Source organism: Streptomyces shinuiensis, from assembly GCF_043660855.1.
GTDB lineage: Bacteria > Actinomycetota > Actinomycetes > Streptomycetales > Streptomycetaceae > Streptomyces.
The window spans coordinates 1-54,989 of record NZ_JBIHML010000003.1; the positions used below are offsets into that span (position 1 = coordinate 1).

General features: G+C 70.4%; 54 protein-coding genes and 1 pseudogene (1 of these 55 running past the window's edge). 17 read left to right on the forward strand and 38 right to left on the reverse strand.

The genetic code is table 11. The features are described from left to right. Positions 1 to 117 precede the first annotated feature (117 nt). The 12 genes from ACGRHY_RS27425 to ACGRHY_RS27480 form a co-directional block, all read right to left on the reverse strand. On the reverse strand, positions 118 to 555 hold the full coding sequence (locus ACGRHY_RS27425) for a hypothetical protein (protein ID WP_394638341.1): 438 nt from the start codon (positions 553 to 555) through the stop codon (positions 118 to 120). A 567-nt stretch (positions 556 to 1,122) separates the two neighbouring features. Continuing rightward, positions 1,123 to 1,611 (reverse strand): hypothetical protein, encoded by a 489-nt coding sequence (locus ACGRHY_RS27430; protein WP_394638342.1) that lies wholly within the window; start codon positions 1,609 to 1,611, stop codon positions 1,123 to 1,125. A gap of 394 nt (positions 1,612 to 2,005) precedes the next feature. Further along, positions 2,006 to 2,323 (reverse strand): hypothetical protein, encoded by a 318-nt coding sequence (locus ACGRHY_RS27435; protein WP_394638343.1) that lies wholly within the window; start codon positions 2,321 to 2,323, stop codon positions 2,006 to 2,008. Positions 2,324 to 2,601: 278 nt separating this feature from the next. Beyond that, on the reverse strand, positions 2,602 to 3,408 hold the full coding sequence (locus tag ACGRHY_RS27440) for a hypothetical protein (protein ID WP_394638344.1): 807 nt from the start codon (positions 3,406 to 3,408) through the stop codon (positions 2,602 to 2,604). A 232-nt stretch (positions 3,409 to 3,640) separates the two neighbouring features. Next, a complete protein-coding gene (locus tag ACGRHY_RS27445) occupies positions 3,641 to 4,261 on the reverse strand; it encodes a DUF6927 domain-containing protein (RefSeq protein ID WP_394638345.1) in 621 nt (206 codons plus the stop codon). 218 nt (positions 4,262 to 4,479) lie between these two features. Next, positions 4,480 to 5,403: a hypothetical protein gene (locus ACGRHY_RS27450; protein ID WP_394638346.1), complete on the reverse strand. Its 924-nt coding sequence runs from the start codon at positions 5,401 to 5,403 to the stop codon at positions 4,480 to 4,482. A gap of 570 nt (positions 5,404 to 5,973) precedes the next feature. Continuing rightward, complete coding sequence (locus ACGRHY_RS27455) at positions 5,974 to 7,035, reverse strand: hypothetical protein (RefSeq protein WP_394638347.1); 1,062 nt, start codon at positions 7,033 to 7,035, stop codon at positions 5,974 to 5,976. 462 nt (positions 7,036 to 7,497) lie between these two features. After that, a complete protein-coding gene (locus ACGRHY_RS27460) occupies positions 7,498 to 8,088 on the reverse strand; it encodes a hypothetical protein (protein WP_394638348.1) in 591 nt (196 codons plus the stop codon). Between the two features lie 142 nt (positions 8,089 to 8,230). Next, a complete protein-coding gene (locus ACGRHY_RS27465) occupies positions 8,231 to 8,590 on the reverse strand; it encodes a hypothetical protein (protein ID WP_394638349.1) in 360 nt (119 codons plus the stop codon). 682 nt (positions 8,591 to 9,272) lie between these two features. Then, a complete protein-coding gene (locus ACGRHY_RS27470) occupies positions 9,273 to 10,433 on the reverse strand; it encodes a hypothetical protein (protein ID WP_394638350.1) in 1,161 nt (386 codons plus the stop codon). A 30-nt stretch (positions 10,434 to 10,463) separates the two neighbouring features. Continuing rightward, positions 10,464 to 12,182 carry a DnaB-like helicase N-terminal domain-containing protein gene (locus tag ACGRHY_RS27475; protein ID WP_394638351.1) on the reverse strand — a complete coding sequence of 573 codons (1,719 nt, stop codon included), beginning with the start codon at positions 12,180 to 12,182 and terminating at the stop codon, positions 10,464 to 10,466. Then, on the reverse strand, positions 12,179 to 12,535 hold the full coding sequence (locus tag ACGRHY_RS27480) for a hypothetical protein (protein WP_394638352.1): 357 nt from the start codon (positions 12,533 to 12,535) through the stop codon (positions 12,179 to 12,181). The genes ACGRHY_RS27475 and ACGRHY_RS27480 overlap by 4 nt, the downstream gene beginning before the upstream one ends. A 690-nt stretch (positions 12,536 to 13,225) precedes the next feature. Between ACGRHY_RS27480 and ACGRHY_RS27485 the strand changes: the two genes are divergently transcribed. After that, positions 13,226 to 13,423: a RapZ C-terminal domain-containing protein gene (locus tag ACGRHY_RS27485; RefSeq protein WP_394638353.1), complete on the forward strand. Its 198-nt coding sequence runs from the start codon at positions 13,226 to 13,228 to the stop codon at positions 13,421 to 13,423. Positions 13,424 to 13,653: 230 nt separating this feature from the next. On the opposite strand, the gene ACGRHY_RS27490 is transcribed toward ACGRHY_RS27485, so the two are convergent. The 3 genes from ACGRHY_RS27490 to ACGRHY_RS27500 form a co-directional block, all read right to left on the reverse strand. Further along, positions 13,654 to 13,860 (reverse strand): hypothetical protein, encoded by a 207-nt coding sequence (locus ACGRHY_RS27490; RefSeq protein WP_394638354.1) that lies wholly within the window; start codon positions 13,858 to 13,860, stop codon positions 13,654 to 13,656. A 139-nt stretch (positions 13,861 to 13,999) separates the two neighbouring features. Further along, positions 14,000 to 14,698 carry a hypothetical protein gene (locus ACGRHY_RS27495; RefSeq protein ID WP_394638355.1) on the reverse strand — a complete coding sequence of 233 codons (699 nt, stop codon included), beginning with the start codon at positions 14,696 to 14,698 and terminating at the stop codon, positions 14,000 to 14,002. A gap of 51 nt (positions 14,699 to 14,749) precedes the next feature. Beyond that, a complete protein-coding gene (locus tag ACGRHY_RS27500; protein ID WP_394638356.1) occupies positions 14,750 to 15,850 on the reverse strand; it encodes a M23 family metallopeptidase in 1,101 nt (366 codons plus the stop codon). A 360-nt stretch (positions 15,851 to 16,210) separates the two neighbouring features. Between ACGRHY_RS27500 and ACGRHY_RS27505 the strand changes: the two genes are divergently transcribed. From ACGRHY_RS27505 to ACGRHY_RS27530, 6 genes are read left to right on the forward strand one after another with little or no spacing between them, the layout of a single operon-like run. Continuing rightward, positions 16,211 to 16,534 carry a DUF8827 family protein gene (locus tag ACGRHY_RS27505; protein ID WP_394638357.1) on the forward strand — a complete coding sequence of 108 codons (324 nt, stop codon included), beginning with the start codon at positions 16,211 to 16,213 and terminating at the stop codon, positions 16,532 to 16,534. After that, positions 16,534 to 17,334, forward strand: a complete 801-nt coding sequence (locus ACGRHY_RS27510; protein ID WP_394638358.1) for a DUF8175 domain-containg protein — start codon at positions 16,534 to 16,536, stop codon at positions 17,332 to 17,334. The genes ACGRHY_RS27505 and ACGRHY_RS27510 overlap by 1 nt, the downstream gene beginning before the upstream one ends. After that, positions 17,324 to 17,716: a hypothetical protein gene (locus ACGRHY_RS27515; RefSeq protein ID WP_394638359.1), complete on the forward strand. Its 393-nt coding sequence runs from the start codon at positions 17,324 to 17,326 to the stop codon at positions 17,714 to 17,716. Before ACGRHY_RS27510 ends, ACGRHY_RS27515 begins: the two co-directional genes overlap by 11 nt. 2 nt (positions 17,717 to 17,718) lie before the next feature. Next, positions 17,719 to 18,957 (forward strand): hypothetical protein, encoded by a 1,239-nt coding sequence (locus ACGRHY_RS27520; RefSeq protein ID WP_394638360.1) that lies wholly within the window; start codon positions 17,719 to 17,721, stop codon positions 18,955 to 18,957. Between the two features lie 45 nt (positions 18,958 to 19,002). Then, a complete protein-coding gene (locus ACGRHY_RS27525; RefSeq protein WP_394638361.1) occupies positions 19,003 to 20,493 on the forward strand; it encodes an SCO6880 family protein in 1,491 nt (496 codons plus the stop codon). A gap of 9 nt (positions 20,494 to 20,502) precedes the next feature. Beyond that, a complete protein-coding gene (locus tag ACGRHY_RS27530; protein ID WP_394638362.1) occupies positions 20,503 to 21,864 on the forward strand; it encodes an ATP/GTP-binding protein in 1,362 nt (453 codons plus the stop codon). 32 nt (positions 21,865 to 21,896) lie between these two features. On the opposite strand, the gene ACGRHY_RS27535 is transcribed toward ACGRHY_RS27530, so the two are convergent. From ACGRHY_RS27535 to ACGRHY_RS27545, 3 genes are read right to left on the reverse strand one after another with little or no spacing between them, the layout of a single operon-like run. Further along, positions 21,897 to 23,615: a site-specific integrase gene (locus ACGRHY_RS27535; RefSeq protein WP_394638363.1), complete on the reverse strand. Its 1,719-nt coding sequence runs from the start codon at positions 23,613 to 23,615 to the stop codon at positions 21,897 to 21,899. Next, on the reverse strand, positions 23,612 to 23,935 hold the full coding sequence (locus ACGRHY_RS27540) for a helix-turn-helix domain-containing protein (protein ID WP_383934654.1): 324 nt from the start codon (positions 23,933 to 23,935) through the stop codon (positions 23,612 to 23,614). Before ACGRHY_RS27540 ends, ACGRHY_RS27535 begins: the two co-directional genes overlap by 4 nt. 4 nt (positions 23,936 to 23,939) lie before the next feature. Beyond that, on the reverse strand, positions 23,940 to 25,016 hold the full coding sequence (locus ACGRHY_RS27545; protein ID WP_394638364.1) for a tyrosine-type recombinase/integrase: 1,077 nt from the start codon (positions 25,014 to 25,016) through the stop codon (positions 23,940 to 23,942). A gap of 379 nt (positions 25,017 to 25,395) precedes the next feature. Here ACGRHY_RS27545 and ACGRHY_RS27550 point away from each other — a divergent pair, with 379 nt between their 5' ends. The 4 genes and pseudogenes from ACGRHY_RS27550 (at position 25,396) to ACGRHY_RS27565 (ending at position 29,297) form a co-directional block, all read left to right on the forward strand. After that, positions 25,396 to 27,261: a type IV secretory system conjugative DNA transfer family protein gene (locus ACGRHY_RS27550; protein ID WP_394638365.1), complete on the forward strand. Its 1,866-nt coding sequence runs from the start codon at positions 25,396 to 25,398 to the stop codon at positions 27,259 to 27,261. Continuing rightward, positions 27,245 to 27,721 (forward strand): hypothetical protein, encoded by a 477-nt coding sequence (locus ACGRHY_RS27555; RefSeq protein ID WP_394638366.1) that lies wholly within the window; start codon positions 27,245 to 27,247, stop codon positions 27,719 to 27,721. The genes ACGRHY_RS27550 and ACGRHY_RS27555 overlap by 17 nt, the downstream gene beginning before the upstream one ends. After that, positions 27,714 to 28,301 carry a hypothetical protein gene (locus ACGRHY_RS27560; protein WP_394638367.1) on the forward strand — a complete coding sequence of 196 codons (588 nt, stop codon included), beginning with the start codon at positions 27,714 to 27,716 and terminating at the stop codon, positions 28,299 to 28,301. Before ACGRHY_RS27555 ends, ACGRHY_RS27560 begins: the two co-directional genes overlap by 8 nt. 217 nt (positions 28,302 to 28,518) lie before the next feature. Beyond that, a pseudogene (locus tag ACGRHY_RS27565) lies at positions 28,519 to 29,297 on the forward strand (transposase family protein). Between the two features lie 146 nt (positions 29,298 to 29,443). On the opposite strand, the gene ACGRHY_RS27570 reads toward ACGRHY_RS27565, so the two are convergent. Further along, positions 29,444 to 29,974, reverse strand: a complete 531-nt coding sequence (locus ACGRHY_RS27570) for a hypothetical protein (RefSeq protein ID WP_394638368.1) — start codon at positions 29,972 to 29,974, stop codon at positions 29,444 to 29,446. A 112-nt stretch (positions 29,975 to 30,086) separates the two neighbouring features. After that, positions 30,087 to 30,410, reverse strand: a complete 324-nt coding sequence (locus tag ACGRHY_RS27575) for a hypothetical protein (protein WP_394638369.1) — start codon at positions 30,408 to 30,410, stop codon at positions 30,087 to 30,089. 53 nt (positions 30,411 to 30,463) lie between these two features. On the opposite strand from ACGRHY_RS27575, the gene ACGRHY_RS27580 reads away from it, so the two are divergent. Continuing rightward, complete coding sequence (locus ACGRHY_RS27580) at positions 30,464 to 30,736, forward strand: hypothetical protein (protein ID WP_394638370.1); 273 nt, start codon at positions 30,464 to 30,466, stop codon at positions 30,734 to 30,736. A gap of 559 nt (positions 30,737 to 31,295) precedes the next feature. Here ACGRHY_RS27580 and ACGRHY_RS27585 read toward each other — a convergent pair. Both ACGRHY_RS27585 and ACGRHY_RS27590 read right to left on the reverse strand, forming a co-directional pair. Beyond that, positions 31,296 to 31,976 carry a hypothetical protein gene (locus ACGRHY_RS27585; RefSeq protein WP_394638371.1) on the reverse strand — a complete coding sequence of 227 codons (681 nt, stop codon included), beginning with the start codon at positions 31,974 to 31,976 and terminating at the stop codon, positions 31,296 to 31,298. Next, positions 31,973 to 32,569, reverse strand: a complete 597-nt coding sequence (locus tag ACGRHY_RS27590) for a sigma-70 family RNA polymerase sigma factor (RefSeq protein WP_394638372.1) — start codon at positions 32,567 to 32,569, stop codon at positions 31,973 to 31,975. The genes ACGRHY_RS27585 and ACGRHY_RS27590 overlap by 4 nt, the downstream gene beginning before the upstream one ends. A gap of 446 nt (positions 32,570 to 33,015) precedes the next feature. Here ACGRHY_RS27590 and ACGRHY_RS27595 point away from each other — a divergent pair, with 446 nt between their 5' ends. Further along, a complete protein-coding gene (locus tag ACGRHY_RS27595; protein ID WP_394638373.1) occupies positions 33,016 to 33,399 on the forward strand; it encodes a DUF6300 family protein in 384 nt (127 codons plus the stop codon). Positions 33,400 to 33,570: 171 nt separating this feature from the next. Here the strand turns inward: ACGRHY_RS27595 and ACGRHY_RS27600 are convergent, their stop codons facing one another. Further along, complete coding sequence (locus ACGRHY_RS27600) at positions 33,571 to 34,140, reverse strand: hypothetical protein (RefSeq protein WP_394638374.1); 570 nt, start codon at positions 34,138 to 34,140, stop codon at positions 33,571 to 33,573. Between the two features lie 265 nt (positions 34,141 to 34,405). Here ACGRHY_RS27600 and ACGRHY_RS27605 point away from each other — a divergent pair, with 265 nt between their 5' ends. From ACGRHY_RS27605 to ACGRHY_RS27615, 3 genes are all read left to right on the forward strand, one after another. Beyond that, positions 34,406 to 34,678, forward strand: coding sequence for a hypothetical protein (locus tag ACGRHY_RS27605; RefSeq protein WP_394638375.1), 273 nt, complete (start codon positions 34,406 to 34,408; stop codon positions 34,676 to 34,678). Positions 34,679 to 34,857: 179 nt separating this feature from the next. Then, positions 34,858 to 35,523, forward strand: coding sequence for a DUF6417 family protein (locus ACGRHY_RS27610; RefSeq protein ID WP_394638376.1), 666 nt, complete (start codon positions 34,858 to 34,860; stop codon positions 35,521 to 35,523). 201 nt (positions 35,524 to 35,724) lie between these two features. Further along, positions 35,725 to 36,225 carry a hypothetical protein gene (locus tag ACGRHY_RS27615; protein ID WP_394638377.1) on the forward strand — a complete coding sequence of 167 codons (501 nt, stop codon included), beginning with the start codon at positions 35,725 to 35,727 and terminating at the stop codon, positions 36,223 to 36,225. On the opposite strand, the gene ACGRHY_RS27620 is transcribed toward ACGRHY_RS27615, so the two are convergent. From ACGRHY_RS27620 to ACGRHY_RS27655, 8 genes are all read right to left on the reverse strand, one after another. Then, positions 36,140 to 36,973 (reverse strand): IS5 family transposase, encoded by an 834-nt coding sequence (locus ACGRHY_RS27620; RefSeq protein WP_394638378.1) that lies wholly within the window; start codon positions 36,971 to 36,973, stop codon positions 36,140 to 36,142. The two genes, ACGRHY_RS27615 and ACGRHY_RS27620, sit on opposite strands and share 86 nt — an antisense overlap. A 268-nt stretch (positions 36,974 to 37,241) precedes the next feature. Further along, complete coding sequence (locus ACGRHY_RS27625; RefSeq protein WP_394638379.1) at positions 37,242 to 38,408, reverse strand: hypothetical protein; 1,167 nt, start codon at positions 38,406 to 38,408, stop codon at positions 37,242 to 37,244. Further along, positions 38,405 to 41,182, reverse strand: coding sequence for a hypothetical protein (locus tag ACGRHY_RS27630; protein ID WP_394638380.1), 2,778 nt, complete (start codon positions 41,180 to 41,182; stop codon positions 38,405 to 38,407). The genes ACGRHY_RS27625 and ACGRHY_RS27630 overlap by 4 nt, the downstream gene beginning before the upstream one ends. A 50-nt stretch (positions 41,183 to 41,232) precedes the next feature. Further along, the gene (locus ACGRHY_RS27635; RefSeq protein ID WP_394638381.1) at positions 41,233 to 42,267 is read right to left on the reverse strand and encodes a phosphotransferase enzyme family protein; all 1,035 of its coding nucleotides are present in this window, start codon (positions 42,265 to 42,267) and stop codon (positions 41,233 to 41,235) included. Positions 42,268 to 42,305: 38 nt separating this feature from the next. After that, on the reverse strand, positions 42,306 to 43,094 hold the full coding sequence (locus ACGRHY_RS27640) for an AP endonuclease (protein ID WP_394638382.1): 789 nt from the start codon (positions 43,092 to 43,094) through the stop codon (positions 42,306 to 42,308). After that, positions 43,091 to 43,984, reverse strand: coding sequence for a hypothetical protein (locus ACGRHY_RS27645; protein WP_394638383.1), 894 nt, complete (start codon positions 43,982 to 43,984; stop codon positions 43,091 to 43,093). The genes ACGRHY_RS27640 and ACGRHY_RS27645 overlap by 4 nt, the downstream gene beginning before the upstream one ends. Continuing rightward, complete coding sequence (locus ACGRHY_RS27650; RefSeq protein WP_394638399.1) at positions 43,981 to 44,889, reverse strand: hypothetical protein; 909 nt, start codon at positions 44,887 to 44,889, stop codon at positions 43,981 to 43,983. The genes ACGRHY_RS27645 and ACGRHY_RS27650 overlap by 4 nt, the downstream gene beginning before the upstream one ends. Beyond that, positions 44,889 to 46,013, reverse strand: coding sequence for a hypothetical protein (locus tag ACGRHY_RS27655; RefSeq protein ID WP_394638384.1), 1,125 nt, complete (start codon positions 46,011 to 46,013; stop codon positions 44,889 to 44,891). The genes ACGRHY_RS27650 and ACGRHY_RS27655 overlap by 1 nt, the downstream gene beginning before the upstream one ends. 212 nt (positions 46,014 to 46,225) lie before the next feature. On the opposite strand from ACGRHY_RS27655, the gene ACGRHY_RS27660 reads away from it, so the two are divergent. Continuing rightward, entirely contained in the window at positions 46,226 to 47,536 is a 1,311-nt protein-coding gene (locus ACGRHY_RS27660; protein ID WP_394638385.1) for a helix-turn-helix transcriptional regulator, read from the forward strand. A 207-nt stretch (positions 47,537 to 47,743) separates the two neighbouring features. Here the strand turns inward: ACGRHY_RS27660 and ACGRHY_RS27665 are convergent, their stop codons facing one another. From ACGRHY_RS27665 to ACGRHY_RS27695, 7 genes are all read right to left on the reverse strand, one after another. Further along, on the reverse strand, positions 47,744 to 49,759 hold the full coding sequence (locus tag ACGRHY_RS27665; RefSeq protein WP_394638386.1) for an ABC transporter ATP-binding protein: 2,016 nt from the start codon (positions 49,757 to 49,759) through the stop codon (positions 47,744 to 47,746). Further along, on the reverse strand, positions 49,756 to 50,922 hold the full coding sequence (locus ACGRHY_RS27670; RefSeq protein WP_394638387.1) for a protein-L-isoaspartate O-methyltransferase family protein: 1,167 nt from the start codon (positions 50,920 to 50,922) through the stop codon (positions 49,756 to 49,758). The genes ACGRHY_RS27665 and ACGRHY_RS27670 overlap by 4 nt, the downstream gene beginning before the upstream one ends. Before the next feature lie 168 nt (positions 50,923 to 51,090). Then, entirely contained in the window at positions 51,091 to 52,602 is a 1,512-nt protein-coding gene (locus ACGRHY_RS27675; protein WP_394638388.1) for a phosphotransferase, read from the reverse strand. Between the two features lie 156 nt (positions 52,603 to 52,758). Continuing rightward, on the reverse strand, positions 52,759 to 53,091 hold the full coding sequence (locus ACGRHY_RS27680; protein WP_394638389.1) for a hypothetical protein: 333 nt from the start codon (positions 53,089 to 53,091) through the stop codon (positions 52,759 to 52,761). Next, positions 53,084 to 54,064, reverse strand: coding sequence for a GNAT family N-acetyltransferase (locus ACGRHY_RS27685; RefSeq protein WP_394638390.1), 981 nt, complete (start codon positions 54,062 to 54,064; stop codon positions 53,084 to 53,086). Before ACGRHY_RS27685 ends, ACGRHY_RS27680 begins: the two co-directional genes overlap by 8 nt. Continuing rightward, a complete protein-coding gene (locus ACGRHY_RS27690) occupies positions 54,061 to 54,918 on the reverse strand; it encodes a polyamine aminopropyltransferase (RefSeq protein WP_394638391.1) in 858 nt (285 codons plus the stop codon). The genes ACGRHY_RS27685 and ACGRHY_RS27690 overlap by 4 nt, the downstream gene beginning before the upstream one ends. Continuing rightward, positions 54,908 to 54,989: the 3' portion of a methyltransferase domain-containing protein gene (locus tag ACGRHY_RS27695; protein ID WP_394638392.1), read on the reverse strand. The gene runs 692 nt beyond the window's last position; the window shows 82 of its 774 coding nt (coding positions 693-774); the start codon falls outside the window, past its right edge — the gene reads right to left on this strand; its stop codon occupies positions 54,908 to 54,910. The genes ACGRHY_RS27690 and ACGRHY_RS27695 overlap by 11 nt, the downstream gene beginning before the upstream one ends.

Genomic DNA, 54,989 nt, shown 5'->3' on the forward strand with positions numbered 1-54,989 from the left:
GGACGCGAAGGGCCCACCCCCAGGGGGGTGGGCCCCGAACCAGCACAGGCGACGGGGCGCGAAGGTCAGATGTGACGGACGCTTCCAGAGCGAGTGCGGCGCTGATGGTCAGAAGCGTCAACGGGGCGCAGACTCGTTCGCGGCGGCCATCTGCTCGGCCAGCGTGAGCAGCTCGACAAGCTGACCAGGCGTGAGGTGGTACCTGCTGGTGTCCCTGCTGGACACCCGACCGGTGGCATCCGCTGATGTGATGCTCACGGATTTGAGGCCCGCGAGGCGCTCGCGCTCGGCGGCCCGGGCCTTGTCCCGCTGCATCACGTCCCAGAGGAACTCGGCGACCTCGGCGGTCTTGGCGACTTTCCAGCCGTCGGCACGGCGGACCTCATGGCCGTCCGGGTCGGTGATGACGATGGCGCCGACGTCCTCACCCCACATGCCGGTGAAGAGGACGGTGTACCCATTCTTCGTGGTGGCCTGGGCCCTGATGGCGCCCTTGTACTTCCTGGCAAGGTTGGCGATCTCGGCCGCGAATGCGCGGCGCTGGTCGGTGGCCATGTGGCTTCTCCTTCTGCTTGGCATACGTGGTTTCCGTCCGGTGACCGCCCGGCCCGCGCGGGCCGGGCGGCTGAACAAGCCCCCTCGCTTGGGGGTGTGTCGGGCTGAGGGAAAGGAGCGGCGGGCGTAAGCGGTGGGCATAGCGGTCCGGCCGGGAGCCAGTGGCGTACGTCTGCGGCAACCGGAGGTTCTCAAGCAGGCGGCCAAGGCCCGCAACCCGCCGGCGAGCCGCCGGGGGCTGCGGAGCCTTGGGCTTCGGCTGGTCGGGGAGGGAGATCACGCGGCGCGCGGGGCGGGGGCTGATCGGGGAGGACCCGCTCGACCAGGGCCTGTACCCAGTCGGGCACACCCTCGCGGAACTTGGCGGGATGGTAGAACCGGCGGCTCGTCCACACATCGGTGGTGCGACGGCGGCTGTCGACTGGTTCGGGTGTGCTCTGACATGTAGACCTCTCGGTTGCGTGGGGTGAGATCCCCCGCAAGAGGGGCAGGAAGGACCTTGGGCCTTCCTGCCGCCGTGCGGGGGCCGCAACGTGGCCCAGCAGCCGGCAAGGGAGGCAACCGTCCCTACGCCGGGCTACTCTTGGGCGGGTTCTCAGGAGCAGCCCAGAGGGTGGGCACGGTCGCGAAGGGGGCCTTCTCCAGGGGGTAGGTCAGGACATGAGTGTCCTCGTGGAGGTAGTTCGCGGCCTCAGGGGGCGCGAGGGGGATGAAGTCCTGGGTGTGGACGTCGTAGCGCCAGGCGTAGGCGTCGGCGATGTCATTTCCGAGAACCTCGGCGTGGATCGCGAGGACGACGCGGGGGTCGGTGCTGGTCGCTGCCTGTTCGAGGGCTTTCGCAAAGGCAGACAGGAAGGTGCCCAGGTCCGTCGCCGCGTAGTACCCCGTGATCTCCCCTGCGAACACGTAGGTGGACAGCGGTAGCTCGAAGAAGCCGGGTGCCGGAATGCGGGGGCCGCGGGGGCTGCCCTCGATGACGACCGATTCGTCAGCGGCATGGAGCGTCGCGGTGACGAGCTCGGGCGTGAAGTTGCGTTCCCGACGAGTGCTGATCATGACTGCTCGGTCAAGAGCCTGGGTCGCAACCTCGTGGCTCGACGTCGGTACTGAAGTGGGCATGTACGGGGCCTCCCTGGTGCAGCGTGAGGTGGGGTTCGGACGCCGGACTACGCAGTGCCCGTGGGACATTGCCGCCCCGGCCCTCGGTTCGGTGGGGGTACGGAGGACTGTGTGCCGCTTCATGCAGGGGTGTTCCGGCTGACGTGACTCTCGGCTGCTGCGGGGCTAGGGCAGCAACCGCGGGGCGGGCACTGGCGGATCGGGCTGTGAGGACCGGCCGTTGAGGCTCCCCGCGTATGGGCCACGGGGCCGGGGTCCGGGGGTAGGAGTAGCGAGACACGCGGCACCCGCCAGCCCGGCCGGTGGGCACGGGTGCGGCGGGTGCCGTCGGTCAGGTAGTGGTGTTTCGTCCCGTGGGTGACTGCGGGACTGCGCGGTCAACCGGGACGCCGGGGCAGGGCCGGAGGTGATTTCCCAGGTCATGGCTGGGATGCGGCCAGTCGGCGCCGCACCTGCCGTACACCTCACGGTCGACGAAGGGGCCGTCGCCCCAGCAGTAGCGGGAGCGCCCGTAGCGCGTCCAGTGGTGGCCGGGGTGGTCCCATTGTCCGCAGTGGGATTCGGGACTGCGCTCGTTGCGGATGTCGTCCACGAGCGCGCGGGCGGTGTCGAGTGCTGCTGCTAGGGTGTCCAGTTCGTCAGCAGTCATGGACGCGAGGGGCGTGCGGTCGGTGGGAATCGTGCTGGTCCCGGAGTGCTTCGTACGGTCTCGGTTGAGGGTGTAGCCCACGGGAAAGCCCTTCAGCTGGGTCTTCGGGGCCGCTGTGATGCGGCTGGGAGGGACCGTGGCCGGGCGCGCGGTTACCGACGCAACCACTCGCGTTTCCTGGACGGGACGAGCGCCCCGTGGCTGTCGGCTGCGGTGCCCACAAAGCGCGAGGAGGGCCCTCGGCTCCGCGAATGCGACGCCGAGGGCCCCGTGGGCGGCTACGCCCGTGTACCGCCGCGCTCGTCGGCGTCCGCGGTGTCGGGCTCAGGATCGAGCTGCTCAGACTGCTGGAGGGGGATGGCGTTGATGAGCGCGTCTCGGAGGTCACGCAGGGCTCGGACGGCCGCGCCTTCGGCCACGGTCGGCCAGATCGGATCGTGGTCGCGAGCGGTGCCGAAGTCCACGTTCTCGTCCAGGAGCGCGAGGGCTTCCGCGACGGTGGCGACGGCGGCCGGGTAGTTGGTGGCAGGGCCGGTGAGCGTGCTGAGGTCGGGAGCCGGCAGGACGGGAGAACGGTAGGCGGGGTCCTCGGTCACCAGGACGCCCACGGCGGCCACTGCCAGAGCCCAGACCGGCTCGCAGTGTTCGCGGTCGGCAGGGATGACCGCGAGGGCTGCATCGGCGGCATAGCCCTGGGGGGAGCCGCCGAGGCGGGTCTCGGCGGTGACGCTCGGTCCGAGCCGAAGCACGCCCTCGAGGGTGCCCAGCTTGTGGTCGCTGGCGGGCTGCCAGGACCACGTGGCCGTCGGGGTGGTGAGGCGCTCCAGTGCCGTAAGCCAGCGAGGAGCGTTGTAGCCGTCGGCGGCGATGATGACGGCGCCAGAGTCGGTGTTGAAGGTGATGGAGCCTCTGATCGGGCTGTTGCGATGGCGGGGGCTCTGCTCAAAGAACACCAGGCCGAATTCCGAGTCGGTGTGCGATCGAATGGCCAGGGGCGGTTCAGAGGCCATGAGCGCGGTGTAGAAGCCGCTGAAGGTGCCGGTGGCGGTGAGCTCCTGGTGGAGGGCGTCGTGCGTCGTGAACACGCGGAGTCCTTCCCGAAGTGTGATCCTGTCGGCCGGTGGGCCAGAAGGAGCCGCTCCACAAAGGGGCGGGGCGGCAGGGTGGACCGTGCGCGAGGTAGGGCTTAGCTCCGCAACCGCCGCGGTGGCGTCCAGTTGCTGCTGGCAGAACATGGCCATGCGCTCGGCCTCGCCCCTGGCGGGGCGGGGCCGAGCGGCCGGACAGTGGCGGAGAGAGCGGGCCTATAAGGCGGTTTCAGGCGGCAAACAGGGCGCTCTCGGTGGCGGTGGTCGGCTGGTTGGTCTGCTGCTGGCCGACCGGGGTGAGGACCTCCTGGTGGTCTGGGGTGATGAGGGCAGCGACGCTGTCACGCCAGTTCGGAATGCGGCATCGGCTGCGGCCGAGGACCAGGAAGCCGGGGGCTCGGTCGCGTCGGGCATAGGTGAAGGTGTCGCTGCGGGTGCCGTTGGTGAACGTCAGGGTGCGGGTGAGGCGGACCTGGGTGCCCGGCCTCAAGTAGCGGCGCAGAAAATCGCGTTGCGCGTGGTGGGCACGGCACTGCGCGCGCCAGGCGAGTGCGGACTCGTTCGTGGTCGGGGTCAGTGCGTTGAGCACCGACTTGGGCGCCTTATGATCGCCAGGACCACAGTTCTCATCCATGTCCTTGTAGCCGAAGTTGAAGTCCGGATCTTTGGTCCAGCGGGTCAGGGCAATGAACGCGGTGACTTCGCTGGTGATCTGGTCGCGGACGGCGGCGTAGAAGACGCCTTCAACGGTGCCGCGCGCGATGATCTTGTAACGGTCGTCGAGCTTCTTCGCGAAGTGCTCTTCGTTGGTTTCGGCGTTCTTATCGCGTCGGTAGAACAACCATCCCATGGCGTGGCCTCTCGGTCAGGGGCCGGTTCGGTGGACCGGCCGCCGGCGCAGCGTGGGATGGCGGCGGGCAAGGGGCGCAAGCGCGTGCTGGGGCGGTCCGGCCTGGCGCGAGAGGCGGAGCGCCTGTGGCAGGCGGGGCTGAGGGTCGGGAGACGACAAGGCCCCTTGGGCCCGCCCGCGCCGGATGGCGGGGAAGGCCCAAGTGGCGGTTGTGGCGCTCAGTTCGCGGCCGGTGCGGTGGCGTGGATCGTGTAGCCGGTGTTGTTGAAGGGGCGTACGGTCTCTGCGATGAACTGTGCGCGCTGCGGGGTCGAGCACTTCACCGATCGAGCGCCCTTGCCGATGGCGTTGTAGAGCGTGACGGTGTAGCGGCCGCGCTCAGGGGTGCCTCCGGGGACGGGACGGATGGTCTCGGGAGCACGGCCTTCGGCCTCCAACTGGGTGTTCGTGGCTTTGATGCAGTCCGCGCACAGCCAGCTGTCGCCCAGGTACGTGACCTTGACAGCTCCGTAGGCTAGGCAGGTGGGCTCGGTGCAGCGGATCCCGGCGGCGCACCGAGCACGGGCGGCGGCTCGTTCGGCGGCCTGCTGGGACAGGTACGCGGGCACGGTCGGCGGCGTGGGACGTACGTCGTCGGCGTCATCGGTCAGTCCCCACCGAGCGGCCTGCTGCTGGAGCGCGTCGCTGGCCTGGTGCTCGCGGTCGGTCCAGCCTCGTCGGCCGAGGACCGGTGCGACCGTGGCGGCGTCGATCAGGAAGCGGCAGCGCCCTTCGATGTGCTGGAAGACGACCACGCGGAGATCGTCGTCGGCGTCATCGGCTCGAGCAGCTGCTTGCCGGGCTGCGGCGGCGAGGCGCAGCAGCTTGGTCGACGGGGCGTTGAGCTGGTGCTCGGCTTCCTTAAGGAAGGAGAGGGCGTAGGGCGTCTCTTCGTGGTCGGCGACGCCGGGGAGGGCCAGCAGACGCCGGGCTGCCGACAGTGCTCGCGGGATGCGGGCGGAAGCGTAGGTGACGCCGTCACCGGTTGCCTGTGGGTGGGCCAGGATGCCGGCGATGGTGCGTGCACGGCGGGCGACGGCGTACAAGCGGTGCACCTGCCGGTCGAGCTCGGCGGCGGTGGGCAGGGTGGAGAGCTGAGGCATGGGCTGGACTCATCTCGGGTGCGGGGCAGAGGCAGGCTCGCTCACGGACGACGCGTGCGGCTTCGGTGAGCGAGCACGCTGACCGTGGGCCGCGTCGGGGTTAGCCCTGCAAGGCCTGCGGGCAGGGCGTCCCCTGGGGTGGCGCGCGGCCCGGCCGGTGGTGTTGTTCAGAACAACACGCTCTCCTCCGGCTGTTGCTCCGGCTCCGCCTCCGCCTCTGGTTCGTCGGCCACGGCGAGGGCCGCCGTGCGGAGCTCCTGGACCGCCTCGCCTTCGGCGCGGCCGAGGCGCCAACGCCCCGCTCGCGTAGCCCGGACGCTCTGGGGGCTGAGTGGCCGCTGCGCATACGGCCCCCGATCGTGAGCCTCCCGGCCGGAGGCCGTCTCCGTCCTCGCACCTCAGTCGGACCGTCACCAGGGCCGGCATGGTGGGCGCGGCGCTCGCGTCAGCGACGCCGGAGGCGCCCTTGACGGGGCAAGCCGGGCCGAACACTCAACGGGCGGGCGGCCCCACGGCCCTCGCTCGCCGAAGCTGGCTGTGGCGCGTGACGATCGTGTCCTGCCCTGGCTGTCAGGGGCTGCTCCTCGGGGTGGTCACGGCCGGTGATGGCGGCATGCAGGTGCCGCATTCGCTCCGGCTGCCGATGGCGGGAAAGGGGCGGGCACAGCGCGTGCAGAGGGCGGTGGCAGCGGTGAACTGGCAGTGAAAGCAGGCGAACCGAGGCTGGTCGCGGGCTGACTCAAAGAAGACCGGCCCGATGAAAGCGTGCTCTGCCCCGCAGTCGGGGCAGTCGTTTTGGTACGTCCAGTCTTCGCCCTGGATCTCTTCCCGAGCGCGTTGGTACCAGGACGCCGCGAATGCGGCGTCATCGTGCACCTGATGGCAGAACGCGCACCGGCTGCCGTGAAGAACAATGGCAGCCCACTGGTCGCAGTCTGGGCACTGGACGATGTGATCAGCGACTTCGGCGATTTCGTCCTTGAGGTCGTTCATCCGGGTGGTGACGAACTTCCCCATACGCCCCAGGCCCCTCCGGACCATGCTGAGCTCCATGTCCATCCGCTCCCACTCCTCCCTGTCGATGTGCCGGGACAGATCCAGGTGGACGAAGTCCAAGAGGAAATGCAGCACCTCAGCGGCGCGGCCTTCGATCGCCAGGGCGTTGTGGGTGAGCCCGTAGTGCTGGAGCTTGTTGCGGTCCTGGGTCAGGTTCTTGATGGCCCTGAGGTGCTTGGGCTCGAAACGGACACCGGCGAGCCGTTGCAGGCGATCGATGGTCTCCTCGACGGTGCAACTGACAAAGTCGCCGCTGATGAACTTCTCGCGGGTGGCGTTGAGCGGCTCAGTGAAGATCAGGCTCCAGTGCTCGGTCTGAAGCCGGGCCTTGAGCAGCACCTCGGTGGCCGCCTGGAGGTGCAGCACGGCGTACTTCAGGTCGCGAGCTGAGGGCTGCGTTGCATCCAGAAGCTCGATCACGCTGGTCAGGTAGTCGATGCCATTGCGTACGGGTGGGAAGTCGACCTGCGGGGGCCCCGGGCGCTGGGTGCGGTCGGTGGCCTCCGTCGCATCCGCGTCGACTCCCGGATCGTCGGAATGCGTAGTGTCGTCGGCCAAGTGCTCAGTGTCGGTCATCGGATGATCTCGATCCGCTCGCGCAGCGCGCCGCCGGACGGAGCCGCGCCCCAGCCAAAGTCGTCCTTGCCGTGCACCCGCTCGTTGCCGCTCATCACGTCCCCCTTGATGGCTACCGGTTATTCAAAGGAGAATCGTCGCCCCTCGCAGGTCAGTCAAATGGTTGCAGGGGACTGCGAAGACATGGGGCTCCTGTCGTCGATCGGTGATGACGAGCGCGCCTCGGTGCGGCGGCCCGGTGGAGCGCACAGTCGAAGGGTGCCTGCCAAGCGGCGCAGCTGTGCCGCCGGGCGCCCGCGCGGGGCGCGGTCTGGCGGCGGTTGGTGGAGCGAGAGCCCGTGGGCGCCGTGTGGGACAGCGCTCGGGCCCGCACGTTCGTGCGGGCCCGAGCGGTAGGCGCTGGCGGAGCGCGTGAGACGGGACGGGCTCGTCCTGGGGCTTGAACCGGACGGGTGGTTACCCTCAGCCCAGGATGTTCAGGAGGGTGCGAATGCGGTGGGCCGTGTCGGCCGCTCCAAGCCGCACCGTTCCGGTGAGGAGCTGCCGCGCTTCGGCGTCGGTGACGTCCCAGTCATACCCGTAGTCGGGGCCGAGCGGGTTGTGGAAGTGCATGACGTGGGATCCAGGGAGGTCCACCACGACGTACTGTCCGGCTGAGTCACCAGTCTCCCGGTGGGGCGTCCCGTTGCCGCTCAGCTCGGCGGTGAGGCGGTGGTGGGTGGCGTCGGTCGGCAGGCCGCCTCCGGTGAGCGGCTGCGGTGCGAGGGCTCTCAGGACCGCGGCGAAGGTGAGCGCGGGCGCGGTCGGGTGGGTGGTGGGTGCGATGCTGGTGACGAACCAGTTGAAGAGGCGTTGCGCGGTGCTCTTCGCTTCCTCCTTCGTCGGGAAGAGGCCGTGCTGGGGGATACGTGCGGGGAGGCGGGTGGTGAGGGAGAACCCTTCGCCTCGTGTGATCGAAGGGCTGAGGCTGAACAAGGCACCGGGCCAGTTTCCGGAAAACGCCTCTTCGGTGCGGTGTGACTTGTCCCTCCAGGCGAGGGGGAAGGTGCGCATGTTGGGTAGATCCTCTCGGTATTCGATGTGTGGCGGGTCCGCAGCATGTGTGAGGGCTGCGGGTCGGCGGCCTGCTGAAGGACTGGTGGGGCAAGGGGCGTGAGCCGGCCAGCGGCTGGGAGCGCCAGTTGTTGCTTCCGATTCAGGCACGGAAGACGGTGTCGCCCTGGACGGTGATGTGCATCGGGACGGTGCCGTCGTGGCGAGCGAGGCGCGGGTCGACGGTGTCGAGGTCGATGCTGAACTGGAGTTCGGAGGCATCAGAGTCGAAGTAGATGAAGACGAGGACGCCTCTCTCTTCGAGTGCAGGAAGGGTGTCCTCTCCGTCGTAGCCGGCCGCCTCGGCCGGCCAGAACCGGGTGGCCTGGTGGAGTTCGCGGTGCGGCGGCAATTCGGTGGACGGCGAGGCCCTGCGGTCGAACCAGCGGGTCATCGCCGTGCGGATCGTTGTGGTGATTGCGGCAATACGGCGGACATGGGGCATCACGTATTTCACCAGCATGGAAGCTCTCCTGGGGTCTGGTGGCGGCGCAACTGGCCAGTCGAGGGATCCCGTTGGGGCTCGACCAAGATCGCTAGGGCGCCTGGTGACTAGACCGTAGGAGCTGTGTCGATTAGTGCCGCAAGGCCGCTGAGGGGCGCTTTCCGGACCCACATCCAGCGGGTGCGATGAGCGCGAGGCAGCCGTTCGGAGGGCACGCAGCGGACTCGGGTCCACCCCGCCCGCTTCGCTCGCGATCGCCTGTCTGATCACTCAGGCCGCGTCCGGTGTCCGCCCGCTGGCGGCCGATTTTCTCCAGGGGCTGATCGCCGCACGTCATCTTGAGTGTGAAGATCCGCGCTGGGACGTGCACGCCTGGTTCCTGGCTCACGGCGCCGGGGCGCGCGGGAGGCAGGCCTCTGCCCACCAGCTTGGCCTGATCATTACCTGCTGGAACGCGTGGGTAGGAGGAACGCGGGATGAGGTCTTGTTCGGGCCGGATGACTCCATGCCCGGCATCCGTCGGATCGTGGCCGCACCTGCTGCTGATACCTCTGGCGGCGGCGATCCCCAGTGGCGGGCCGACGCCCCGCACTCTCCGGGTGGTGTCGCAGATGACGCGAAGTCCTATTGGTGCTGAGCTGCCGAAGGCTCTGTTGCACCAGTCGCGCCTCCTCGGATTCCGGGGCCGTGGCCGCGCCGCTCAGGGCGCGGCCCTGGGGGGAGCGCCTCTGGGGTTCTGGCCGGGGTTGGGCGGCTGCTGGTGCTGTGGGGTGGGCTGTTCGCGGGATGCCGACGGCAGCGTGTTGGCCGTGCGGAGGACTGTTTTCATCCTGGCGGACAGCTGACCGATCACGTCGACGATCTGGGCGACGCGCTGGGGATCCAGTGCGGTGAAGGCGGCCGGGCCGAGGGCCGGGGCGAAGGTCGCCAGCGTCTCGTTCAGGTCGCGCAGGGTGCGCGCCCCGGGAGCCGCCGCCCCCACGGTTCTGATCCTGTCTGGTGCAGCCGCGCCGTCCGGTGCGCCCCACTCCTGAACCGCCCGTGCGCGGGCGGCCGCGGTAGCGGCGGTGGCGAGGTGGCCTTGCTGGGCGAGCTCGACCAGGCGGGCCTGTTCGGCTTCGGCGTCGGGGTGGTTGCGGCTGGGGATCACCGCGGCGGCGACGGCCAGGAGTGGCTGTGCGCGGATGACGCTGGCGTAGACCTGCGCGGCGTGCTGCGCGGTGGCCTCCATCCAGTCGTGGTCGTCGGTACCGGTGATTCGGGCGGTGAGCAGTTCCAGGACGTCCTGGGCGCGTTCGGCTGCCTCGGGGAGCTCGGGGCCGCAGGCGGCGAGCCGGTTCCAGTCGGCTATGAGGACCTCGTCCGGGGCGTTGTCGTACGGGATGAGCAGGTCAGCCCGGTTGTAGGCGGCACTGGTGCTCCGGGCCTGGTGGCGAATCTCCTCGGCCGCGCGCACGGTGATCTTGGTGCGCTTACTCACCTCGGCGAGCACGTCCTGGTCGGGCAGGACATCGGTGTCGGAGGTGATCAGGATGCCCCAGGCCCGGCCTGCCTGTTGTGCGCTGTCCAGGGAGAGTGGCTGGTGGTTGGCTGGCATTTGCCGAATGAGCCAATCGGTCTGGGCGTCGACGAGGGCCTGGGCCTGCTCGGAGGCCCGCCCGTCCAGGAGTCTGTTGACCTGGACATCGAAGAGGGCTGATTCGAGGAGCCGTCCTGGGGCGATCACACCCCCGGGGTGTTCGATGCTCTGGCGGGTGCGGGAACGGTCCTGGGCGAACCAGGCGATGGCCTTGTGGACGTTGTCCCCCGGGGGGCGGGCGGATTCGCCCGCCCCTGGGGTAGCGGGTTCGTCAGCAGCCACGGGACGCTCCGTTGGTTGCGGCGGTCGCGGTCACGCGACGTTCGCCTGCTGGGCGTTGTAGGGGGTGGGCTGTGGAACGGACTGCTCGTGGTAGCGCAGTGCCTCGCGGGTTGCCTGCTGGAGCTGCTCGCGGCTGTGGTCGATGAGGGCGCGTGGGTCGAGCGTCTCCTTCGCGGCCGCCTCGACCGCAGTGCTGGCGTCGCGTGCGGTGCGGCGGACCGTCATGGTGACGAGGTGGCCGGCCCCCTGGTCGGCGGGGGCGACTTTCAGTGTGCGCGCCGCTAGCCCGATGTTGCCGAGCTCCTGGAAGTCCAGCGGTGGGGATCCGTCATAACGGGCCAGTTGCTGGGCCTGGTTGTTCAGCAGCCAGCGGTCCTGGGCGGCATCCGGAGGCAGCGACTGAATAGCTTTGAAGAGGTAGCGGTGCTCGGGTTGGGTGAAGTCCTGTTCGGCGAGGGAGCGGGTGGGGCCGTCCTGGTGCAGCTGGCTTGGATCCTGCATGAGAGAGATCAGGACTCGGCGTTCGGTGGGCAGGGAGGTGTAGCTCGGTTGTTCCTCGCGCTGCTCGGGTGCGGGCTTTGCGGTCTGGTCCGGTGTGCTGTAGCCAGCGAGGGTGCGAGGCGCGTTGTCGAGACGCTCGGCGAGTTGGTCCAGGGCGTACTCCGTCGTGCTGAGCTCAAGGCCGATCTGGCCCAGGGAGGCGTCAGACAGTCCATAGTTACGGACGCGGCCTGCCAGGTCCTCGACGGCGGCGGGAATGCTCGGCTCGAGGATGAAGGTGACCGCGTACTGGGCGGCGTGGTCGGGGTTCGGGCGGAAGTCCGGAGCGTTGGGATCTGGCCGGAAGTCCGGGGAGCTCGCGTAGGCCAGCCAGGCGCCGATGGCCTGGTTGACGTTGGCGTCCAGGCGGGCCTGGGCTGCCGGGTCGCCGGTGGAGCGGTGGTGGTCGTTGTAGGTCAGACGTGTGGTGATGTGCTGGATCATTGCGGTGGCCCGCTGTTGCGGTGTGAGGTTGGGGTCGGTTGCCGCCGGCAGCGCGATGGCGGGGTCCGGGCCGGTGACGAGGGCGTCCCAGATCTCGGCGGTCGCGGGGTCGCCGAAGTCCTCGGGCTGGAGCCAGTAGGGTGATGCGTCGGGGCTCTGTGGGGAGTACCGGAATTGCTGGGCTCGTGTCGGGTTGCTGAGGATCGCGCCGATGACCGCCAGTTCTCGAGAGCGCGCGTCACCGTCGTAGCCCCGTGGGCGGGTCAGTTCGAATGGGACGTTGTCGGTGGTGGAGGAGTGCTGGGCGGCGCGGGCGGTGACGTAGGCGTCGTGACGGGCGTGCTCGGGGTTTGCTGGCCAGGTGGGTTGCGCCAGATGGCGGAAGGTGCCGTGGAGGCCCGCCCAGAACTCTGAGTGGGTGTAGTACGCCTGGTTGACGGCCCACTGTGCGTTGGCGTCACCCGCCGCGGCGCGCTGCTGGTAGAGGGTCATCATCCTGGCGGTAAGGGCGTCGGCGGCGACCTGTGCCCGATCGGCGCCCGGGTAGACCTGGAGCCGCTGCTCGATGTCGGCGAGCCCATCGGGCAGCAGTGCTTCGTAGGCGTCGCCGAGCCAGGTCGTCTGGAAGTGGTCGGGCCTGAGCCAGTACTGGGGTCCGCCGCCGCGGTTCCAATCGACGAGTTGGTACGCCGCGGAGCCATCGCGCAGCAGGCTGCTGAGGACGTTGAGCTCGTGCTGCGGCGCCCCGTACTGTGCGTTGTTCACGCTGCCCCCGCCTCAGGCTGGGCTGGCGGTATCTCGCCCAGCTCGGCGTCCGCTTCGGAAGGTGCGCCGGCCGCCGCGGTGGCGGCCCGGTAGCGCTTGGCGTGGAGGTCGAGTTGAGCGGATGCGGCTTCATCGAGTGCCACCCAGCCCTCTTCGTTGTGCCGCCACCATCGGCCCATGTAGCGCACCGGGCTGTCCTCGAACCGACCGAGCACGTCGGCCTTCTCATCGGCGATGAGTTGCTCCATGGCGGCAGGCGGCATCGGCGCGTTCAAGACCCTCTGCTGCGCCGAGTCCTTGAGGAGCTCCATGCGTTCAGCCCAGGTGACTGTGGGGCTGCCGGGCTCGGCCATGGTCGGCTCCATTCGGACGAGGACGGTGGACTCCAGGCAGACTGCGTCGTGATCCACCGGCCAACAAGCCGAATCCGGGGTGTGGTCCAAGGGGTGAGTGCGATGCGCGCGGATTCTTCGTGGCGCGTCCCACTCTGCGGGAATCAGGCTCGCGGGTGGCCTTGGGCAGAACGTCGGTGGGACCCCATCGCGTGGGGGTGGGCATTACCGGCTTGACCGCCGGCGCGGAATGTGTGCTTAACTGGATCTCGAGACCAGCCATCTCCAGAGCTCATCCGACGAGTTGGGCATGTGTAATTCTGCGCCTTCACGGGTGCAGGTATGGCTGGTCTCTCTTTTTGTTCCGGCGCCTGCCCACACCTGCCGGAGCAACCATTCCGGCGGCCGCCCGGGACCGCTCGACATGCAACTCGAGGGCTGACCAGCAGCGTTCGGTTGGCAATGGGCAACAACCGGTTGGGCCTGCCCCTCCCGCGTCTACGGCCCTGAGACTTGGTTCATGACTCCCGCCGGCGAATACGCCCAACCCTCGCCTGCCCTGATCCGGTCCGTCATCACCAGCTACGGCGACGGCCATCACGACGCCCCTCGTGGCAACGCTCTCCACGTCGATGCCCGCTCTCTGCGCAACCCTCCGGAGGACCCCACCGTCCGGGCAAGGAGCTGCGCGCCAACGGCCTCGACCCCGACGTGCGCACCTACGTCCTGGCCACCCCGGGGGCCGACCGGCTCATCGAGCGCAGCCTCAACCGCGCCACGGCGCTGCTGGCTCTGCCCGGCCACCTCCGGGTCGACATCCATGTCCTGTGTGGTGGAGGCCGGCACCGCTCGGTTGTCGTCGCCGAGGAACTCGCCACCCTGTTGCGGGCCCTTCGGCTACTGCGTTGAGACCGAGCACCGGCACATTGACCGGCCCATTCTCGGATGACGCGACGGTGCCGCGCCCACTGCCCTGACCGCGTACGCGCCTCGCTCACGGTGCACACGGCCACGGTCCCGATGCCACCGGTATGAGCGACGGCCGGAATGACGGAGCCCCGCCGTGGGGCGGGGCTCCGTCGGGCATGCGCGGTGGTGGAGCGGGGCTGGTCCGTCTACCGCCGTCGGAAGGGCTGGCGTCAGCGGCGCGACCACCTGAACCATCGCCCGGTCATCCGGCGCCCGGTGACCAGAAGCAGGCCGAGGAGCAGAACGAGCAGGCCAACAGACTGTGCCAGCTCGACGCTCGGTCCGTCGTGGCGGACCACCATCAGGCCGCTGACCAGGGACATGACGACGACGCCGAGCCCAAGGACCGCCTGGAAGAACACCATCGGGCGCCACATGGTTAGTCCTGCCTCCTCTGCCGTCGAGCCCTTGCGCATACAAAAGTTGTTGTGCTCGTGACAGAGGACTGTAGCAGTCTGATGATATTGCAAGGCTGTCAAGGCTCGTCAGGCCTTGACAGCCTTGCTAGTTGGTGGGTTACCCGAGCCGCTCGGCGATCTGAGCGCGGATGGTTACGGTCCTCTCAGGCGCGGTCACTTCCATGAGCATGTTGACCAGGTCGGAGGCGAGAGGGCCGGCCTCCTGCGGGGGAAGGTGCATCCATGCCTGGGCAGCGTTCTGCGCCGCGATCTGGGTGCGCCGCTTGCCCGGTCCGAGGCGGTCGAACCAGGCGAGGGCGAGCCAGATCCACGAGGCGGTGGCGAAGGCGAACTCGCCGCTCAGGTAAGCCAGGTCAGCTCGGAACTGTGCCGCCTCGAGGGTCGCGGAGGCCGTCTCGCCCTGCTCCGCGGTGAGCTGCTGCAGGATGTCGTCGGCCGCGGCTATGGCGGTGTCGAAGTCGTGTGCGCGGCCTGCGGCCTGTGCGGCGGCGAGCCGGTCGAAGAGGCTGCTCGGCGGCTGCCCCGTCGGGATAGGCGCCGGTTGCGGGGCCGCGGGCGGAGTGCCTGCGGCCTGAGTGGTGCCGTCGGGCATGACCTGCATGTCGAAGCGGGATGCGGTGCGCTCGTCCTGGACCTGGACGAGGACCGGCTGGCCGCTGCCGGCGGCCTCGATGTGGAGGACCTGGACGACGACCTGCGAGGGGTCGACTCCGTAGGGGACGACCTGCGGCTCGTTGTCGAGGTGGAGCTGGCCTTCACGGCTGATGTGGACCTGGTAGCGGGTGCTGGTGTTCATGATGTGTGACCCGTGGCGGGGCGCCGCGGGCACTCCTCCTCCAGGGGTAGGTCAGAGCGAGAGTCCGTGGCTGCGGAGATAGGCACTGGGGTTGATGTCGGATCCGTACGCGGGTCCGGTGCGGGCTTCGAAGTGCAGGTGCGGTCCGGACGAGTTGCCGGTGGAGCCGGAGAGGCCGATCTGCTGTCGGGCCTTGACGGTTTGCCCCTTGCTCACGGTGATCTTCGAGAGGTGGGCGTAGTGCGTGTACTTGCCGTCGCTCATCTTGATGACGACGTTGTTGCCGTACGCGCCGCCCCATCCTGCCTCGACGACCGTGCCGGTGCCGACGGCCTGGACGCGGGTGCCGGTGGCGACGGGGAAGTCGATGCCGGTATGGCTGCCGGAGGCCCACATGCCGCCGCCAGCCTTGTACGGGGTGGTGACGCGGGAGTTCTCCACGGGCAATGCCCATCCGTCCTTCCCCTTGGCGCCGGTGGCGTTGGCGGCGTTCTCGACCGCGTCACATCCGGAGGTGGTGGAGAGCACGGCCTTCTTGCCCCAGCTCTTGACGACGAGTTCACCGGCGGCCTTCTCCCATTTCGCGTACGCGTCCGGGAAGCCGGACCGCTGGACGTTCTGAGCGGCCTGGGTGAGCGGTTTGACCTGCCACTTGTCGACCTTGGCCAGGCGTTCGAAGAAGGAGTTGGACGCGTAGATGGGGTCGGTGACCTGGGCGACCGTGCCCCATCCTTGTGAGGGGCGCTGTTGAAAGAGGCCCTGGGAGTCGCGGTCTCCGTAGCGGATGTTCTTGAGCATCGACTCCTGGATCGCGGTGGCGACGCCGATGACCGCCGCGCGGGGCGGCAGGTTGCGGCTGCGTGCGACGTTGGTGATCACGCTGGCGTTGCGCTTCTGCTCCTCCGTCCAGTTGACGCTCTGCTGCTTGCCCTGAGGGTTCAGGGGCACCGTGACTTGCTCCCCGGGCTCTGCGGCCGGTATCTCCTGCTCCTTACTGGCCGCCTGCATGGCGGCGCCGTCGCCGGATGTGCAGGAGTCCTCCCATGCCGGTCCGTCGTCCGATCCGCCGGCGCCCAGCATCAGCGGCAGGCAGAGGACCCCAGCGAACATCGCCGCGATCCCGCCCCCGGCGATGCGTGTGGCTGTGCTCATGTTTCGATCCCCAGTCGTCGATGCGCATCCCGCCACGAGGGACGGAAACCGCAATTCCCGTGCCATGGGGTGAGCCCGTTTAGCCGGACGTCCCAGGGCTGCGAATGCGCCTCTACATAGCCGCGTTTTGCGCGGCTAGCGTCTGCGCCGAGTGAAGGCAGCAGGGAATCGACAACTTGCACCGAATTCTAAGGCATTGAATCGCCGATGCGTCAACGCATCTGCTGGGGAGGCGTTTTAGCCGCCTCCCCATATTCGGCTGGAGATTATTCGATGCACGGTTCGCATTCCGCTCTGTCGTCGACCAGTTGCCCAGGTCCTTCGCGGACTGGGGCAGGCTTCGCGGCCTGGGAGGGATTCGTGCAGGTAACACAGCAGGTGATGCAGCTCGCTGCCGAGGGCGGCATAGGTGGCATCACGGACGGGATTAAGCCCGACTGGGCCGTATTCGGCGCCATCGGAACCAAAGCGAAGATCATCGTCGGCGTGGTCATGGCCGGCGCCGTTCTCTTCCTGCTCGGAAGCGCCATCGTCGGCGCCGTACACATTCGTGTCGGAAATCAGCAACACAACACGATGGAGACGAAGAAGGGGCAGACGATGGTCGCCAGTTCCCTTCTCGGTCTTTTCGCAGTCGCCTCCATGTCGACGCTCTTCGGCATCGTCTACGGGTTTGGAATCTAATGGCCGGGAACCAGAAGCAGACCGGAACGCGGAACCTGACGGCAAAGGCGTCGGAAACTCCCGGCGCCGGAGAGGCATCCCCCTGGCGCAGGCTCAAGGTCGGCTCGATCATCTTCGGTGCCGTGCTGGCGCTCGGGATTGCGCTGACCTTGTTCGGCGGCAGCGGAGGCACGGACGACAAGGCCGCTCCCGAGACACCCGCCGACTCCACGCCCACGTCCCAGGCAGGCGGCAGCGGGCCCGGCGCTAAGGCGAAGACCGTCAAGGCCGGTGTCCCGGTGGGGTATCCGCGCACCAAGGACGGCGCCGTGGCGGCCGCGGTCAACTACCAGGTCGCCCGGTCCGCGCCGGGGTACTTCACCGACCAGGCGCTGCGTCATCAGGTGCTGAAGACGATCATGACATCCTCGGCGGTGGCCACTCAGCAGGCGCAGGACGACCAGTCGGTCAAGGGTCTGATGGCGGCACTCGGCGTCACCGAGCAGTCGGCGCCGGACATGGTCATGCGGGCTGCTTCGCTCGGTACGAGCGTGCGCTCCTACTCCGACGACGCGGCGACGGTCCGGGTCTGGATGAGCGAAGTCGTCGGGGTGCCCACTGACAAGTCGAAGATGCCAGTCTCCGGCACGTACTCGACCTACACGCTGATCTTGCAGTGGGAGGACGGCGACTGGAAGGTCGCCACGATCGACCAGGCCGAGGGCCCCACTCCGCTGGTCTCGCCCGACCAGTCGGCGTCGTCCACCGATGAGATGCGCCTGGCCAACAAGGAATTCGAGGCACCGCGCTATGCAGGCTGATCTCGTTCGGCGACGCATGGCGCAGGGGATCGCCGCAGCCGTGTTCGCTGCCTCCATTGTGGTGGCCGGGCCAGCAGCCCCCCAGGCTCACGCGGACGTTAAGATTCCCGGCTGGATCAATCCGTGCAATCTGCCGGGCGGAAAGACCGCCTGCAAGAAGGCGGAGGAGGGCGCCAAGTGGATCTACGACAAGTCGGGGGCCGATTCCGTTGTGGAGGGTGTGAGCGAGGCCGTCGACTTCGCAAGTGACCCGCTCGGCTACCTGGAACAGAAGTTGCGTTCCGGAACCAAGAGCATGTTCGGCGCCTTCGGTGAAGAACTCACCGGCAAGAATCCGAACGAACCCAAGAAGGGCAAGGCCAAGAAGGGTAAGGGGGACTAGTCGTGACGGAAATCGACTGGGGGAACCCCGGATTCATTCGCCTCTACGGTCTCGTCTTTGCCCTCGCGGTCGTCTTCACGATGGTCCAGTGGCTGATCTCGGTGGTGAAGCGGGTGGTCCGGGGCGTGCCTGTCGCGCAGGCCGCTATGGAGAACGTCGGCTATCTGCTGATGTCCGTGGCCGTGGCGGGATTCATGCCGGCCATGGTGATGACCGCAGTCGATTTCATCGACAGTGCGGCTGAGGAGATTCTCGGCGACTACATCGCCGAAGTATTCTCCGGTGGACTGGTCATCTTTTCTTCTCTGGCCTCCATTTCCGTTCTGGTGCCCGGATTCGGAGTGGTCATCGCCATTCCGATCGGTCTGGCGATCCTGTTTGCGGTGTTCGGCCTGTGGGTCATGCTGGTCGTCCGCGACGCCCTCATCCTCCTCGGGCTGGTCTTCGGCCCGATCGTCTTCTCCGGCCTGGTCGACAAGGACCTGTGGGGCCACACCCGCAAATGGGTCGGGGTCATGGGCGGGGTCATCGCGAGCAAGCTGGGCATCTACCTCGCTCTCGCTCTGGCCGGCGCCCTCCTGGACGGCGTCGCCGACCCCAGCCACAACATGACCTTGCCGCAGGCCATCGGCTCCTGCATCACCTTCATTGCCCTACTCTTCATCGCCCTTTTCATACCCTTCCAGATCTCGAAGTGGCTGCCCATCGTCGGTGACGAGATGCAGGCCATGTCCCAGGTCAAAGACGAGGCGGGCCAGCGGGCAAAGGCCGCGCATCAGCAGGGGAAGCAGAAGCAGAACGAGCTGCAGACACAGGCCGCGTCCAAGCCCTCGGCCGGCGGTGGAGGCGGTGCCGCAGGAGCGGCGAGCAAGGCCGCGCCACCTGCCGCCGCGGCGATGGCCGTCAAGGAAGCCAGCGACCAGGTCCGCGACCAGGCCGTGCAGGCCGCGAAGGACGGCGCCAACAACGCATCCGGCGACGGTGGCGGTGGCGGCCAGCAAGGTGGCGGCCAGCAGAGCGGCGGCCCCGGCGGTGGTGGGAGCAGCCCGCGCGGCGGCAGCCGCGGCGGCTCCGGTGGCGGTGCCCCAGGTGGTGCCCGGCGTCCGGCTCCCGCGCCGCCTCCGCGGTCGAGTGCACCGGGGTCCCGGCCCGGGGGTGCTACTCCGCCTCCACCGCCCCGGCCGGCTGGCCAGGCGCCCCCGCCTCCGGCACCCGCTCCCCCGCCGCCGCCCGCGAGCTAGCGGCAGCCCTCCCCTCTCCCATCACGCTTTGAGTAAGGAGTCGCGATGGACCGCGTCTTCAGCTTCCCCCGACCGCGGCCGCGCGGTCTGCTGGGGCGTCGCTTCGACATGGACGAGCAGTTGGTCCTGCTCGGCGGCATCGTTCTGGCTGTCGGACTGCTGGTCGGCCTGCCCGGGATACCTCTGAAGATCCTCGGATGCCTCGGCGCGGCCGGGACGTGCATCTACGTCACGATGGTCCCCTACAGGGGGCGGACCTTCCTGCGCTGGTACGAGATCCGCCGCACCCACCGGCGGCTGCTGTGCGACGGCAGGCTCCTGTACAAGTCCACCGCCCCGCTCGCGGGCCGCCGTCGGGACGGCACCCCGGTACCGGTGGAACAGCCGGTGGGCGTCCCGGCGTCCCTGGAGTGGATCACGGCGAAGACCGCCTACGGAGACATCGCCGTCCTGCTCCAGCCCACCGAGTCCATGTTCGTGGCGTGCATCGAGGTCGAGGGCGCCAAGAACTTCGGCGGCCTGGACGGCGCGGACAAGGAAGCGCTGATCTCCGCCTACGAGTACCTGCTCAAGGAGACCGCGGAGTCAGGCGGGCGGATCGAGTACGTGCAGTGGCTGGCGCGGCTGCTGCCCACCGACCCCAACGCGCACGCACACGATGCCGCCGCACGGCGGGATCCGTCGGCGCCGTCCTGGCTGAGCGACTCCTACGACCAGTTGGTCGACATGGTCTCCATCTACGCCGAGGACCGCAGGTTGTTCCTGGTCCTGGGCATCCCCTATGCCCAGGAGCTGTCCGCAGAGGCCCTGACCTACCAGACTCTGCACGACGGCTACGGCGAGGTGCTCGGCAAGGAGATCGAGCAGTTCATCCGCGGGCTGGGCGGTGCGCAGCTGCGCTGGGTGCGCAACCTCGACGAGCCCGCTCTCGCGTCTCTGATCCACCACGCCTACGCGCCCGACCACTGGATCAACGACACCCGGGGCATGGACCGCGCGTCCTGCTGGCCGGCCGAGATGGACGCGCGGGAGCCCACCCGCATGGCGGCCCGCAGCTGGGAAGGTGCCGATCCCTGGTATACCGCCACGGCCTGGATCAAGCAGTTCCCGGTGCTGCCGGTGGGCGTCAACTTCATGGCCCCGCTGCTGCTCTACGTCTCCGACGTGATCCTGACGGTCGGGGTGACAATGCGGCTGCTGCCCGCCGACAAGGCCCTCGAGGATGCCATGGCGGACGTCACCAACGAGGCGGGGCAAGCCGACAACCACCCCGGGAAGATCATCGACCCGCGCGAGGAGCGGGAGCTCGGGGCGTCCGCCTCCACCATGCACGACCTCGCCAACGGCGCGGCCGGCGTGCGGCTGACCGGATGGGTCACCGTCACCGCGCCCGACCCTGAGCTGCTCGTGCAGCACCGCAACACGGTGCGGGCGGCCGCGGTCAAGAGCCAGCTGGCGCTGGAGTGGTGCGACTCCGAGCAGTACCGCGCCTTCGCCAACACCCTGCCCATGGTCACCGGACTGCTGAAGGACTGAGGCGACGCCATGCTCGAGCTCGTACGCCGCCAGTCCCAGACCAGACGGCGCGCCCTGCGCACCACCACCGCCACCGCATCCGGCCTCTACCCAGCGGTCGGCGCCCCCTCCTCGGACCCCCGAGGCGTGATCATCGGCCGGGAGATCTACTCCGGTAAGGCCTACATCTACGACCCGTTCATCCTCTACGACCCCTCCGCCCGCGAACGCCTCCCCAGCGGTCACGCCCTCGTGCTCGGCAAGTCCGGGTTCGGCAAGTCCTCGCTGGAAAAGTGCTACGTACTGAGGCAGTTGCGCTTCCGCGACCGTTCGTTCTGCATCCTGGACGCGCAGGGTGAGGACGGGGTGGGTGAGTGGGACAGCATCGCCCGCGCCCTCGGCGTCACCCCGATCCGCCTGGTGTACGGCGGTGAGGACGGCGAGGGGGTGCGGCTCAACCCGCTCGACCCGCGGATTCCCTCCCAGTACCAGTTCAAGATCCTCTGCTCGATGGTGGAGATCATCGGCGGGCCGCTGAGCAGGGAGAGCGAGTTCTCTCTATCGGTCGCCCACGCGGCCGCGCAGGTGCGGGCCGCGGCCGAGGACCGGGTCGCGGTCCTGTCCGACATCCACGACGCGCTGACCAACCCCGAGCCGGCCATGCTCGGCCGACGCCAGGTCGGCGTCGAGGACATGGTCGAGTGGGGCCAGCCCGCCTCGCTCGCGATGGACCAACTGTGCAGCCCCACCCGGGATCTGGCGGGGTTGTTCAACGGTCCCACCACGCCCGGGATCGACCTGGACGCGCGGCTCATCGTCTTCGACCTCACACGCCTACCGCGTGAGGGCGAGGCCATGCCGCTGCTGATGAGCGTGATCGGCCCGTGGCTACGCTACGCGTGGATCAAGCCCGGCGACAGCATCAAGCGCACCTTGATCGTCGAAGAGGCGTGGCACATCCTGTCCCACCGGCCCGTGGCCAGGCTCTTCGAGGAGTTCGTCCGGTACGGGCGGCGGCTCGGCCTCTCCTTCTGGGCAATCCTGCACCACCTCGGCGACCTGATGGTTGACGAGGCACCCGAGGCCGCGGCGATCTTGAAATTGACCGCCACCCGGGTGCTGTACCACATGGACAAGGCCGAGGCCGATATCACGGCGGACTACCTGCAACTGCCCGACTGGGCGCGCGAGGCGCTGGTCGACGGCGCGAGTCGCTGCTCCCCGGGACGAGCCGTGTGGCAGGTGGGCAACCGGATGCATCTGGTGGAGCACATCCGCAGCGCAACCGAGTCGGAGCTGACCAATACCAACCGCAAGATGACCGAGAAAAGCGCCGAGTTCACGAAAACTGAAGCCCCTTTGCTGCCTCTCCGCCTCCGTGAGGTGCAGTGATGAGTCTAGGTGAGGTCCTGAGTTCCCGTCGGCTACCGCTCGGGGTCGGTTTCGGGGTCGGCTTTCGCGAGGGCCAGGGTGTAGCGCATGGCCGCGTCGATGCCGATGCCGAAGAAGTCGCAGATGCGGCGTACGTCGCCGCCGGTCGCGAAGATCTCCTGCAGGATGCGGTCCTCTCTCAGCGCCTGGGGCGTCACGCCGAGGTTCCGCCAGGCGTAGAGCTTGCTGGTCGGTGTCATGCGTGGGGCCGTTTTGCGGTTGACGAAGAGGTGGGGGTTGAGGGTACTGGGCCAGCTCCGTGCCCGGTGGTCGAGATAAGCGGTCAGACGGCTGCGGACCGGCCCAGCGAGCGGAATGGCCTTCTCGTCGAGAGTGAGCTTGCCGTCGCTGATGTCCGTGAGCTGGATGGCTGCGAGCTGCGGGCCGGTCAGTCCGTGGAAGGCGACCAACGCGACAGCCAGGGCCACAGCAGGGTCGGGCGAGTTGAGCGCGTCGCGGATCTTCGCTGTGTCGAGAGGCACGGGGACGGTGGTGTTGGTCCGGGCAGCGGGGACGCCTCTGGTGGGGTTGGTGAAGACCTTCTTGCGGGACTTGAGGACGGTGAAGACCGAGCGCAAGCCCTGGTCGGCGAAGAGGCGGCTGGCACCTTCGGCAGGGAGGGCCTCGACGAAGTCCTTCCTGCTGATCTCGGCGAGGGAAGTGTGTCCCTGATCGGCCCATCGGCGCCAGATCGGGGCCATGCCCTGGATGTGGAGGTGGATGGTCTGCTCATGACGGGGACGCCGCCGTGGTGCGGTGGCGCTGCCGGTGAGCATGACGTCGAACCACAGCCTCAGTTGCCCTGTCATCTCGTCGGGCAGGCCGGTGGTCTTCTTCGCGAAGTACTGTTCGACGGCGGTGGTGCGGTCGTCTACCAGGAGGCCGGCCGCAGCGAGGATCTCCAGTGTCGAGGTCTGGGTGCCGCCGTATCGGAGGCTGGCGGCGACGTCGCTGGCGAGGATCTTCGCGCCTGGCCAGTCCTGCAGGGCGTCCAGCAGTTTGAGCGTGTGGGCGACGCTGTTGGTCTGGCGCCGTGTCCACGCGTGTCGCTCGGCATGCTCGCGCAGGACGGGCTCGCAGTAGCGCAGCAGTTGCGAGTCGCTGGTCAGTGCACGGTCCTTGATGGCGCCGTGGCCGGGAGGCATACGGAACAGCAGCAACTGGCGGGCGTCGGTGATGTTCCGGGGAAGTGCCGGTGGCCGCTGCTGGTGCATTTGGCGAGCACGGGCGGCTCGCCGTCGGGCGGTTCCGGTCTTGTCGTACTGGAGGTTGGCGAAGAAGAGCTGCTGCCCGTGCTGGTTGGAGGTCTCCAGGTTGGGGGCCCGGCCGGGTTGCTGGTGCAGGCGGGCATTCTCCCAGCACAGTCGGCACGCGCCCTGGCCGTTGATCCGGCTCTCGCGACCGCAGAACTCGCAGACGTCGACGGGGTAGTGGGTGAACCACCAGCGGCAGCTCCAGCAGCGCCAGCTGTGGGAGCGGTACACGCCCCAGGCCAGACAGCCTCGGCAGGCGCCGACGTGGAGCGGGGCTCCAGGGTGGCAGCGGGTGCACAGCCCCTGGCTGAAGTAGTCCGGGCTGTTGCAGGCCCGGCACGGCGGCGGTGTGATCGGTCCGCCGGGCAAGCAGCTGTAGCAGAAGTCCATCCGCGGCTTGCTCCAGGCGACGCGGTTGGCCTGGCACACCGAGCACTTCGGGGGCGGCGGTGTGCTCATAGCGGCGGCTGCGAGCGCGGACGGCCGAACCGCGGGGCGACGACCGGGCCCGCGTCGGAGGCTGCGGCGGTGTCCTGCTGCGGCGGTCGGCGGGCCGCGACCTTCTCCGGTTCGCGGATCAGCAGCGCGGTCGGCTCGCAGTCCAGGACCGCGCAGATCACGTCCAGGTCGTCCAGCCGGATCGAGGTCGGTGTTCCGGTCCACAGCGCCGACATCTTGCCCGCGCTGATCTCCAGCCCGGCCTCTGCCAGGAGCCGACGCATCTCGGTGGACTTCCAGATACCACGCTCGGCGGCCTTCAGCCGCAGGTTCCACTGCACGGTTTCACACCTCTCCCAGACGCGCTTCGAGCCGCTCGTTTGCACTCTTCCACGCTCTCTCGACGTGCTCGCTATGGACGTGGATGTAACGCGTCGTCGTCGACAACCACTCGTGACCGAGGAGTTCTTGCAGAGCCTTGAGATCCATCCCTTCCCCGTACAAAGAGGAGGCACAGTAGTGCCGCAGGACATGGGGCGTGAGCCTTCCCGCCCAACCGGGCAGCCACAGCTCGGTCGCGCCGGCCAGGCCGGCCCGCAGGGAACTGTGGTGGATCCGCATGCAATTGCCGGTGAGCTCGTCACGACGTTCGCTGGGCAGCAGCGGGGCGTCAGGGTAGGACCAGTCGGGCCCGAACTGGTGGCGGACGTCGGTGAGCCACCAGTCGATCAGGCGGTCGGCTCCGTTGATCGCCGGGACCAGCCGGGGCTTGGGCCCGCGGCCACGGCTGCCCTTGCCGTGGCGGACATGGAGCTTGCCGAAGGTTCCCAGGTCAGGGCGCCAGTCGCGGATGTCGAGCATGCGTGCCTCGTTGATCCGCAGCCCCAGACGCCGCCACAGCGAGGCAGCGAAGTAGTTCCTGGCGGCCGGCAGGTACTTGCGGGCCTCGGCTACCGACGTCCGCCACTGCCCGAAGAGCTGCTCGACCTCCGCGTCGGAGGGCGGAATCCGCAGGTTCGCGAAGACCGGACTGCTGGGGCGGTTGTACTCGTCGATCGGCTGCTGGACCACGCAGCCGGTCAAGGCGTGGATGTCGCCCTGATAGCGGCTGATCACGAAGTCGTAGAAGTGGGCAAGCATGCCGGCCTTACCCGCTCGCGTGCTGTGAGCCCGGCCCTCCAGCCGCTGACCGGTCAGGAAGCGGTCGGCGTCGTCGCACGACGCAGTCCACAGCGGGCCCCTGAGGTCGCGTGCGAACTCGAAGATGGCCGCCCGTGCGTTGCTGATGTGGCTGTCGGTCAGGTTGGCCGCGGCCATGGACAGCGCGAACTGATCAACGATCTCTTGCTCGAAGTCCTCGACGTCGCGCTGCGTCCGCAGCGCGCGAGTCGAGGAGATGTTCCGGATGACTGCCAGTGCCATGGGCCACTCAGTTCAGCGAGACAACGACTGAGTCGAGATTACTGGCAGAGTTTCAGGATTTCCGACGAATCCTCAAACTCGCCCGCCTCGGACGGGCAGCCCATGCCACCTGGCCTGCAGCCCAGTCCCGCCACCCCAGCCCTGAACGAACTCAGCGGCCTACGGACATCCGCCTCCGGGAGCCAGGCGCCCGCAGCACCGCTCATCTCGATGCGAAAGAGCGCCGCCTGATGACCCTCTGGAACCTCACCGCCCGCGCACCGGGCCGGCACACCCCGGCCCTGTCCGCTTCGCCCTCCGCCCGCCCCCGCAGGGCAGCGGCGCGCCGTAGCCACGCGGCCGTCCCCGCCTCGATATCCACCAGTGGGGGTGCTCGGTAGTGGCCAAAGTTGTTACACCGCACTCGGGCAACCGTCTGCACGTCTACAAGGACGCCTGGTGGATCGCCCTGTGCATCACCGCAGTTGCTCTCACCCTCTGGGCGTGGGTGGCCGCAATCCTCTCCGGCCTCCTCGCGCACGCCTCACCCGCGATGGTGTCGTGGAACGAAACCGCGGCCGCCATCCCCGCACTGGTCACCAACCCCCTGCATCCGCAGGACGCCTACCCGGCCGGATCCGGCGTGGGCGGTCCGTTCGCGTTCTACCCGCCGCTACTCGCCGCGGCGGCCAGCACCTGCTGGGGAGCCCGCGCCGGATGGCGACGCTGGCGCACAACGCGGGACGAGGGCACCGACGGCCTGGCCACGACCGCCCAGTTGCAGGAGGCCATGGGCGAGGCCAAGGCCCTGTCCAGGCTCGGAGCCCTGCGCCCGAGCCTGGCCACCCCGCGGCCCTCCCTCGACAAGGCAGCCGCACCGTCCAAGGCGTTGCCGTGGCGCTCCAGCGCACCGCCGCGGGTGACCGACGTGCCGGTGAGCGAAGTCGCCGTGTTCTGCGGCACCGCGATCCCGACCGGCGTGAAGCTGTACATCCCATTCGAGGAAACCGTCCTGATCGTGGCCCCTCCCCGAGAGGGCAAGACGAGTCAGCTGATCATGCCGTGGATCCTCGACTTCCCCGGCAGTGTGCTCGCCACATCCTCCAAGACCGACGTCCTGTACGCGACGGCCAAGAGCCGCGAGAAGTACGGACCGGTCATGGTGCTCGACCCGACGGGCCTGTCCAACTGGCCGCTGCAACTGCAGTGGGCCATCACGGACGGCTGTGAGGACTTCACCGTCGCCCGCAAGCGCGCTGAGACCCTCACCGGCACCGCGAAGTCGGACGAAGGCACCAAAAACGGCGGCTACTTCGTCATGAACGCCCAGATGCTGATGACGTGCTGGCTGCACGCGGCCGCGCTCGACGGGCTGAGCGGCATGGACATCCTGCGCTGGGCCACCGCTCCCACCGAGCGGCAGCCGGTGGACATCCTGGCCGCCCACGGCCAGGAGAACCTCGCCCGGGCCCTGGCCGCCCAGCACGCCGCGGCGCCCGAGGAACGGTCGGCGAGCTGGCGCACCGCCGAGCAGTCCATCCTCGCCCTGTACGACCAGAAGGTTGCCGCCATCTTCGGCAAGTCGGCCCGCGACGAGAACAACTTCTCCATCACGAGGTGGCTCACCGAGGGCGGCACCGTCTTCCTCATCGGCGAGGAGGATGAGGGAAGCTCGCTCGCGCCCATCCTGGCGGCGTTCTCACGGGCCATCCTCGACACAGCCAAGGTCATCGCGGCCCGGATGCCCAACGGCCGCCTGGACCCTCCGTTTGCACTACTCGGCGACGAGTTGGCCAACGTGGCTCCGCTGCCGCAGATCCCGAGCCTGATGTCGGTCTCCGGCTCGCAGAACATCTTCATGGTCTCCGTGTTGCAGAACCTCGCCCAGGCGCACGAGAGGTGGGGTGAGTTGGGCGTCAGAAAGATGTTCGCGGCCGCCACTATCAAGGTCATCTTGGGTGGTGTCTCGGACGAGCAGGAGCTCAAGACGTACTCCCAGCTCGCTGGCGAGTTCGAAGAGGACACCGAGTCCATCAGTGATGACGGAGACCGCGCCTCCATCAGCATCTCCACCCGGCGCCGGGCGGTACTCGAGCCCGGCGACATCCGGCAGATCAAGGAGCGCGAAGGGCTGGTCGTGCATCGGCGAACGCCCGTCACACGGGTCAAGTTCGAGCGAATCCACGAAGGCCCGCGGGCCAAGGAGATCAGCGAAGCCACCAAGGAAGCCCTAAAGAAGGTGAACAGCCATGTCGCCAGCAACTGAGTGGTCCCTGGCCGTCCTGCAGTCCGTGCGCGGCAGGTTGTCCAACCTCGCGCGACGCGTCGCCCGCCTGGAGGCATGTTCAACCCCGGGCCCCGACCAACCGCGCCGCTCCAATGAGGCCGATGAGTTCTTCGATGCTGTCCTCAATGCGCTAGATGCCTTCAACAACGAGCATCGTGTGGTGTTCAAGCGCCTGCAGCGCCTCGAGGAGAAGGTCTTGGATGCTGCCACGCCGCCTGTCCGCCAGGGCAGCGACCCGCTGGGCCCGCTCTTCGACTCACTGGAGTCCATCAACGGCGAGCTCACCGGCTTCGCCGCACGCCTGACCCGACTTGAAGACGCAGTGTTCCGGGCCCAGCCCATCCCCCGGTCACCGCGGCTGGCGCGCTCTTCGCCCGCCGCCGCGACCGTGCGCGCGGCGCGGAGCCGCCGGATACGAAAGGCGGTGTCACGTGCCTGATCCACTCGGCCCGCTCTTCGACGCGCTGGAGTCCATCAACGGCGAGCTCACTGGCTTCGCCGCACGCCTGGCCCGGCTTGAGGACGCCGGCGCAGTACGGGGCGGGGCGAAGCAGGGCGCCTCCGGTGAGGACGGCAGCAATGACAGCGCCCGCGTCCGCGGTGCGCCCGTCGTGTGGCACAAAGTCAAGGAGGAAGAACGTGCCGAGCTGTGGGGTGAGTTCACCGCCTGGGTAATCCGCATGGCCGACACCTACGAATTGACCACCGAGCAGCTTCCGCACGCCTGCTGGTGGGAGCACGGCGCTGTGGTGGCCGAACTGACCGCGCTGTGGACCGGCTGGGAGTCGGCCTTCGGTAACGAGGAGGACGCGGCAGCCGGCCCCTACCTGTGGCATGACGCCTGGGCACGCGGCATCGAGCGGATCGGGCGCTCGTGGCTCGGCGAGTGCACCAACGGCTACCACCAGGCCAAGTCGCGCACCGTCTGGGGCACCGATCCCGCTTACCGCAAGAAGATCATCAAGGCCGGGCCACCCGGCGTGAGCAGCAGCGGACCAACTAATCCCAAGGCCGCATAACCCCATCCGCGTTCCCGGCACCACCCAGCATCGTCCTCGACCCGGGTTGCGCCGGCCGTCGCCAACCAAGCCAGCCGTACGGGCGCGCTCGCTCTCCGACAAAAGGAGCCTCTTCCAACCTGACGAGTGGTTGGACCGGTGACCCCGGTGGCGGGCATGAAGAAAGCTCCTGGTAGACGGGTTCACGACCAAGATCACCAGTCCGCCAGGAGCTCTCGTGCTTGTCTACCCGTCTGCCATCGATCTGTCCAGGCGCACCCTGCAGCGTCTCGCCGGTCTGCTCGCGGGGCACCGGCGTCGGATCGGCTCCCGCTGGCGCCGCCTCACCTGGCCGGCAGGCCCTGCTCGTCCTCGCGCACCTGCGCTGCGGTGACACTCCCCCAGCCTCCGGCCGGGGGCACCCCCAACGCCCGCCTGGCGGCGGGTTTCCGCATCGGGATCGCCACGGCCTACCGCTACATACGCGAGACCGTCGATCTCCTGGCCTCGCTCGCACCGACACTGGAGCAGGCCATGGACACGGTCCGCAGGAAGGCCTACGTGATCCTCGACGGCACGCTCCTGCTGACCGACCGCATCGCCGCCGACCGCCCGTACTACTCGGGCAAGAAGAAGCACCACGGCATGAACGTGCAGGTTCTCGCCGACCCGGCCGGTCGCCTGATCTGGGCGTCGGACGCACTGCCGGGATCCACGCACGAGCTGACCGCGGCCCGGACCCACGACATCCCGGCCGCTTTGGCCGCCGACAACATCAAGTGCTGGGCCGACACGGCGTACCAGGGTGCGAGCCCCGCCATCCGCGTCCCGTTTCGGGGCAGGAACCTGCGCGGCTGGCACCGGCGTCACAACCGGGACCATGCCAAGATCCGCAGCATCGGCGAACGCGCCATGGCGGTCCTCAAGGGTTGGCGGCTCCTGCGGAAGCTCCGCTGCAGCACCACCCGGATCACCGCCATCGTCCGAGCCGTCGTCGCCCTCGAACTCGCCAACTGATCAAGATGAAAAATCTTCACAGTGGGGCAGCGCCGCTTTGGCCGGTCCGGTGCGGGAGGCAGGTGCTTCTCAACGGATACCGTCCCGGCCCAGAGCGTGTGGCGGGGCGTCTGGCCAACCCGGGGCACAGACCGCGCCTTCGGGGCTCAGGTGACTACAGGAAGGAACAGTTCGCAGACAATCCCGTAGACCGCGGTGGCATCCTGGACCGTCCGGCCTCTGGCCATGAGCGCGCGGCGGGTAGCGTCGCGCGCCTTGGGGTGTTTCGGGTCGACCAACCGGGCTTCAGCCACGGCGCCTTCGAGTTCCTGCAGGTGCTGGACGTGGCGGTCTGTCGGATGGGCCGTCACCGTCACAGGGCCCCTCTTGAGTTCAGTGATCGGGGCGGTGCCCGGCGGCGGGGCGACGTGAGGCGCAACGCCCGGAGCACCGGCCGCGGAGAAGGCAGGCTCTACGGCTGGCCGAGGCGCTGCCAGGACCAGCAAGGCGCACAGGTCGAAGAGGCTCACGGGGCCGAATCCTCGGCCCGAGAGCCTCTGGAGGGTGGCAGGCGCATCCCAGGAACGGCGCGCGGCGTCGTCCACGGCGTGGTTGATCAGGTCATCCGCGATGGCCTCCAGCGCTGTCCAGTATTCGGCGGTCCGGAACGACGATCTGGGCGAGGAAGAGGCAGCCATGTCGATAACCTAGCCGCCCCGCCCGATGAGCATCGGACGGGATCCCGAACACCACATCGACGAGAGTGAAGCGCCCGCCGAGAGCAACGAGAACTGCGAGCCGAGAGTCGCTTCAGGTGGCTTGTGACACCGCGCGCTCAGCCAGCAACTGCCGCTCTGCGTGCCCCTTCAACCATGCATGCGTTCGAGCGTCGAATTCGGCCTGATCACGGTACGAGTCCTCGGCAGTCCACTGCTCGGAGTGCACCCTTCGGTGGTACACGACGTCAGGCAGCAATTCTCCCGCCCAGCGGGCGCAAATGCCAGCAATATAGGCGTAATCCTCCCTCTTGTGGAGCCCGCCATGTCCGACTGCCCGGGCAAGGGGCATATCGGTCAGCAGCATGCAGTGTCCGAGCGGCGGCTTGCTGGCGAGCGGGTCCGGCCAGTAGTCCAACACCTCGCCGGCCGCGAGCGGCAGTGACGCGGCCGCGAGGATGACTCACCAATGTGACCGGCCTGCCGCACGAGGTCGGCACCGTCTTCGGCCGCCGCTGGGCCGAGCGCCTGCCCGCCAGCCAGATTCCGCAGATCCTCGCCGCTCTCCGGCAGATCCGGCCGCGCATCCCCCGCGCACTGGACGGCGAGTTGCTGCGCTACGCCGCCCGCTTCGGTCTGCTCGACGACCAGAGAGCGGAGACCGGCAACGATCACCGCATCGCGGTCCGGGCAGGCTTCTGGAACACCATCGACGCCACTGCTGTCGAACCGGCCGCCCGGTAGTGCAGCGCGGACACCGGAGCGGCATGGGCCCGGGGCACCGGCCACCCGGGCCATACGCGCCGACGCGCGGACCCGCCTATACCCATCAAGCGGCAGCCGGTCATATGGTCGTCATGGCGTGCTAAGGCGTAGAGCCCTCGGATCTTGGCCGGTGACAGGAGCGCGCCCTTGGGCAGGCCCCGCACCCCCACACGGGGCCTGCCCACGCCCGGCCCCCGGTCGCCGGCCGGGGCGTCGTCGGTGACGCCCGACCTTCACTGCCGACCGGGCTGGGGGGTGTCACAGGCGGTACTGGAGCCAAAACCCGATCGGGCCGGCGGCGGCGGTTCCGGCGCCGTAGCAGGCCCCGCGGAGCATCACAGGGCGAGGGAGCGGGCGGGGGAAAGGGTGTGCTTCTTGCCCGGCGCACCGGGGGCGGGCCTGTCCTGCATGGCAGAGCGTCCTTTCCTTCTGCGGAGGGGGTGCGTCGAAGGGAGCCCTGCCCGGGCTGGGATATGGCCTGCCGACCGGTTCCGGCCGCCTACCGCGGGGCTCCCTGACGCCTGCTTAAGGGTGCTGTTCAGCGCCGGTCGGCCAGATCGGCCAGCTGGCGGGCCAGCCGCCGGTCCGGGCGGGTGACGATGCCGCAGCCACTGGGGGAGCGCGCAGCGAGCCGGTCGACCTCGGCCTCCAGCGCCTCGGTGGGCACGTACGCGGCCGAGCCGTGGGTGCGCACGTAGCGGGCGAAGACGTCCAGCAGTTCGAAGAAGCCGTCCACCGGCGGTGCGGTGGTCGCGTCGGGTTCGGTCGGGGCGCTGGTGGCCTGGGCCAGCCAGTGCCGTGCCTCGCGCACCTCGCCGAGTTCCAGGTGGTGCAGGTGGAGGCAGTAGGCGGCGGTGCGGTGCCCGGCCCCGGCGGCCAGCTGCCACCAGAACTGGGCGGACTCGGCGTGCCCGGTCAGGTGCAGCAGGCACGCGAAGACGAGGGCGCCCTCCACATCCAGCTGCTCGGCGGCCGCCTCCCGGCTGCGGGCGGGGTCGTCGACCAGGCGCTCCAGACGGTCGGCGGCATCGGGGCGGGCCAGCGCCCACCGGGTGACCACCGCGAGCTTCTGCCGCGCCCGCTCCGCCTGCGCCAGCTCCCGGCCGCTGCCGGCCCCGGCCCGGTCGGCGGCCAGCCGCCGCAGCCCGGCCGCCACGTCGAAAGAGCTTGAGGACGTCGGCACTCTCGCGTCGGCCAGCAACTCGTCGATACCGGTCATCGCCCCTCCTCCTTCTTCCTGCGTGCGGTCTGCGCGGGCAGGCCCAGCCGTACCCGCAGGTGCTCCTTGGCCCGGCGGCCGTGGTAGTCCACCGTCCGCTCGCCCAGCCCCATGAACCAGGCGATGCGCTGGGTGGGGTAGCCCAGCACGTACCGCAGGACAATCACGTCGAACTGACGCGGCGGCAGCTCGGCGATCGCCTCATACAAACCCCGGCTGCTGTGCATCACCTTGAACTGGTCCTGCGCAGCGCGCAGCGCCCGGGCGACGGGCCCGTTGAGGACGAATGCCGGCGGCCGGTCCTCGGCCTCCAGCCGACCCGCGACGATCCGCCGCACCACCGCCCAGGCCCGCTGCTCGAGGTTGCCCTCCCGCAGCAGCTCCTCCCAGCTGGCCCTGATCTCGCAGAAAGCGTCGTGGACGGCATCCTCGGCCGCGGCGCGGTCGCCGAGCTGGGCCTCGGCGTAGTCGTGGTAGAGCTCCTGGTGACCCAGGTAGAACGCCTGTATGTCCAGCGGAAGGTTCACCGGGGTGTGCACCGGCCGGCCGAGACCTGTCTGGCCCGTGCCCGGGGAGAGATCGTCGGCCACCATCAGGACCTCCCTCCGCCCGCCGGGACGCCGCCTGCGGCCGGGACACGCCCGGCACCGTCAACCATCATGATCATCGTTTCCTCGCCGTTGAGGGCGGCACCGACCCCAACAGGCCGGTGCCGGAGGCCCACTGAGGGGGCCTCACAACCCACCTAAGCGATTTTCCGGGCCGCTCACGCATGCCAGCCCAAAGAAAATCACCCTGTGATCACAGCTGGAGACCATACGTAAGATCATCACGCAAAGCGCAAGCCGGACCAACCGCCTGAACTGCGGCTATAACCCCCGGCCCCTGCCACACCTCGCCACCCACCGTCCCTGTACCGAGCCAACCTCCGCAGCCCACCGCCCATCGAGGCGTCCCGCACCTTCCTCTTGACGCCGCGCCGACAGCGGGCGCACCGTAATGAGCCACGCGAAACATGCCCCGAAAGGGGGAAACAGCCGTGTCCCTGCAGTGGCGCTACCGGGTACGCCCCGACGGCTCCTTCACCCGCGTCGCCAACATCAACGGCGCCCTCGACAACGTCAGCGACGAGGAACTCGCCCGCCTCGACACCGCGATCGGCGGCGAGGGCCAGGACCCCGAATCGGCCCGCCCGTGCTCGCGCTGCCCCGGTGAGCTGCTGCTGTACTGGCACGGTCCGCTGGCCACCGGAGTGTGGATGGAGCTGTGCCCGGCCTGCGACGCCCACCGGCCCGCCGCCCGCGCCCTCATCCGCTGGCACCGCGACCCCGACCGCGACCCGACGGCGCTGCCGAAACTGTTCGAGGACTGGGAGAGCGAGACCATGGCCGCCCACGGATGGTTCCGCGCCACACCCGAGTAGACCCGGGCCCGGCCGGCCGGGTCCCCCCGGACCGCTGCCGGTGATCTTTCCGGTGGCCCCGATCGGCGAAGGGCGAAACACCAGTACTCAACGCACGCCCACCGGCCCTCGGGGATCAGCCACGGCACCCGCCGGAGAGAACCACATGCTGTCCAGCGGCACCGCTCGGTGTCACGCAGGGGCCGGCTGCGTCTCTTCCAGTACCTCGGCGACCTTCCGCGCCAACTCGGCGACACGGGGCGGCAGATAACTGTCCAACGCCTCGACGTCGTCGCACAGCCGCGCCTTCAGCCCGTGCAGGCATGCCTCGGTGAACAGCTTCTGCGGGTCGTCCTCGGGGCGCTGCGCCTGCTCGGCCTGCCGCTGGCCCCGGCTGTGCCGCATCCGGTTCGCCGGTGCTCGCATCGCCTCGTACGAAAGCGCCTCGCCTCCCAGGCCCGCCAGGTGCGCGCGGTCCTCTTCCTGCGGGCCGGCGGACCGGAACTGCTGCTGCCCGGCCTGGAGGTAGCTCTGCAGCGTGTGGGGGTCCATGCCAGTGTGCTCGCAGTACGCGGCGATCAGCAGGGCCACCGTGTCCATAGTGTCTGCTGCGTCCGTGGCCCGGTACAGGGTCATCCGCTTCCAGGTGTGCGCCTGGTCGGGCTCGGTGTACCGCAGCACCTCCTGGCAGTTCGAGACCGCCTCAGAGACCAGCTGGTGAACCGCCCGCCGCAGCGGCTCGGGCATCTGGATGTCGTCCATGACCGCACGCTAGAGGAGCCACGGCCCCGAAGAGGGAAGTCGGGCCTTGCACTCACCCGGACGGACGAGCCCCGGCCCCGGCCCGCACCGGGAAAAGGGGCCATGCGGGGAGCCGCCTGCGCCACACGGCCGACACACCCCCCCAAGGGCCTCGCCACCGCCGCCGCGTCCCCGCCCCGGCACTCACAGGCCACAGCCCCTTCACCCAGCCACTTCGCCCCGCTTCGCTGCGGCAGTGTCGGTGCCAGCTGGGATGCTGCCGGGCATGGACGCGGAGGAATTCATGCGCGGCCGGGTCTACGGCACCGACCACGACGACCCCCACCCCGGCCCCCGGGCAGGCCACGTCTACCGGGAGCTGGTGGGCGGGCCACTGGACGGCCTGCTGCTCGACGTCACCGGCTGGGACGAGGAACGACTGAGCCAGGGCGTGGCCCTGGCCACCGAGATCGGCGCGTTCGGACCCGGCGGCCGCGCCACCTATCAGCCCCGCCCAGGCGATGCGCACCGATGGGACTGGTGCGGGGACATGCCCTGACCGGGCCCGCACGGAACCCGGCGCCATCCCCGCCGCTGCCAACGCGGACAGGTGGGAGTTGTACGGGTGGTGTACGGGCGAAAACACCACCCGGCCGGTGCGCGGTGGGACATGATCCCTCCCGGTGGGCCCGGGGACAGCGGCCCCGCGGTGTTGGCGAGGAAGGAGAGCGGGCGGGGATGACCGACAAGATCACCAGCGGGCAGTGGACGGTCCTGGAGCATCTCGCCGCGGCGGAGCGGGCGGGGGAGACGGTGCGGCAGACCTGGCTACCAGTGGGCGGCCCCCTGGAGGAGCGGGCGGTGCGGGCGCTGGAATGGGTAGGACTGTGCCGCACCGTCCCCGCCTCCGAGGTCCTGCGCGCCCACGCCGCCCGCCCGCCCGAGGCCCGGGCCGCCCGCATCACCCCCGAAGGCCTGGACGCGCTGGCCTGGCACCACCACCGCACCAACGCCGACCGGCCGTGCCCGGCATGGACCGCGAAGGCGGCCGACCCCGCCTACCAAGAGGTCGCCCTCCAGCCGCACGAGATGCTCCTGCTCCGCCGCTACACCCACCTCCTACCCGATCTGGCCGCCGCCCCGGCGGCGGCCGGCACCCTGTGGGAGGCCCTGATCGAGGCCCACTACGACACCGCCACCAACCGGTGGCGCCTCCAGCTCGACGACACCGGCCTGGCCGGCCTGGCCCACGCCGTCCACTTGGAGGCGCTGGCCGGGCAGGTCACCGCCCGCAACCGCCTGCACCGCACTTGCGGCCTCACCCACCCTCACTCCGTCCCCACCACCCCGGCCGCCGTCCCGACCGCCGGGCCCACGACGGTCGACGCGGCGGCCCCGGAATGACCACCGGCAGCCGAAACTCCCGGGCGTGCCACCGCTCAAGACCGCCACGCCCGGCACCCGGCGCCCCGACACGTTTGGGCAGGCCTTAGAGGGCTTCTCGAAACCGAGTGTGGGGGCTGGGTTTGTGCTGGTGAGGCATGGTGTCGGGGCGGGTGAGGTAGGTCCGGTGCGTCCGTGGAGATGGCGTGCTGGAGGTGTGTGATGGCGTCGGTGCTGGGGCGGCTGGAGGAGCGGGAGCGGGCGGCCCGGAAGCGGGTGGAGGAGTTGCAGGCCGAGTTGGAGGCGGCGCAGTCGGAGTGGGACGAGTGGCTGATCGCCCGCAGGCGGGTCGGTGAGGTGTGGGACGCGGGTGAGAGTGCAGGCCAGGAGACTGTGGCGGGGAAGACGGCGGAGGGGAACAAGGCCGGAACGCCGTCGGCGGCGCGGCCCGGGTCGGTGGTTCCCATCTGGCGGGAGGGGCTGTCGGTCGAGGTGCTGGCGCCGGAGTATCAGCAGGTCATGGGCCTGCTGGTCGAACGCCGCGCCGCCGGTGGCCAGCCGCTGAACTGCCGTGAGATCACTGCCCTGGCGGGGCTGGAGGTGGTTCCGGCGAAAATTGAGGGTGTGCGGTGCAAGCTCAAGCGGCTCGTTGCGCGGGGATGGGCGCACGAGCCGGTGCCGGGCCGGTTCGCCTGCGGCGACGGCCGAGACGGCGGGTCATGACCATGGTCATCGACCACAGGATCATCGCCTCCGAGGACGTGGGCAGCCGCTCGTAGTCACGGGCGAGGCGCCGGGATCGGGTGAGCCAGGCGAACGTCCGCTCGACGAGCCACCGTTTGGGCAGCACGACGAAGCCTGCCTGGCTGTCGCTGCGGCGGATGACGGTCAGCATCAGGTTCAGGGCGGTCGCGCACCAGCCCACCAGCATGCCGGTGTATCCGCTGTCCGCCCATACCCGCCCAAGGCGGTGATGCCGCCGTGCGGCCTGGGTCAGGAGGTCCTGGGCGGCGTGGCGGTCGCCCGTCGAGGCGGGGGTGACCATGACCGCCAGGATCAGGCCGAGGGTGTCCACCACGATGTGCCGCTTGCGCCCTTTGATTTTCTTCCCGCCGTCATAGCCGCTGGTCGCGGCCCCGACCGTGGACGTGCCTTTCGCGGACTGCGAGTCGATCGCCCCGGCCGTCGGCTCCGCATCCCGGCCCTGCGCTTGGCGGGTCGCGGCGCGGAGCCGGTCGTGGAACTCGCCGATCAGCCCCTGCCCGCGCCAGCGGGTGAAGAACCGGTGCACCGCCTTCCACGGCGGGTAATCGGCGGGCAGCGCGGGCCACTTCACGCCGTTGTCGACCACGTACCTGATCGCATCGAGTATGTCCCGGTGGCAGTACTCCTCCGGTCGGCCGCCCCGGCCCTCGGCCCACGCGGGCTTCGGGATCATGTCGCGGACCGCGGCCCACTCCGTGTCCCTCATGTCGGTCGGACAGCAGTGCCCGCCGGACGGATTGTCCGCGGCGTTGCCGTACGTGTGGGCGAAGCAGTCACACGTACGCGTGTCCGGAATGGACTCCTTCACAGCAGACCGATACAACTGCGGCAACAGGGCCTCCCGGTGAGCAGTGGCGTAGACACCCTCTGTGCTACCGAGAGGCCCTGCCTTCATGCCCCCGCGCGGCCACCATCACCCGAACAGCACACCCGTACGGAACCCCCAGCCCCACACTCGGTTTCGAGAAACTCTCTTAGCCGGGCCCGTTGTGGGTCAGCCGGACCAGATCGGAGAGAACCTGGGCGTTGGTGGCGTGATCATGGCTCAGGTTGACGGCATGCTTGGGCAGGTGGTTTAGCACGGTCAGGACTGCGGTGCGCGCCGTGGGGTTTCCGGCGGCGCTGCCGTGGACGAGGCCGAAGAGGTCCGGGTAGCGCTCTTCGTCTTCCGAGGTGACGAAGACGTCTGGGGTGGCGGTCTGGCTCCGCGCCTGCTCGGCCTGTGCCGGAATGCCGGGGGAGGGGGTGATACGGGGAAGGAGCACGGTGGTCGCGGCCGCGGTGGCGGCCAGGGACAGGCCGAACCAGCGGATGAGCTGGTCGGGCCAGATGTGGGCCTTCAGCTCGCGGCCGGAGGTAGTTCTCACGGGAGTGGGGTGTGCGGAGATGAGGGCGTTGGTGACGCGCTGGTCCTGGGTGGGGTGGGGTGGTTCGCCGCTGGTGAGGTGGGCGCGGGCGGCGGTGGTGTAGGAGAGGGCGTCGAGCAGGCCGAGGCCGATGGCGGCTGCCGCGGGCCAGGGTAGGAGGTCGAGTGTGCCGTGGCGGTTGGGGCGGGCGAAGCAGCAGTCGCTGGCGAGGAGCGCGGCGCCGGTGGCCGCCAGGGTGAGTGCGGTGGTGGTCTTGCCCGCGCCGGATCTGCCGAGGGCCAAGAGGGCTTGGCCGTCGGGGAGCACGGCGGCGGAGGCGTGGAGGAGGGTCCAGCCGTCAGTCAGGAGTTGGGCGCGCATCATCTCGCGGGCGAGGCGGGTGACGGCGGTGGCCAGGCGGGTGGGCCGGCCGGGGGTGGAGCCGGCTGCCAGGTAGAGGTGGGAGGTGATCTCTAGGTGCCGTGTGGTGGGGGTGTAGCGGTAGGCGAGGGTGGGGTCGGTGAGGGTGTGGGCGGTGACGGTGCCGTCCGGGTGTCGGGTGTAGCCGATGCGGTCGCGGGCGAAGACGGCGTGCCGAGGGTGGGTGGTGGGGTCGCCGGTGGGTGCGCCGCCGTCAAGAGCGGTGATTACTGGGGCGGTGACGCCGTCGCTGTCGCCGGGGGTGACGGTCCAGTGAGGGCCGAAGTAGCGGGCCGCCCAGTCGGTCACCGTGGGGGTGTTGGAGCGGATGGTGACGGTGTGCCCGTCGGCGTCCAGGGCGAGCGCGTAGGTCACGAGGAGGCTGCCTTTCCGGTGGGCCCGTCAGCCGGGCCGCAGCAGGAGGGGTGGGCGCCGGCGGGTGCCGCATCTTGGGGCTGGAGTCCGTCGGGGGCCTGCGCGCGCAGGACGGCGGCCATGTGGGCGATGCGCCGCAGCGGTGCCAGCTCGGGCACCGGCAGGGGGGTGTCGGCCAATAGGGTCTCGGCGGCGTGGCGTACGGAGGTCTCCAGCGGGGAGTCGTGGAGGACCTCGTCGTGTACGACGGTGCCGTTGCGGGTCGCGGTGATGCGGTGGTGGTTGCGTTCCAGCTGCCAGTTGCCGGGTGTGGTGACGGGGTCGAGGTGGAGGGTGAAGCGGGTACGGCCGGCGTGGACGGTGACGTGCCGCTGCCGGTCGTCGGCCGGGCGCAGCCCCCGGTGCCAGGGGTGCCCTGGTGCGGGAGGGATGCCGCCTGCGGGGCGGGGGCCGAGGATGGAGGAGGTCAGCTCTAGGCGGATCCGGCCGCCGGTGGCGAGGTGGGCGACGGTGGTGTGCTCGGTTAGGGCGGCGACGAACAACCGCGGATCGTAGGTGGGTGTGAGGGCGGCGGTCGGGTCGGAGGCGAGGTAGGCCTGCCAGACAGGTGGGGGGAGGACGCCGTGCAGGACGGCGAGCATGTGCAGCCATTCGTAGCCCAGGACACCGTAGTCACGGTCGACGAAGCGGCCGGCGGCAGCGTCGGGACGGCGGTCCTTGGTGAAGGTGACCGAGACCTTCTCGATGGCCGCGTCGGGCTCGAGGCGGGTGATGATGTCGATGAATGCTGGTAGGACGGCGGCGTGCTGGTACTGGTCGTTGACGACGACCCGGGCGTGGGGGTGGTCGGCCAGCAGGCGGGTGAAGGTGTCGATCTCATGGCCCCGGCAGGCCGGTTTCTCCAGCAGGACGCGGGCGGCCGGGTTGTGCGCCAGGATCGCGCGCAGCACCGGGAGGTGGTCGGCGGTGGGGCAGCAGATCGACCACAGGTCGATGCCTGCGGCCACCGCCGGAGACAGGTCGCCGACTTCGTGGGGGAAGGACCGCACGGAGGTGGGGAGGTCCTGGTGCTTGGGGTCGATGACGGCCAGGTCGGCACCGAGGCGGGTGAGGATCGTGGTGTGCAGGCGTCCGGCGATGCCGTAGCCGACGACCGCGGCATGCTTCAGCTGGGTCTTCGGCGCGTGGCGCTGGGGTGGCACGCCGAGCAGGCGACGGGGCACGGGCGGTGCGATGTACTGCTCGTAGTAGGCTTGCCACAGGCCCGCGGCCTTGATGGCGGCATCGGCCGGGGCGGTGTGCAGCCCGGCCGGTACGCGGCCCGGGTCGGCGCACAGGGCTGCGGCGGCGATGAGAGTGCCGGCGCGGTAGGCGTCGTAGCCCTGGTTGGGGATGGAGTCGGCCTCGAAGAGATTCATGGAGCGGCCGTTGCCCAGCAGGGTGACCGTCCGGCCGCCAGGCAGGGGGAAGCGGATGCCGACGCCGGGGATTTCGGTGGCGTGCCGGCGAAGCTGCCCTTCGGCCAGGGCGGAGAAGTCGCGGGTGGCGAACGGCGCCAGCAGCACCTGGTCGGGCAGGACGTCGAGGTCGGTATCGGTTAGCGCGATCTCGCCGGTGGTGCCGATGATGAGAAACGGGTCGGTGGCGGCGAGGGCGTCGCCGGTGGTGCGGTGGGTGGCGAACCCGGCCTCGGCGGCGTCGATGAGGGCGACCGGGTCGGTGTCGACGATGTCGACGCGGCACCCCAGGGCGCGCATCTGGACGGCGAGGCGGGAGCCGAGGGTGCCGTAGCCCAGAAGGAGGACCTGGCGGCCGATCAACTTGCGGTCGGGCAGGATGGTGCGTAGCCGCCGCAGGCAGGAGTCGGCGATCTCACGGTAGCCCAGGCGGGACTTGAGCTGGGAGCGTGCCAGGTTCAGCACCGGGATCGCCAGCGGCCCGGCGGCGGCGATGCGCTTGACGCCGCTGATGGTCAGCTCCAGGGCGGCGTCGATGGTGCGTGGGGCGCCGACGGCGCCGTAGCCGCGGGCCAGCAGCCCACCGTCGTCGATGACCAGCACCCGGCGCCCGGCGGTACGGGCGGCGTCCAGGAACGCGTCGATCCCGCCGCCGACTCGGGCCAGGTCGGCGGCGTGGGCGGCCGGGGCGTTGACGGCGCTGTTGTCCAGCACGTCGCTGCGGTAGCCGCGCGCGGTGAAGGTGGCGTGGACCCGCTCCCGGTTCCAGGTGCGGTCGCCCTTGTCCAGCGCGAAGATCCACTGCGCAGGGATACCGGCCCGCTCCATCGCCAGCAGGAAGCCGGCGCTGTGCTCCAGGTAGTGGTCGCGGAAGAGCAGCGCCCAGCCGCCGTCGAACGCCGGCTGCGGTGCGCTGTAGCGCTGCAGCAGCGGCATCGAGGCGCGGATGCTCTCCAGCTCGCTGCCGGTGTAGGGCAGGGTACGGGCGGCCAGCGCGTCGTGGAGCTCGGCGGCGAGCCGTCCCGCGTCGGGGGCGGGGTCGATCAGGATCTCCACGGCCTCCGGCGCCGGGATTTGGAACCCCAGCGTGCGCGGGGCCTGCGGCGGGAGAGGCTTCCACCGCACCTCCGCCACGGTACGCGAGATGCGCGGATCGGTCAGGCGAACCGCGTCCGTGGCGGGGTGCTCGCACCGCAGGCGGTGGCGTGCGGCGACCGCGGCGGCGGTGGCGGCGACCGTCTCGCCGGTGACCGGTCCGCGCAGGACCGTCCACGAACTTGCCGGGCCTTCGGCGTCGGGTATGGCCGATACGGACATCTGGTGGGTGCTCCCTTGTGCTCGTCCCCGCCCGCCGGGCGAGGGGTGGGTCAGCGGTGGCGTGCCACCTGGGTCAGGGCGGCCTCGACCTCGTCCAGCCGCTCCAACAGCCGCATTGATGCGGCGTGTCGCAGCAGCCAGAACTCATCCAGGTCGTCCTGGAGCAGGCCGGGCCTTAGGTAGTGCTGTTTGACGCCGTACAGGCTGGTCAGCAGCTGCAGCAGGGCCGCGCGGGCGCAGGCGGTGACATCGGCGGTCGGCAGGTGGGGGTTGGTCTCCAGGTAGGCGGCCACGAGACGGGTGCCGGAGGTGATCCAGTCTTCATCCAGCACGACGGTGCGGACGTCGAAGGCGATGCGGCCCAGTTCATAGGCGGCCAGGAACGGGTCGGGCGGCAGGAAGTCCAGCACCGCGGTCAGCTCGTCGCCGTCGAAGAGGAGGTTGACTGCGGAGTAGTCGCCGTGCAGGACCTGACTGGTCAGCGGCGGTAGGCCGGCGAGCAGGTCGGGGATGCGGGGCAGCACCGCGTGCCGCTCGGCCAGGGTGCGCAGTGCCTCCTCGTCGAAGGTGTCCTGCTGCGCCCGCTCTCCGGCGATGCCCAGCAGTTTGTCGATCGTCTCCTCCAGCCGTCCGACGTTCGGGCGCATCCACTTGTCCAGTTTCGTCGACGGGCGGCGGCCAGCGGGGTGGTCGGCGAACGCGTTGTGGAGGCGGCCCAACACCGCTCCGGCGGCTCGTTGTTGCACAGGGTTCAGGCCGTCTTGGACCACGGTGCCGGGCCTCCACTCCCATACCGAGACCGCCACCGGGCCGCGCTGAGTGATGTCCTGCCCGCCGATCGAGGGCAGCACGGACGCGACCGGCACCCGGTGCTCACCGGCCAGTCGGCTCTGGCCGATCGCCGCCTGCTCGGCGGCCAGGTCCGCCCCGCTCTGATAGTGCTTGACGAACAGCACACGGCGCCCGAGCCGGGCGCGGTAGTTGACGGTGACCTGACCGATCGGCAGCCGCTCCAGCAACGCGCCGGGCAGGCCGTAGGCATCCTCCAGCACCTCGGCGATCACGCGCGCATCCGGGTTCGACACAACCCCTCCTGATTACTTTTAGTGACAGGTTAGGTACTTTACGTCCTGTTGAGGGGTGAGGCGGTCCGCTCCGCCCACCAGGCACGGGCGGCCTGGTAGCGCGCCAAACACGCCGCAGGGGTGCGAGGTTGACCGGTCCACTCCACGGCGACCTCGATGTCCTGACCACGGGCGATCCGCGCGGCGGCCAGCGCCGCGACCCGCTCCCGGCCAGGCCGGGCGAGCCCGGCCCCGTCATCGGACAGGTGCAGCACACCGGTGGCGTCCAGCACCCGCTCCAGCGCCGCGTCCGCTTGGCTTCCGGCGGAGGGCAGGGCGGCGGCCAGTTGGACGATGTCGGCCAGCAGCCGCAGCCGCGGCCGACGCTCCAACAAGATGTGCAGGGTCTCCAGCGCGGCCGGGGTGAGCCAGGCGGGGTGGTGGAGTTCGACCAGCACCGGCACCGCCGGCGCTGGCATGTCCTCCTGCGGCAAGGGTGGTCGGGGCACGGTGCGGCCCAGCAGCCGCACCCACCCCGCGCCCAGCACCGCGGCGGCGTCCGCGAGCCGCTCCAGCTCGGCCCGGGCCCGCTCCCGCACCGTGCGGGAGGGAGCGAACACCTCCCCCACGTCGATGTCGCCGGTCACCCCGGTGACAGGCACGCCGGCCTGTCGCGCCAGGTGCCGCCAGTGGTGCAGCGTCTGCCTCGGCTGCCCGGTGAGATCGCAGCCGCGTGGTCCACCCCGCAGGTGCACGAACGGGATGCTCTCACTCCCGGCCCACTGCAGCAGTTCGGGCACGCGCAGGCCGCGCACGCCGATGCTGTACAGGCCCACCGGTGTGCTCACGTGTCCCTCCAGTCCAGCAGCAGCACCGGTTCGGCCGGGCGGCCGGGTGACTCCAGCAGGGCGAACAGCTCCGGTGCCCGCGCGCCGGGCACGGTCCGGCACCATGCGGTGGCCAGCGCCGGCTCCAGGTGGTCGGTCAGCCAGGTCACCGCCTGGGTGAAGGCCTTCTGGTAGGTGTCCGGAGCGGTGGGGGCGAGCTCGTGCATGCCCTGCACCGTCCATCCGCCCCGGTGCACCGGCAGTGCCGGTAGCGCGGCCTCCTCGTCAGGGGTGCCCAGCAGGCCGAGGACGCCGCCGGGTGCGGTCAGGTCGGCCGCGCGCCGTGGGAGCCCGGCGGCGTCGATGACCAGCTGTGTCGGCTCTGCGGCACCGGGGGATACGCAGGTGACGCCTGGGGCGCGGCCGATCGGCGGGTACCGGCGCGAGGTCACCACCTGGATGCCAGTGGCGCCGCGGCGCCGCAGCTCCAGTACGCAGCCCAGCGCGACGGGGCCGGAGCCGACGACCGTCACCGTCGACAGGTCCGTCGCGGGCAGCCGGTCCAGGCCCAGGCAGGCCATCTGCTGGAACCGGGCCAGCGCCACCAGGCGCGGCGGCACCTGCGGTGGGGCGGTCACCGCGCCCGGGCAGGCCGCGTCGAAGGCCGCACCGTGCGGTACCGGGGCCAGCACCCACCCGGCCGCGTCGCCTGTCCGGCCGAGGGTCATGTAGCCGGCCTCGCGGTCCTCGCCTGCCAGGTGCCGTCGCTCGGTGCCTGGGCTGATCACACTGAACCGGCCGGCCACCATGTCCGGCTCGGGCGCTGCTGCCGGCAGCAGCCGGGCGCGGCCGGCGCCGACGCGGAGACGAGCACCGGCATACCGGCGCCGCCCGCGCATCCTCCCGGTCATCGACATCCTCCTTCTTCCGCCGTCGTGTTCCGTAAGGGCGTGTGGGTCAGGTGTTCGGCCTGGTCGGCGATCGCCTCCGGGGTTCCCCACACCGCGTGCAACGGCAGGTGATCGGCCAGCGCCCGCACCCGGGCCAGACGTCGAGCGGCGTCCGGATCGGTCTCCAGACGGCGCAGCACCAGGTCGCTGTGGTCGAGGAGGCGCTCCAGCAGGTGGCCGCTGGCACGCCACCACACGGTGGCGGCCGTGTGCGCATCCAGTGCCTCGACGGCCGCGTGCCGCGCCTGCCGGTCACCGTCGACGTCCACTGTGAGGGCTGCCGTCACCGGCACCGGTTCCGGTGCGGCCCCGGGCTCCGGGGTCGGCAGCCCAAGGAGAACGGCCAGGTCCGCCCGGTGCGCACCCGCCTTCGGCAGCGGGAGGTCGGGAAACCAGCGGCGGGTCGGTTCCCGGCGGGCGAGGAATGCGGACGTGCCGCCCAGCACGCGGGGCACAAGCGGGTGACCGGAGCAGTCCAGAAGAGTCACGTCCCCGGCCCGTATCTGCCAGCCCCGCCGGGCCAAGGCCAGGGCCACCAGGGTCTTGCCCGCTCCGTGTCCGCCCAGCAACACCACGGCCCACCCTCGCTCCGGGTGCCGTAGGGCGACAGCGTGCGCGCACAGCGTCCCGTGTGCCAGGTGCAGCAGATGCAGATGCGCGTTCAGCAACCGCCGCGCATCCCCCGCTTCCGCGCCGTCCGGGAGCCGCACCGCGGCCGGCCCGGCACCGGGGCGTAGATCGCCGGGTGCCACCCCGGGCAGATGCGGCGCGACCTTCCCCCACTGGGCGGCGAGGGAGCCATCCGCCCGCACCAGCAGGCTCCGTCCGGCACTGGCCAGTTCATACGTCCGCTCTCTCGCACGCATCACCGCAGGTTCCCCAGCTGGGGAATGACGCCGTTCAGGGCCTGCCACACCGGCGCCGTCGGCAGCTGCCCGAGTGCCACCCGCAGCGCGGCGACCGGCACTTGGCGCAGCAGCCCGTCCAGCTCCCGCCCCGCGGCCGCCTGCTCCGCCAGACGCGGCCCGCCCATCAGCCCCAGCGGATCGCTCACATACAGCAGCTGCTCGGCGATGTCCGCCGCTCGCGTCACGGCGTGGTGCACGGCGGCGATCTCCGCCCGGTGCGCCCGGCTGCTGCCAGCGGCCGCGCCGGCACCCTCCACGAGCACGGCCGAGCCGAGCGGCACCGGCAGCGCGTAGGCGATTCCCAGAGCCGCGCGATGCTGCGCCGGTGTGTACAGGATGCGGTCGCGGGCCACACCGTCAACGACCGTGCGCTGGCGCCGCCCGCCGCCCGCGGCGAGTTCCGCCGGGACCGCGATACGGGTCGGCCACCCCACCACCATGCCGCCGGGGCCGATCAGCACCAAATCGTCGGCCAGGAAGCGAGCACCCAACTCCCGCACGGCACGGTGGGCGAGCGTGGACTTCCCGCCGTGCCGGTCGGCCAAGAACACCAGCGCCGCACCGTCGACAGCCACCGCCGAGGCGTGCAGCATCCTCCACCCCGACGCCAACAGGCGGGAGGCGAAGAACACCCGGGCCAGCCAGTCCGCCCACCGCACCCCCACTGCATCCCCTGGCGCCACCCGCAGCCGCGTGGTCCGCCGCAGCGCGTCGACCTCCATCACCACAGGCGCCGCACCAGGCCGGTAGCGGCCCATGACCCGCATCACCCCGCCGCTCATGCCCGCCACGGCCAACTGGCGACCGCCGTATGGCAGACCGAGCACCAGGCGGCCATCGAAGGAGACGGAGTTCCCCGCAGTCTCTGCTGACCCGTGCTCGTCCAGCACAAGACTCCACTGCGGGTCTGTGGCAGGTCCCTCGATGGCGCAGGCCGGGACCAGCATGCCCACCACCGACTCCAGGAGATGAGGCTTTTCGGCCAGGACACGGAGGCGGAAGTCCCCCAACGTCAACGTGACCTGCTCGGCCGCGGCCGACATCTGCGCCACAGCGTGGTCCTGCACGGCGTCAACAGCCATGAAATGGATCCTTTCGGGCAATCAGGAGGTGCGACATGGAGGAGAGCCGTAAGGGAAGCGAGTCGGCTCGCAGAAGAGAAGAGGCGGCCGGCCGATCAGCCGATTACAAGACAAGATCTGTTGCTCGCACTACCGTCGGCCTGTCATCCCCCTGTCATCCCGCTTCTTGTGAAATGTCCTCGCCGGCAGTCGCCGGCTGCTGTCATGAGGGGGTGGACGACCTCATCCGGCACCCCTTGGCGTACGCGCGGCGGCTGCGCGACTGGTCCCAGACCGATCTCGCCCACCAGGTGCGAGCGGCCGCCCGGCGCCGTGGTCTTCGGGCTGGCACCACCCGGCAGCGGGTGTCGCTGTGGGAGCAGGGCACCACCCCGGATGCCTTCTCCCAAGAGCTTCTGGCCGACGTCTTCGGGGTTTCCCACGACCATGTGTCCGCAGTGAGCTGGCCGCACTGGCTGCCCGGATACGACGCCCTCGCCCCCTTGGGGAAAGGGCTGACCATCACCGTCTTGAGAGGGGCCGCGCAGATGGCTGTCGACCGCCGCGCCTTTTTGACCTTCGCCCCGGCCGCCCTGGGGTCCCTCGCGTGGCAGTGGGCCGCCCTCGATCCGGCCCTGGCCGCCGGAGCCGTCGGCCGCCGCCAGGTCGACCTGGCGTTCGTGGACTGGCTGGAGTCGGCCGCCCGGCACCTGACCACGCTGCCGACCGCACACCGCCAGCACACCGGCCCGCTGCTGGACGGGCACCTGACCACCGTCGTCGATCTGCTGGAGCACGGACGCTACAGCCCCACCACTGGCGCCCGGCTCCATGCGCTCGCCGCCGCGCTGGCCCAGACCATCGCCTGGCACCGCTTCGACAATGAACACCATGCAGCTGCCAGCCGGTACTGGCACGCCGCCGTGCACGCTGCCCACCAAGCCGGCGACACCGACCTGGGAGCCGGGGTGCTCTCCGACCTGGGGTACCAGCAGATCTGGCTCGGACGCCCCCGCCCGGCCGTGGAGATCCTCGACCACGCGCTGTCACGCACCGCCACCGCCACCGCCCGCTCTCTGCTGCTGGTGCGCAAAGCGAGGGCGCACGCCATGCTGGGCGAGGCCCGCGACTGCTACCGCGCCCTGGCGCTGGCCGAGAATTCTTTGAACACCGCCTCTGGGGAGGCTCCTGCGTGGTGTGCATGGATGGGTCCGGCCGACCTGGTGGTGGACACCGGGCGTTGCCTGAGCGATTTGGGTCAGACCCGCCGAGCCCACGAGCAGATCAGCGAAGGGATCCGGCTGCTGCCGGAGGCCAGGAACAAGACCAAGGCTGTGTTCTTCGCCTACGAAGCCGGCAGCGCGCTGGAGCACGGCGAGGCCGAGCAGGCCGCTCACCTGGCCCGTCGCTCCCTCCACCTGGCCCGGCAGATGGGTGCCTCCCGCTGCGTTCAGCAGATCCGCAGTCTGGCCAGCGAGCTCGCGCCACACCGCTCGGTCGGCGGCGTCGATCGGCTGCTGCACGACCTGGCCACAGCGAGCTGATGCAGACGCTCGTGGTCGGCGCCTGCGGTCGCGGCCGCCTCTGGCGGGCGGCGGCAGGTGCTCCTTGAGCAGGGTGCGCTCGGTATCGGACAGGGCGCGGAAGCCCTCTCCCCGCGCGTAGTGGACATTCCAGGAATCGGGGTTGTCGTGACTCATGAGTGAGCGGCTCCTGATAGGTCCGGTACCGAAGAGAGGTGGTGGCGGTGGTCACCTGCGGTCGGCGGTGGAGGCTTCGGTTTGGTAGGCGGCAGCTTGGAGGGCGAACATCTGGGCGTACTCGCCGCCCAGCTCCATCAGCTCGTGGTGGGTGCCGGACTCGGTGATCCGGCCGCTGTCGAAGACAAAGATCTGGTCACAGTCGACCACCGAGGCCAGGCGGTGGGAGATGAGGACGGTGATGCGGTCCTCCCGCCGCCGGCCGTGGAGGACGGCTTGGTAGACGGCGTGTTCGGCGCGGGGGTCCATGCTGGCGGTGGGCTCGTCCAGCAGCAGGACGGGGGCGTCCTTGTACAGGCCGCGGGCGACGGCGATCTTGGCCCACTGGCCGGCTGAGAGTTCCTGGCCGTCCTTGAAGCGTTTGGACAGCAGCGCGGCCCAGGTGCCGGGGAGGGCGGCGATGACCTGGTCGGCGCCGGAGGCGACCGCGGCGGTGTGGGCGCGCTCAGGGTCGGCGTCGGTGAGGGTGCCGCAGGAGACGGTGATGTTGGCCAGGGCGGAGAAGGGGAAGCGCACCGGGTCCTGCAGGACGGCGGCGACGCGGGCCTGGAGGGACTCGGCGTCCAGTTCCCTCACGTCGGTTCCGTCCCAGCCGATGGTGCCCTCGCTGGGGTCGTAGAGCCCGGCGATCAGGCGGGAGCAGGTGGACTTGCCCGAGCCGTTGGCGCCGACGAACGCCACGGTCTGCCCGGCCCGCAGGGTCATCGACACACGGTCCAGCGCGGGGGTGTCCTTGCCGGGGTAGGTGTAGGAGACGTTGGTGAGGGTGATCTCCCGCACGGCGGGTGGTGCGGGCCGTCCGGTGCGGCGGGGCAGCAGGGCGCGGCAGCGCTCCATCGTGGACAGCAGGTCGTCGACCCACAGGGCGTGCTCGTAGACCAGGTGGGCGACATCGACCAGCCGGGTCAGGGCCCGCTGGCCGGTCTGGATGGCCAGGGCCGCCCCGGCGCCGGCGGCCAGGGGAAGCCAGCCGGCGATCAGCATGGTGCCGAGCGCGAGGTAGGTCAGGCCGGTGCCCATCCCGCCCAGGGTCCGGCCGAACAGGTTGGTGACGGCGGCGCCGGTGCCCAGGCGGGTGTCCTCGGCGGCGATGAGGCCCGTGATGCGCCGGTGTTCAGCCAGCAGGGCGGGGGCGGCGGTGTCCGAGCGCAGCTCGGCGGCTGTGTCGCGGTCCAGCAGCAGCCAGGAGAAGAGTCGCACCCGGCGCTGCATGGCGTTCCACCGTGTGAAGGAGGTGAACCGGGCGCGGGAGGCGTGGATGGCGGCCGCTCCGACCGGCACCACCGACAGCAGCAGCAGCGGCAGCAGCACCGGGTGCAGGACGGCCAGGACCGAGGCGGTGCCGAGCAGGCCCAGGGATGCGGAGGCCAGAGAGACGATCTGGCCGACGATCTGCCGGGCGTAGAACAGGCCCCGGTCGTGGGCCCGGTAGATCTCGTCGTGCCAGTCGGCGTCGTCGACGGCCTCCAGCCGCACCTGCGCGGTCAGGGACAGAAACTCTGTCTCCAGCGCGGTGCGGATCTTCGGGGTCAGTCGGGCCTGGCCGAGGGCCACCCCGGTCTCCAGCAGTCCGCGGGCGGTGAAGAACGCGACCACCAGCAGCAGTTGGGGAGCAGCGGCGCGCACCCGGTCCGGGGTGGGGCCGTGGGCGAACAGCTCCTGGAGTACGGCCACCGACGCCATCAGCCCGAAGGCCGCCATGGCCGCGGACGCCAGTTGCAGCGCCACCACCGCCGCCATCGCCCGGGGATCGGCCCGCCAGGCCAGAGCGCCGACCTGGCCGGTGATCCGCGGCAGCCGCCCCAGCAGCTGCCGCACGCTCGCCTGGGCCGCGGCCCCGTCGTACACCGACCAGTAGGCCTCTTTCATGCCGTCGGTGAGGCCCTCGCTGTCCGGGCTGGGCGGGAGGGACGCCGGAGGCAGAGGCAGTGACAGCGCTCCGCCGTGCTGACGCGGAATGCCCGGCGCTTCCATAGCGGGTGAGGTGGTGTTCATGGTGTCCTTCATGCGCGGCCTCCGTCCTGCGGCGCCGACGAGGTGGGCAGGTTCCAGCCGATGGTGTCCGTGCCGTGTCCGGCCTCGGCGTGCTGGCGGCCGTCGGGGAACTCCAGCCGGTAGGTGTCCGGCCGCCCGGCGCGTACCCACCGCCGGTGGATCTCCTCGACCTCGGCCCAGATCTCCCGCCGACCGCCTTCCTCGATGCGCCAGGTGCCGGGTCCGTCAGGAGCGGCCCGGGTCCAGGAGGCGTCGCCTGGGGCGATGAGGGTGAGGTGGTCGGCGGTGAAGTCCCGCACCACCCCGGGGGCGAGGTGAGAAAAAGCCAGCCAGAAGCCATGCGCGTCGGTTTCTGGAGGGGGCACGTCGGTGGTGCGGCGCCGGGCAGGCTCCTGGCTTGCCAGGTGGCGGTGGTCTTGGACGGAGAGCCAGCGGTGGCCGGCCACCGGCCGGTGCCCGCACTCCCGCCCCTCCAGGACCGCCTCGAATCCGTTGCCGGTGCGCCGCACCAGGCACTCCCCGGGCCAGCCGGGCGAGGCGGTGGTGATCGTGGTGAGCAGCCGGCCGCCCTCGGCCAGCTGCTCCAGCCAGGCGGGCGGGATGGACGGCACGGCGAATGTCGACAGGATCCGGTCGTAGGGGCCGCCGTCGGCGCAGCCGGCCAGACCGTCACCGGCCACCACCCGCACCGGAAGGCCGTGCTCGGCGAGCCGTCGGCGGGCGGCGGCGGCCAGGTGCCGGTCGGCCTCGACCGTGACCACCGCGCCGGGGCCGAGGAGGTGGGCGGCCAGGGCGGCGGTGATCCCCGCGCCGGTGCCCAGCTCCAGGTAGCGCAGGTCCGGCCGTAGCTCCAGGCGCTGGAGGGTGTGGGCGGTCATGGCCACCACGCTGCTCAGTCCGGTGATCGCACCACCGGTCACCGTCCCGCGCCGCTGGGCGGCCAGGTCTTCGCCGTCGTGCTGGATGAGCACCGAGCCGCCGCCGTAGATGACTTTCAGCCACTCGGTCTGATCTTCTGGATGGGCGCCGTCCAGCAGCTGCCACACACCCGGCTGCGCGCCGGGGGCGTTGCGGCGCACGTACGCCCGCGGCAGCAGTACCTCGCGCCGCACGGCCAGCAGCGCGGCGCACACCAGCGGGTCGTGCAACTGGCCGTCGGCTTCCAGGCGGGCCACCAGGGCCGCTCTGGCGGCCGCGGCTTCCAGGCCGTTGTGATCTGCGGGGGCGGGGTGACCGTTACCGACGGGCGGGGTGGCAGGGGTGGGCGGTGGGCAGGAGTGCACAGGCAGACCTCCGGCAAGGTGAAGAACGGGCACAGGACGGATGGGGGCTTGGTGCGGCGGTCAGGTCGGGCGTCTTCGGGAGTGGGCGAGCCGTGCGGCGGAGCCGGCCCGCCGGTGGGCGTCCACCAGCCGGGTCAGCGCGTCGTGGGCCTGGGCCGCCTCGTCCGTGGCGCCGCAGGTCTTGGCCCACTGCAGGTCGTCCAGAGCGGCCAGCGCGGTGAACGCGGGCAGCGCCCGGGCCTCGTCCTCGGTCAGCGGGCGTCCGTAGCCCTCGAGGAACACCTCCCGCAGCGCGGGCCGGACCGCCCACGGTCCGGCCGCCAACGGGGCGAGATCCGCCACCGCGATCCCGATCTCGGAGCGTTCGAAATCGATCACGCCCAAGCTCTCGCCGCGGGCCTGCCACAACCAGTTCCGCGGCCGGAAGTCGCCGTGCCGCCAGGCCACCGGCAGCCGACTGGCCAGGTCGCCCACGATCTGCCGGCTGCGGTGCACCAGCTCCCGCTGCTCGCGGGTGAGCAGATGACCGGCCCGCCCCAGGTGTGCTTCGGAGCGGGTGACGGCGCGGTGTGCGGTGGCGTCCACCTGCTGCCGTGCCCGGGAGACGCGCAGAGCTGCGCCGTGCAGTCGGCGCAGCAGCCGCCCCGCCGCACGGTGGATGGCACGGCTGTCGGCAGTAGCGGAAGGTAGGTGGTGGACCAGGGTGCCGGGCAGGGCAGAGACCATCAGCGCGTGCAGCCGCGGCTCGTCGGCCAGCAGACGCGGAGCACCTCCGGGCCACAGCCCGGTCAGGGCGCGGCGGTAGGTGTGGATCTCGCGCTGGAAGTGCCGGGCGGTCGGAGCGACCTTGACGTAGACCGTGGTGGCGGTGTCGCCGCACCGTACGCGCCAGACCCGCGAGGTGGCCCGCGGCCAGGACACATCAGTGACCTGCACCGCCTGGCCGCACTGGGCCATCAACCACCTGCGCAGGTCCTGCGGCATGTCCGTCCCAGCATCACCTGGCCCGGCAATATCGCACCAGCCGGTTCCCTGAACGGTGGGCGCTGTACTCCCCTCGCGTACCGTCACCGAGTCCCTTCCTCGACTGGCGCGGGAGTGGGCAGCGCGACAGCCTGGTACGGGGCTTCGGCGGCCGGCCAGCCCAGTGCGGTGAAGGTGCGGCCGGCCCGGACGCCGTCCAGCGCGGTGCGGGTGTAGGCCACCAGCGGCGTTGGCAACGAGTCCCAGGCGAACCAGCTCCGAGCACTTGTCCGGCTCGGCGATGTACGGGCTGCCCTGCCAGGCATGGACGCGGAAGAACATCTGCAGCTTCGGCACGCTGTCGCCGCCGGGGTCGAGCATGGGGACGGTGTGGACCAGCTCCAGGTCCTCTTCGCGGATGATGACGGCGAGTTCCTCGCAGCCTTCGCGGGCCGCGCTGGCGGTGGCGGACTCGTACTCCACACCGCCTGCCGGTACGTGCCAGGTGTCGGGGGCGTAGAGCGCGTCCGGGGTGCGCTTGCCCAGCGGGATGCGTCCATCGCGTTCGAACAGCAGATGCGCGCCGATGACACTGGGGGTGATGGCCAAGAGGTCTCCTGAAGCAGCGTGTTCGTGCAGGTGATCGGTTAACGAGGACCTGTCCGGGCCCGTCACGCCATCAAGAGGCGCAACCCCGGTCATGGGTTCGAATTTGAGTAGTGAGGGCGCCGGCATCCCGGCGCGGCACCCGCTGTGCCGCATGTGTCAGGGATCCGGGGCGAGGAGGGCCAACCGCAGGAGGGCGGCGGCCAGGGCCACGGGGAGGGCGTACCACCCTCGACGCGGCAGTCGGCCCCTGACGCCTGACCAGGTCAGCAGGGCGGAGGTGGCGGCAGCCATCAGGGCGAGGCCTGCCGGGACGCCGGAGTGGGCGACCACATCCCGCTCCCACGGGGAGGCGTGCCCGGCCGCGTATGCCAGGGCCACCAGGTACACCGCCACCAGGTGCAGCAGCATCAGGACGGCCGCGCTCAACACGGCGTCGATGCGTCTGGTGATGAGGCGTCGCTTGCCCGGCAGGCCGGTGGGGCTACTCATCGGCGTTCCTCGCTCGGGCTGCGGTCGGGGCGTGCCAGTAGCCGATCGGGGCGGTAGTGGTGAAGCCCAGGGCGGTCAGGCAGTCGGCGACCGGTTGGTGGTGGTCGGGGATGACCGCGCGGGCGGTGGCCGCGCCGAGGCGGTGGGCGGCCGCCACGGCGTGGGCGGCGGCCTGGCGGCCGGTGTCGAGCCGGTCGGGCGTCAGGGGTGGCCGGAGCAGGAGGTCGCCGAGGAGGGCTTCGGCCGGCTCGCCGGGAGTGGTGTGGGCCAGGGGGTAGACCAGGGCGGCGGCCAGGAGGCAGCCGGTGGAGTCGTGGGCGAGGGTCAGGCAGTGGGGGGTGTAGCGCTCGTCGGATCGCCAGCGGTCCCAGGCTCCGGTGGCCGCCGGGGCGGGTTCCTCGGGCCGGGCGGCGGCATACAGCTGCCCCAGTGGCTCGGTCAGGTCCTCCCCGGGGCGCGGAGCGCGCAGGGCCACCATGGCGGGATTGGCGGGCGGCGCCGCCGGCAGGGGCAGGGTGGCTTTGAGGAGGGTGGCGCCAGCAGTGGGTTGCCAGTGGTGGCGGGTGAAGAAGGCACCGGCGGCGGTGCGCTGGGCGGGGATCTCGGCGGTGGCCGCGGTGCCGGGGAAGGCGGCGATCGGCTCAGCGAGGGTGTGGAGGAGGCGGGTGCCCAGGCCGCGGCGCTGGTGGGCGGGGTGGACCAGCGGGCCCCACAGGCGCCCGGTCCCGCCGGGGGCGGCCGAGTGGCGCAGCGCGGCGGCCGCGATCAGTTCCCCGCCGGTGGTGTGGACGGTGGCGAGCAGGGTGAGGGCGGCCGCCTTGCTGGGCGGGCGGAGCCGGGAGCGGACCAGGGCGGGGGTGATGGGGCGCTGGTCGGGCCAGCCGTGGATGCAGGCGTAGCCGAGGGCGGCGAGCTGGTCGTCCAGGCCGGTGCCGGGCCGGTAGGCGGCGAGTCGGGGGTTGGGGTAGGTCATGGCAGGCTCCGGGGGGCTCGGGCGGCGATGCCGACGCAGGTGCTGCCCTGCCCGGCCCGCACGGTGGGGGCCAGGGCGAGCGTGAGGGTGGGCGGGGTGCGGCGCAGGTAGCAGCGCACGTCGCCGAACACGGCCGTGAAGGCGGCGCGGACCTGGCCGGGGGCGGTGAAGGGGCTGGGCCGGGAGGGGCGGGCCAGGATCTGGCCGGCCAGGTGGCGCCGCTGGTCGGCGGGCGCCGGCCACAGGGCGCGGGCGGTGGCGGCCTGGAGGCGGCGGCCGATGCGGTCGTACTCCAGCACTCCGGCCGCTCCGGCGATCCGGGCGGTGTAGAGGACGAGCCCGCCGGGGGCCAGCAGGTCGGCCAGCCGGGCCAGGAGGGCGGTGCGGTCGCCAGGGGCGGGCAGCAGGGACAGCAGCCCATCGGTGACGATCACGTCGTACGGTCCGGTGCATCCGGCCAGGGCCGGGGCGCGGTCCAGGCCGGTGGTGAGCGTGATACCGGTCCGGCGGGCGTAGGCGGTGGCCAGGTGCAGCGGGGTGGGGCAGGCGTCGATCAGGTGCGCCTCCAGGTGCTCGGGGGGAAGGAAGCGGGCCAGGGTGGCGAGCATCGCCTCATCCGAGGCGCCGCAGATCAGTACCCGCACCCGGCCGTGTGCGGGCAGGGGATGGGTGGTCAGGGCGCGCTGGTAGAAGCCGGTGTGCCAGCCGGGGTGCCCCTTCAGCCCGGCACGGCGGAAGATGCGCCAGCTCGCGTGGTAGGCGAAACAGCGCTCGGTGCAGTGGCGGCGGGCAGTGGCCACGACCGCGGGCAGCGTCAACGGGAAGGGCACGGGGGCGGTCACCTCACTGCTCACGGTGGGCGATCAGGTGGAACAGGCGGGCGATGTCCCGGTACGGAGAGCGGCATCCGGCCTCCCACTCCAGG

What these genes read in the sequence shown, in the direction of transcription:
- ACGRHY_RS27665 (WP_394638386.1), bottom strand. Translation starts at nt 49,759, where the DNA reads ATGAAGGACACCATGAACACCACCTCACCCGCTATGGAAGCGCCGGGC.
- ACGRHY_RS27535 (WP_394638363.1), bottom strand. Translation starts at nt 23,615, where the DNA reads ATGAGCACACCGCCGCCCCCGAAGTGCTCGGTGTGCCAGGCCAACCGC.
- ACGRHY_RS27600 (WP_394638374.1), bottom strand. Translation starts at nt 34,140, where the DNA reads ATGGACGACATCCAGATGCCCGAGCCGCTGCGGCGGGCGGTTCACCAG.
- ACGRHY_RS27605 (WP_394638375.1), top strand. Translation starts at nt 34,406, where the DNA reads ATGGACGCGGAGGAATTCATGCGCGGCCGGGTCTACGGCACCGACCAC.
- ACGRHY_RS27680 (WP_394638389.1), bottom strand. Translation starts at nt 53,091, where the DNA reads ATGAGTAGCCCCACCGGCCTGCCGGGCAAGCGACGCCTCATCACCAGA.
- ACGRHY_RS27450 (WP_394638346.1), bottom strand. Translation starts at nt 5,403, where the DNA reads ATGCCTCAGCTCTCCACCCTGCCCACCGCCGCCGAGCTCGACCGGCAG.
- ACGRHY_RS27630 (WP_394638380.1), bottom strand. Translation starts at nt 41,182, where the DNA reads ATGTCCGTATCGGCCATACCCGACGCCGAAGGCCCGGCAAGTTCGTGG.
- ACGRHY_RS27455 (WP_394638347.1), bottom strand. Translation starts at nt 7,035, where the DNA reads ATGACCGACACTGAGCACTTGGCCGACGACACTACGCATTCCGACGAT.
- ACGRHY_RS27590 (WP_394638372.1), bottom strand. Translation starts at nt 32,569, where the DNA reads ATGGTGGCCGACGATCTCTCCCCGGGCACGGGCCAGACAGGTCTCGGC.
- ACGRHY_RS27510 (WP_394638358.1), top strand. Translation starts at nt 16,534, where the DNA reads ATGGCCGGGAACCAGAAGCAGACCGGAACGCGGAACCTGACGGCAAAG.
- ACGRHY_RS27610 (WP_394638376.1), top strand. Translation starts at nt 34,858, where the DNA reads ATGACCGACAAGATCACCAGCGGGCAGTGGACGGTCCTGGAGCATCTC.
- ACGRHY_RS27430 (WP_394638342.1), bottom strand. Translation starts at nt 1,611, where the DNA reads ATGATCAGCACTCGTCGGGAACGCAACTTCACGCCCGAGCTCGTCACC.
- ACGRHY_RS27615 (WP_394638377.1), top strand. Translation starts at nt 35,725, where the DNA reads ATGGCGTCGGTGCTGGGGCGGCTGGAGGAGCGGGAGCGGGCGGCCCGG.
- ACGRHY_RS27530 (WP_394638362.1), top strand. Translation starts at nt 20,503, where the DNA reads ATGCTCGAGCTCGTACGCCGCCAGTCCCAGACCAGACGGCGCGCCCTG.
- ACGRHY_RS27490 (WP_394638354.1), bottom strand. Translation starts at nt 13,860, where the DNA reads ATGTGGCGCCCGATGGTGTTCTTCCAGGCGGTCCTTGGGCTCGGCGTC.
- ACGRHY_RS27500 (WP_394638356.1), bottom strand. Translation starts at nt 15,850, where the DNA reads ATGAGCACAGCCACACGCATCGCCGGGGGCGGGATCGCGGCGATGTTC.
- ACGRHY_RS27465 (WP_394638349.1), bottom strand. Translation starts at nt 8,590, where the DNA reads ATGCTGGTGAAATACGTGATGCCCCATGTCCGCCGTATTGCCGCAATC.
- ACGRHY_RS27655 (WP_394638384.1), bottom strand. Translation starts at nt 46,013, where the DNA reads ATGGCTGTTGACGCCGTGCAGGACCACGCTGTGGCGCAGATGTCGGCC.
- ACGRHY_RS27460 (WP_394638348.1), bottom strand. Translation starts at nt 8,088, where the DNA reads ATGCGCACCTTCCCCCTCGCCTGGAGGGACAAGTCACACCGCACCGAA.
- ACGRHY_RS27495 (WP_394638355.1), bottom strand. Translation starts at nt 14,698, where the DNA reads ATGAACACCAGCACCCGCTACCAGGTCCACATCAGCCGTGAAGGCCAG.
- ACGRHY_RS27585 (WP_394638371.1), bottom strand. Translation starts at nt 31,976, where the DNA reads ATGACCGGTATCGACGAGTTGCTGGCCGACGCGAGAGTGCCGACGTCC.
- ACGRHY_RS27650 (WP_394638399.1), bottom strand. Translation starts at nt 44,889, where the DNA reads ATGCGTGCGAGAGAGCGGACGTATGAACTGGCCAGTGCCGGACGGAGC.
- ACGRHY_RS27620 (WP_394638378.1), bottom strand. Translation starts at nt 36,973, where the DNA reads ATGAGGGACACGGAGTGGGCCGCGGTCCGCGACATGATCCCGAAGCCC.
- ACGRHY_RS27545 (WP_394638364.1), bottom strand. Translation starts at nt 25,016, where the DNA reads ATGGCACTGGCAGTCATCCGGAACATCTCCTCGACTCGCGCGCTGCGG.
- ACGRHY_RS27480 (WP_394638352.1), bottom strand. Translation starts at nt 12,535, where the DNA reads ATGGCCGAGCCCGGCAGCCCCACAGTCACCTGGGCTGAACGCATGGAG.
- ACGRHY_RS27555 (WP_394638366.1), top strand. Translation starts at nt 27,245, where the DNA reads ATGTCGCCAGCAACTGAGTGGTCCCTGGCCGTCCTGCAGTCCGTGCGC.
- ACGRHY_RS27435 (WP_394638343.1), bottom strand. Translation starts at nt 2,323, where the DNA reads ATGACTGCTGACGAACTGGACACCCTAGCAGCAGCACTCGACACCGCC.
- ACGRHY_RS27525 (WP_394638361.1), top strand. Translation starts at nt 19,003, where the DNA reads ATGGACCGCGTCTTCAGCTTCCCCCGACCGCGGCCGCGCGGTCTGCTG.
- ACGRHY_RS27425 (WP_394638341.1), bottom strand. Translation starts at nt 555, where the DNA reads ATGGCCACCGACCAGCGCCGCGCATTCGCGGCCGAGATCGCCAACCTT.
- ACGRHY_RS27515 (WP_394638359.1), top strand. Translation starts at nt 17,324, where the DNA reads ATGCAGGCTGATCTCGTTCGGCGACGCATGGCGCAGGGGATCGCCGCA.
- ACGRHY_RS27570 (WP_394638368.1), bottom strand. Translation starts at nt 29,974, where the DNA reads ATGGCTGCCTCTTCCTCGCCCAGATCGTCGTTCCGGACCGCCGAATAC.
- ACGRHY_RS27685 (WP_394638390.1), bottom strand. Translation starts at nt 54,064, where the DNA reads ATGACCTACCCCAACCCCCGACTCGCCGCCTACCGGCCCGGCACCGGC.
- ACGRHY_RS27445 (WP_394638345.1), bottom strand. Translation starts at nt 4,261, where the DNA reads ATGGGATGGTTGTTCTACCGACGCGATAAGAACGCCGAAACCAACGAA.
- ACGRHY_RS27645 (WP_394638383.1), bottom strand. Translation starts at nt 43,984, where the DNA reads ATGACCGGGAGGATGCGCGGGCGGCGCCGGTATGCCGGTGCTCGTCTC.